We start from the raw sequence: 56,819 nt of genomic DNA on the forward strand, positions 1-56,819 counted from the left end.
GGCGCCGGGACCGCCGGCGGCGCGGGCGTCACGACCGGCGCGGGCGGAGCCGGCGGCGCGGCCGGCGGTACGCCAGTCGACGCGGAGCGCGGCTCGGTCCGACCGCGGGTCAGGATCCCCGTCGTCGCGAGGACGACGGCGATCACGGCGAGCAGTACGGCGATGACGGTGGTACGGCGCGCGGCGCGCCGTACGAGTGATGTGGACACCCCCAATGTCCCCACCTCCCATTCTCGGAGGCCCTCAGTCTTGTCCCCACCTTGGGTATGCGCAGGGGATTACGAAGAACTTCACCAAGGTTGGCTACGCGCCCGGCGGTCTCCGGCGGGGCGATGAGAGGATGCGCGGGTGGCCGAGCTGATCTTCCGTACCGGGACGATGGACACCGGGAAGTCGACCCTGGCCCTCCAGACCGACCACAACCACGCCGCCCGCGGGCGCGTCGGCCGGCTGTTCACCTCCCACGACCGGGCCGGCGTCGCCGTCGTCTCGTCGCGGCTCGGTCTGAGCGCCACCGCGCAGGAGGTCGACGACGCCTTCGACTTCTGGGCGTACACCGTCGGCGCGCTCACCCAGGGCGCGCGGATCGACTACCTGATCTGCGACGAGGCGCAGTTCTACACCGCCGAGCAGATCGACCAGCTCGCGAAGATCGTCGACGAGCTGCAGATCGACGTCTTCTGCTTCGGGATCCTCACCGACTTCAGGACCCGCCTCTTCCCCGGCTCCGCACGTCTCGTCGAGCTCGCCGACCGGACCGAGGTGCTGCAGGTCGAGGCGCTGTGCTGGTGCGGCAAGCGCGCCACCCACAACGCCCGCACCGAGAACGGCGTCATGGTCACCGAGGGCGAGGTGATCGTGGTCGGCGACGTCGACGACGAGATGCACGTCCCGCCGGTCGACGACGACGTCGACGTGGCCTACGAGGTCCTCTGCCGCCAGCACCACCGCCGCGGCATGACCGCCGCCCGCGCCCGCGCCGTCAGCCTCTCCCCCGAGCCGCTGCCGTTCTCCTGACGCCCGCACCGGCGCGACGGATCGCGCGGCCGGGGGTGCTCCCGTCTCACCCGGCAGATCTGCTCCGAAATCGTCGGTTCTACAGCAGTTCTGCCGGGTGGGACGAGGGACCCGGAACGTCGGGGACGGAGGTCAGCAGTGGCTGTAGGCCCGGACGACCTTGGCCTTGCCGCCGCCCTTGAGCCGGACGATCGCCTTGATCGACGTGGCCGACTTCGGGATGCCCTTGAGCTTGATCGTCTGGCCAGGGCGCAGGTGGCGTGCGGCGGCGACCTTCTTGCCGCCGGCCCGGAAGACGACCGACCGCACCTTGCGGGCCTTGCCGGTGGCCTTGACGACGGCCTTGTGGCTGCCGCAGGAGATCTGGTAGGGCAGCGTCACGTAGCGCTTGCCCTTGCCGACCGCGACCGCGTTGGCCGTGCCGGGCTGCTGTACGTCGAGGGTCCAGCTCGTGGCGCCGCCGAAGGCGATGATGCGGACCGCCACGTGGTCGCCCTTCGCGAGCACGACATTGCTCACGTCGACGAAGCCGGCCGCGACGTCCGCGGGCTCGTGCGGGCCGTAGTCGGCACGGATGCAGGTGCCGTTGCGGTAGATGTAGAAGGCGTAGTTCGACGCGGGCGCCGCAACCGGCCGCAGCACGAAGGTGCGCGGTCCGGAAGACTGGGAGACGTAGTCGACCTCGCTGTACGGCACCGTGGCGTTGCCGGTGGTGCCGCAGGTCTCGCCCGGACCGGGCTCGTGGAAGCTCCCGACCGGATCGGACGGGGAGATCGTGCCGGCGAAGTGCTCGTCGGCGTGGGCCGCGGGAACGGCCATGGCAAGAGGGGCGATGACGGCAGCGCCGAACGCTGCGATGAACCGAGAAGTGCGCATGCGGCCGACGCTAGGACCGGCATCTCAGGCCCCACGGCCATATGCCCAGACCTGTCCGCAGCCGACTAGACCACCCGGTGCGACGCGGCTCGGCCGCACCGGGCGTGGGCCGTCGGACGTCAGCAGTGGCTGTAGGGACGGACGACCGTGGCCTTGCCGCCGCCCTTGAGCCGGACGACGGCCTTGATCGAGGTCGCCGCCGCCGGGATGCCCTTCAACCTGATCTTCTGCCTCGGGCGCAGGCCGTGCGCGGCGCCGACCTTCGTGCCACCCGCCTTGAAGACGACCGACTTCACCGTCCGGGCGTTCTTGGTGGCCTTCGCGACGGCCCGGTGCGTGCCGCACGACACCTGGTAGGGCAACGTCACGTAGCGCTTCGCCTTGCCGGAGGCGGCGGCGTCGGCCGTGCCCGGCTGCAGGACGTCGACGCGCCACGACGCCCAGGAGCTCTGCGCGCCGACCTTGACGGTCACCCGGTCGCCGACCGCGAACACCACGTTGTCGACGTCGACGATGCCGGCCGCGTTCTCACTCGCGTTGTCGGGGAGGAAGTCGGCGGCGACACACGTCCCGTTGCGGTAGACCCAGATCGTGACCAGGTCATGGCCGCCGCCGATGTCGCGGGTCACGAACCGGCGCGGTCCGTTGGACTGGGACACGAAGGAGACCGTGTCGTGGAGGTTCCGGAGACCCGAGCCGCTCGGCGGGAGACAGCGATCACCGGCGCCGTCGATCTCGGGAAGAGCACTGGCGGTGTCCGACGCGGACGAGGCGCCGGTGAAGTGCTGGTCGGCGTGGGCCGCCGGAACGGCCAGGGCGAGGGGGGTGAGGGCGGCAGCGCCGGCCACCGCGAGAGTCCGAGAACGCATGCCGCGACGCTACACGCCGCGCCCGCGGCGTCGGCTCACGCCGCCGGGATCCCGTTCGCCACTGGGCGGACCTTCTCTAGTCGACCAGGACCGGGATCAGCATCTCGTCGGGCGTGAGCGAGCCGTGCATGCCGATCAGCCGCGACTCATACGGGAAGCCGTCGGTCGAGAGCACCGCGAACTCGCCGCGGCAGGCCACCACGACGTCGCCGATCCGCGGCAGCACCGACGGGTCGACCGGGCCGAACCAGCCGCGGGCGATCGCGTCGGCCCGGGTCAGGACGTCGGCGCGCTCGCCGAGCGTCTCGGTCCAGGTCGCGACCACGTCGGGCACGGCGCCGCCGGCGCAGTAGAGGTGGCGGAAGCGGGCCTCGCCGCCGACCAAGGCCACCCCCGAGCGCAGCTCGTCGTGGGCGGAGACGTCGATCCGGCTCTCGGCGGAGACGTCGACCATGCCGTGGTCGGCGATGATGACCAGCCGCCGGTCGGCGGGCAGCGCCTCACGCAGCTGCTCGGCCTCGTGGTCGATCATCGCGAGCTGCTGCAGCCACTGGCTGGAGGCGACGCCCCAGCGGTGGCCCGTCCAGTCGAGGTCGCCGTCGTAGACGTAGGTGAGCGCCGGCTGGCGCGGGGCGGGCGTCGAGGCGGCGATGACGGCGGCGATCCGCTCGCCCACCCGGTCGACGCCGACGTAGTCGGCGCCGCGGTGGGCGGCGACGGTCAGCCCGCTGCCGTTGAACTCCCGCTTGTTGACCACGCTCACCCGCACCCCGGCGGCCTGCAGCGACGCGAACGCCGTCTGGTGCGGCTGCCACTGGGTCGGCTCGACGTCGTGGTCCCACACCAGCGCGTTGAGCAGGTCGCTGGTGCCGGGGATGCGAGTGGTGAAGCCGACCAGCCCGTGCGCGCCCGGGGTGAGCCCGGTGCCGAGCGAGGTCAGGGACGTCGACGTCGTCGACGGCACCCCGGCCGTGGCCGGCTCGGAGGCGACCAGCAGCGAGGAGAGGTACGGCGCCGCGTGGGCGTAGCGCTCCAGCAGCCGGGCGCCGAGCCCGTCGATCAGGAACACGACGTACGACGACGCGTCGGGCAGCACCAGCCCGGTCGGCGCCGGGCCGAGCGGGCTGCCGAGCGCGTGCGCGGCGGCGGGCACGATGTCGCCGAGCGAGCGGACGCCATAGGCCGGCTCGCAGAATGCAGCGACCTCCACCCGGGTCATCCTCGGGTGAGCGCCGACAGCGACGCGGCGAAGGAGAGGAGGCCACCGACCGCGTCGGTGCCGTCGGCGGCAGCGGAGACGCGCAGCGAGAAGTCGTCGGACGACATGGTGCCGGTGTAGCCGTGGTCGGCCTCGCACTGCGGGTCGTTGCAGCCCGCGGGCTCGAGGTCGAGGCGGTTGACCGCGCCCCAGCCGATGGTCAGCACGGCCTCGGCGGGCGGGCGCGGGCCGGCGGTCGGGTTGGTCGTCATCCGGGTCACCACGACGGAGGCGACCGAGCGCAGGCTGACCGCCTCGGTGGACGTCGACGTGTAGGGCTCGGGGAGCAGGTCGTCGCCCGCGTGCTCGTCGGTGTGCGCCAGGATCAGCCGGCTCGGCGTCAGCACGATCACCGTCTGGTGGCGGCGTACCTCGTCGCGCTCGAAGGTCGGCTCGTGGTGCACGTAGTAGGACACCACCTCCTCGCCGCCGAGCGCGTCGGTCACCGCGTCGGCGACGACCTCGGGGTAGTAGCCGGTGCGGTTGATCGCGGCCTGGAGCTCGGCGAGCCGGTCCCCTTCGTGAGAGCGGGCGCGTGTGGGCATGCGCGAATCCTCCCACGCCCGTCCGACGGATCAGTCAGGGATGGTGGTGATCAGGTCCGGCATCCGGCGCACCAGGGAGTCGGGGCGCGGGTCCTTCACCGCCGCGACCCGCCCCGAGGCGGTCAGCACGGTCGCGGCGTCGACGCCGGCCATGACCAGCGACAGCTCGAGCGAGCTGACCTGCGGGAGGTCGTTCTGGAGCTCCGCGACCCGGGCGATCAGGTCCTCGACGGCCGCCACGTCGACCGGGTCGGCGCCGCGGTAGCCGAACAGCAGCGGCGAGCTGCGCACCTCGCGCACCATCGCCGACACCTCGTGCTTGCCGAGCGGCGGGATCCGGTAGGCGAGGTCGCCGAGCAGGTCGATGATCGGCCCGGACACGCCGAAGGAGACGACCGGCCCGAAGAGCGGGTCCTCGAACGAGCGGACGGCGATCGGGACGCCGGGAGGCGCATTGCGCTGGACGACGAACTGCCCGACCGCGGGGTCGATCAGCCCGCTGACCGTGCTCCACGCCTCGCGCATGTCGTCGGCGTCCTTGATGTGACGCCACACGTGTGCCTGGCCGGGCCGCTCGCGCACCGACGCCAGCGTCGACTTGAGCACGACCTCCCAGCCGAGCTGGTCGCCGGCCGCGATCGCGGTGTCGATGTCGGCGACCGGCAGCGACGGCCACAGCTCGATGCCGTAGGCCCGCAGCAGGGTGGCCAGCTGGGCCTGGTCGAGCTCGACCTCGCGGTCGGCGGCGGCGACCTCGGGGTCGGCGAGGATCCGCTGCACCAGCCGGGTCGCGGCGCGGCCGTCGACCTCGCCCGGGTCGGCGGACGGGCCGTCGGGGGTGCGCAGCCACACGGCGTACTCGACGACGCGGGCGAGCGCGCGCACCGCCGCCTCCACCGCCGGGTACGACGGCACCGAGCCGCGACCCGCCGAGGAGCCGGCGACGTCGGGCACGCGCAGCAGCTCGGGGATGCCCTCCGCACCGAGGAAGGACGACACCAGCGGCTTGTCGGACTGCTCCCCCACGGCCGCCAGCACGTTGGCGACCTCCTCGCCGGAGATGTCGAGCGGCGGGATGTAGACGGCGATCACGGAGTCGACGTCGGGATCGTCGATGGCATCGTCCAGGGCGTCCTCGAAGTCCTCGGCGGTGGCGTCGGCGCCGAGGGCGACGGACCGGTTGACGACCAGCCCGACCGCGGACGCCGCGTCGGCGGCGAGCAGGCCGAGCGCGTCGGAGTTGCCGACGATGGCGACCCGGCGACCGCGCGGCAGTGGCTGGTGCGCGAGCAGCTGGGCGACGTCGAACATGTCGTCGAGGGTGTCGACCTGGATCACGCCGGCCTGGCGGAACATCGCGTCGACGGCGGCCTGGGGCGCGCCGATGCGCCGTACGGTGTGGCCCATCGGGACACCCTGCGTGGTGCGGCCCGACCGGACCGCCACGATCGGCTTGCGGTGGGAGACCCGGCGCGCGATGCGGGAGAACTTGCGCGGGTTACCGATCGACTCGAGGTACATCATGACGACCTCGGTCGAGTCGTCCTCCTCCCAGTACTGGAGGAGGTCGTTGCCGGAGACGTCGGCACGGTTGCCCGCACTGACGAAGGTCGAGATGCCGAGACCCCGGTTCTTGACCTTCTCGAGGATCGCCGAGCCGAGCGCGCCGGACTGGCAGAAGAAGCCGGCACGGCCGCGGGCCGGCATGACCGACGACAGCGACGCGTTGACCTGCACCCGCGGATCGGTGTTGATCGCGCCGAGGCAGTTGGGGCCGATCAGGCGCAGGCCGTAGGACCGGCACAGCCCGGCCAGGTGGCGCTGCCGCTTGCGGCCCTCCTCGCCGGTCTCGGCGAAGCCGGAGGAGATGACGATGAGGCCGTGGACGCCCTTGTTGGCGCAGTCGAGGACGACGTCGGTCACCGCGTCGGCCGGGACGGCGACGATCGCGACGTCGACGTCATCGGGGATCTCGTTGACGTTCTTGTAGGCCGGCATGCCCGAGACCGCCGGGGCGCTCGGGTTGACGACGTAGACCCGCCCGGTGAAGTCGGCCGTCACCAGGTTGCGCACCAGCACCTGGCCGATCGTGTCCTGGCGGCGGCTGGCGCCGATGATGGCGACCGAGCGCGGGTGGAAGAAGCGGTGGATCGACGCGGCCTCGGCGGCGTGCTCGCGGTCGCGCATCACGCCGATCGCGGTGTCGGTCGGGTCGATCGAGAACTCCAGCGTGATCACGCCGTCGTGGTAGCCGCTGGCGACCCGGTAGCCCGCGTCGCGGAAGGTCTGGATCATCCGGCTGTTGTCGGGCAGCACCTCGGCGGTGAACCGCTCGACGCCGCGCTCGCGGCCGGCCTGGGCGAGGTGCTCGAGCAGCAGCTGCGCGATGCCGCGGCCCTGGTGCTCGTCCTCGACGAGGAAGGCGACCTCGGCCTCGTTGTCGGCGACCACGTCGTAGCGGCCGACGGCGATCATCCGCTCCTGCAGGATGAGCACCAGCGCCACCCGGTCGCGGTGGTCGACGTGGGTGAAGCGCCGGACGTCGCGGTCGGAGAGCACCGGCATCGGCGAGAAGAAGCGGTAGTACTTCGACTCGTCGGAGACGCGTGCGTAGAACTCGACCATGAGGTCGGCGTCCTCCGGCCGGATCGGCCGGATGTGCGCCGTACGACCGTCGCGGAGCAGGACGTCGCCCTCCCAGTGCGCAGGCGGCGCCTCGATCTCGTCCGTGGGGGTCGGGTCGCCGGGGCTCACGGGGAGAAATCTATCCGGCGGGGCCAGGCGCGTCAGCGCCGCACGCGGTACTTGAGGTGCAGGACCCGGTCCCCCTCGATCACGACCTCAGGGTCCTCGAGCAGGTGCTGCCCGTCGACCGACCCGAAGTAGCGCCGCCCGGAGCCGAAGACCACCGGGACGACGTCGATCGCCACCACGTCGACCAGCCCGGCCTCGAGCGCGCTCCCGCCCATCTCGCCGGCGCAGATCGCGACCACGCCGTCGCCCGCCAGGCGCTTGGCCTCGGCGACCGCGACGGTCACGTCGTCGAAGAAGGGGACGTCGGCCTCCGGGTGCCAGCCCTCCGGCTTGGGCCGGTGCGAGACCACGAAGAGGTGCTCCCCCGCGGGCGGGCTCGCCTCCCAGCCGTTGGTCTGGTCGAAGAGCCGGCGCCCCTGGATGATCACCCGGATGCTCTCCCACATCGGCCGCACGTAGTCGTGGGAGGCCTTCGACACGCCGAAGGGGCCGTGGTCGGAGAGCGGCAGGTCGCCGTTGAAGTACCAGTCGAAGAGAGGCCCCACCTCGTCGTTCTCGTCGGCGATGAACCCGTCGAGGGAGGCCACTGCGTGCATCATCACTGTCGCCATGGCAGGTCTGACCCGACCACCTCCACGGATTCATCGGACCCACCGGGAAGAATGCCCCCCATGGCACGGCGTACGAAGCAGGAACCCCTCCCCGAGGACTTCGAGGAGCACATCCTCGACACCGACATCCGCGACGAGATGCAGTCGTCGTTCCTGGAGTACGCCTACTCCGTCATCTACTCCCGGGCGCTGCCCGACGCGCGCGACGGGCTCAAGCCGGTGCAGCGCCGCATCCTCTACACGATGAACGACATGGGCCTGCGCCCCGACCGCGGTCACTCCAAGTGCGCGCGCATCGTCGGTGAGGTCATGGGTCGGCTGCACCCCCACGGCGACGGCGCGATCTACGACGCCCTGGTGCGCACCGCCCAGCCCTGGGCGCTGCGGCTGCCGATGGTCGACGGCCACGGCAACTTCGGCTCCCCCGGCGGCGAGGACCCGCCGGCCGCCATGCGTTACACCGAGGCCCGGATGGCGCCCCCGGCCGTGGCGATGACCGAGTCGATCAACGAGGACACTGTCGACTTCAAGCCCAACTACGACTCGCGCGAGTACGAGCCCACCGTGCTCCCCTCCGCGATCCCCAACCTGGTCGTCAACGGCACCACCGGCATCGCGGTCGGCATGGCGACCAATATGGCGCCGCACAACCTGGTCGAGGTGGTCCAGGCGCTGCGCCACCTGATCGTGCACCCCCACACCGACGTCGAGGGGCTGATGCGGTTCATCCCCGGCCCCGACCTGCCGACCGGCGGCAAGATCGTCGGCCTCGACGGCATCCGCGACGCCTACGAGACCGGCCGCGGCATCTTCAAGATGCGCGCCACCGCCCGCATCGAGAACGTCGGCCGCCGCAAGGGCATCGTCGTCACCGAGCTGCCCTACAACATCGGCACCGAGAAGATCGTCGAGCGGATCAAGGTCCTGGTCCAGTCGAAGAAGCTGCAGGGCATCTCCGACATCAAGGACCTCACCGACCGCGAGAACGGCCTGCGCCTGGTCATCGAGGTCAAGAACGGCTTCGTCCCCGAGGCGCTGCTCGAGCAGCTCTACAAGCTCACCCCGCTCGAGGACTCCTTCGGCATCAACAACGTCGCGCTCGTCGACGGCCAGCCGCGCACGCTCGGCCTCAAGCAGCTGCTCGAGGTCTTCCTCCAGCACCGCTACGACGTCGTCCGCCGCCGCTCGCAGTTCCGCCGCAACAAGGCGGCCGACCGGCTCCACCTGGTCGACGGACTGCTCCTCGCGCTGCTCGACATCGACGAGGTCATCCAGGTCATCCGCACCAGCGACAACGCCGCCGCCGCCAAGGAGCGGCTGATGAGCGTCTTCGAGCTGTCCGAGGTCCAGGCCGAGTACATCCTCGAGATGCAGCTGCGCCGGCTCACCCGCTTCTCCCGTCTCGAGCTGGAGAAGGAGCAGGACGAGCTGCGCAAGACCATCGAGGAGCTCGACGCCATCCTCGCCGACGAGGGCCTGCTCAAGAAGGTCGTCTCCAACGAGCTCGGCGAGATCGCCAAGACGTTCGGCACGCCGCGCCGCACGGTCCTGCTCGAGTCGGCCGGCTCGACCGCCGTCGCCGCCGCGGCCGCGCCGCTCGAGGTCGCCGACGACCCGTGCTTCGCGCTGCTGTCCGCGACCGGCCTGCTGGCCCGCACCACCAACGCCGACGAGATCGGCACGGGCGGCGGGCGCGCCAACCACGACGTCGTCCTCTCGGCGGTGCGCACGACGGCCCGCTCCGACGTCGGCGTGGTGACCTCGGCCGGGCGGCTGCTCCGGCTCGCGGTCCTCGACCTGCCCGCCATCCCGCCGTCCGCCAACGAGCCCAACCTGCAGGGCGGCCTGCCGCTCAGCGAGGTCCTCGAGCTGGCCACCGGCGAGCGGGCGCTCGCGCTCACCACGCTCACCACCGAGGGCCCCGGCCTCGCGCTCGGCACCCGCCAGGGCGTCGTCAAGCGGGTCAACCCCGAGGTGCTCAGCAAGGACGAGTGGGAGGTCATCTCGCTCAAGGACGGCGACGAGCTCGTCGGCGCGGTCCAGTTGACCACCGGCGCCGAGGAGCTCTGCTTCGTCACCTCCGACGCCCAGCTGCTCCACTACGGCGCCGACGGCGTCCGTCCGCAGGGTCGCTCGGGCGGCGGCATGGCCGGCGTCCGGGTCGCCGACGGCGAGCGGGTCGTCTGGTTCGGCGTCCTCGACCTCAACGCGGCGGGCGGCGTCGTCCTGGTGACGGCGTCCGGCTCGAGCACCGCCCTGCCCGGCACCGAGCCCGGCTCGGTCAAGGTGACCGACTTCTGGGAATACCCCGCCAAGGGCCGCGCCACCGGCGGCGTCCGCTGCCACCGCTTCCTCAAGGGCGAGGACACCCTGGTCTTCGCCTGGGCCGGCCCGGCGCCCGCCCGGGCCTGCGCCGCGAGCGGCGCCCCGGTCGACCTGCCCGAGGCCAACGGACGCCGCGACGGCTCGGGCGTCCCGGCCAGCCAGCCGATCGCCGCGGCAGCCGGTCCGCTCGCCACGCTCCTGACCGGGGATGCTCCCTCGGAGCCTCCCGCCGATATGCCAGGGTGAGCGCATGACGACCTCGACCCGTGTGGCCGCCGGCATCCTGACCGCCCTCGTCGCCGTCGGCGGCCTGTCCGCCTGCTCCGGCGACAAGGGCGGCAGCGAGACGCCGTCGTGGTCCACCGCGGGCGCGAAGGCCAAGGACCTGCTCGACTCGACCTCGGGCGTCGAGGTCTCGCTGTCGACCGCCGACGACCCGGGCGTCGACTACCTCTCGGCGGCGAGCGGCACGATCATCGCCGATCCGCCGGCCTTCGAGGGCAAGGTCAACGGCAAGGTCGCCGGCTTCTCGGTGTCCGACGTCCCGGTGATCTCGGTCGGCGGCACGCTGTGGATCAACCATGTCGCGCTCGGCGGCTGGAGCGACCGCTTCCAGCCCGACCAGCTCTGCGCGCCCGACCCGGCCAAGCTGCTCGACCCGTCGACCGGCGTCTCCTCGGTGCTCACCAGCAGCACCGGCGTCAAGGCCGGCTCGTCCGAGCGCGGCGGCAAGGACAACAAGGAGATCTTCCACACCTACTCCGGCACCGCCACCGGCGACGCCATCCGGAAGATCCTGCCGTGTGCCGAGGGCGACGCCTTCAAGGCGACCTACCGCATCGACGACAAGGGCTACCTGCGCACCGCGCGGCTCAGCGGCACCTTCTTCCCCGACTCCGACCCGGTGACCTACACGATCGACCTCACCCAGTACGACGTCACGAAGACCATCACCGCACCCCGATGAGCCGCGCGCGATGAGCACGGCCCAACGCCTGCTGCTGACCCTGTGCTCGGTGGCCGTCGCCTTCGCGGCGGTCGACACCTATGTCGTCGTCCTGGCGCTGCCGGACATGATGGCCGGCGCCGGGATCCCGGTCGAGGAGCTGCAGCGCGCGGCTCCGATCGTCTCGGGCTTCCTGCTCGGCTATGTCGCGATGCTGCCGCTGATCGGACGGATCGCCGACCTGCGCGGACAGGTGCCCGTGCTCACCATGTCGCTGGTGGTGTTCGCCGTCGGCTCGCTGGTCACCGCGCTGTCGTACGACCTGCCGAGCATGGTCGCCGGCCGGTTCCTGCAGGGCGTCGGCGGCGGCGGGCTGGTGCCCGCCACCATGTCCCTCGTCGCCGCCCTCTACCCGGTCGAGCGGCGCGGGCTGCCGCTCGGACTGGTCTCCGCCGTCCAGGAGTTCGGCAGCGTGCTCGGGCCGCTGTTCGGCGCGGCGGTGCTCTCGTTCACCAGCTGGCGCGGGATCTTCGCGATCAACCTGGCCGGTGGCGCGCTCCTCGCCGTCGCGGTCGTCGCGACCACCCGTGGCGCCTCGTCGACGCCGGACGTCCCGCGCCGCCGCGTGCCCGACCTGGTCGGCCTGGTGCTGCTCGCGGTGACCCTGGCCGCCGGCTTCGTCACCTTCGTCCAGCCCGGCAGCCTGCAGCGCGACCTCACCTGGGGCCAGCTCTTCATCCCGTACGTCGACGGCGGCAGCCGGTGGTTCACCCCCGTCGGCCTGGCCGCGATCGCCGCCTTCGCGATCTTGGTGCTGTGGTGCTGGTTCGGCCGCTGGCTCGGCGGTCCGCCGCTGGTCGACCTGCGCGGCTGGCTCGGCCACCTGCTCGCCGCCGACCTGCTCGGCGCGGGCCTGCTCGCGGTGGCGCTGGGCGGGATCGTGCTCGCGTTCGCGACGGCCGACCCGGCGGTGGCGGTGTTCTCGCCGCAGGGGCCGTGGTTCCTGCTCGGCTCGGCGCTCGCCGTCGTCCTGCTGGTCCTGCACCTGCGTCGCGCCGACGCCCCGATCGTCCCGCGCGGCGCGCTGCGGCCGACGCCGGCCTGGGGCGCGCTGGTGGTCAGCTTCCTGGTCGGCTGGGCGCTGATCGCGGCGCTCGTCGACATCCCGCTCTTCGCCCGGACGACGACCCAGCGCGAGTCGCAGCTCGGCGCCGCCCTGATCCTGCTCCGCTTCCTGGCCGCCCTGCCGATCGGTGCCGTCGTCGGCGGCTGGCTGCTGCGCCGGGTCAACGCCGGCGTCCTCACCGCTGCCGGGATGGCCGCCGCGGGCGCCGGCTTCCTCGCGATGAGCAACTGGGGCGCCCACAGCCTCGACGGCTTCGCCTCCACCATCCCGCTGGTCGTCGGCGGCCTCGGCTTCGGCCTGGCCCTCGCCCCGGTCAACGCCGCGATCCTCGCCACCACCGACGACGACGCCCACGGCCTGGCCAGCGCGCTGGTCGTCGTGGCGCGGATGGTCGGCATGCTGGTCGGCATCTCCGCGCTGACCACGATCGGCCTCCGCCACCTCTACGACGCCCAGGCCGCCGACCCCTCGCTCAGCATCACCGAGCTCGGCATCGTCCAGGAGCAGTCGGTCTTCCAGGGCGCGGCCGTCGCCGCCTTCGCGGCCGCCGTCCTCGCTGTGATCGTGCTCTCGCGGGCGCGTACTCGCGACGTGGACACCTCCGAGGCCCTGCGCGCCGGCGGCTAATGTTGGCCACTATGGGCGACTTCGATGACCTGCTGAAGGCCAACCGCGACTACGCGGAGACGTTCGACCAGGGTGGCTTCGACGGCAAGGCCCATGCGGGCGTCGCCATCGTCACCTGCATGGACTCCCGCATCGACCCGCTGCGCATGCTCGGCCTCGACTACGGCGACGCCAAGATCTTCCGCAACCCGGGCGGCCGGGTGACCGAGGCCGCGCTCGAGGCGCTGGTCCTGGGCACGCACCTGCTCAACGTCGACCGGATCCTGGTCATCCCGCACACCCGCTGCGCGATGGCGTCGAACACCGAGGCCGAGATCCACGACAAGATCGGCGCCGCCGTCGGCCACGACGTGACCTGGCACCCCTTCCACGTGATCACCGACCAGAAGCGCTCACTCGCCGACGACGTCCGCAAGGTCCGCTCGCACCCGCTCATCCCCGAGTCGGTGAAGATCGGCGGGTTCATCTACGACGTCGACTCCGGGCTGCTCACCCAGGAGGTCTGAGCAGCTCCCGGAGCGAGTGGTCCACCAGCGCTCCGGGCAGCTCACCGAGCCGGGCGCCGAGCGTCCCGAGGTCGCCGATCGAGGTGATCTGGGCGACGACGGCGCCCGTCGTCGTCATCGGGTCGGATCCGAGCGGCACGTCCATCAGCAGCGGGCAGTCGACGGCGCCGCCGTCCGGCTCGGGCGGCAGCGCGGGGAGCCAGCAGCCGACCTCGAGGCGCAGCGACGCGCTCCGGCCGACGCCGTCGACCATCGGGTCGACGTACCAGAACAGGTCGCCGACGGCGATCCGCAGGTGGCCGCGACGTGCCTTGGCGCCGTGAGACTTGAGCGCTTTGACGACGGCGGCGCGATCGGCGCTCGTCTCCACTCTCAACGTATAGCGGCGATGGGGGCTTGCCGCAAGGCCCCCGTCCACGGGGAGAATCACCCGCCGTGACGCCTCGGACGCCCTCTGCCCCCACCTCCGCCTTCGCTCTCCCCACCCGCCTCGCCGCCAAGTCCGACCCCACCCTGATCGCCCGCGACGAGGCGCACTTCGCCGCCGTCGCGGCGAGCATCGAGCACTCCGTCGCCGACCTCACCGACCGTCTCGACGAGGCCCGCCGCGCCCCCGGCGGCAGCGGCACCGAGGCCCTCGAGCGCGACCAGGAGGTGCACCGGCTCAGCGCCCGGCTGCGGACCCTGCGCCGCTACGGCTGGGATCTCTGCCTAGGCCGGATGGTCACCGACGCCGACGAGCCCGTGTACGTCGGCCGCCTCGGCCTCACCGACCCCGACGGCCGCCGGCTGCTCGTCGACTGGCGCTCCCCCGCCGCCGAGCCCTTCTTCGCCGCGACCCTCGCCCACCCGCTGGGCCTGGTCAGCCGCCGCCGCTACCGCTGGACCAACGGGCGGATCACCGACTACTGGGACGAGGCGTTCACGACCGAGGGCCTCGAGGGCCTCGAGGGCAATGCCGCGCTCGACGACGACTCCGCCTTCATCGCCAGCCTCGGCACCAGCCGCTCGCCGCGGATGCGCGACGTCCTCGGCACCATCCAGTCCGACCAGGACGCCATCATCCGCGCCGGCTCGCGCGGCACCCTCGTCGTCGACGGCGGCCCTGGAACCGGCAAGACGGTCGTGGCGCTGCACCGCTCGGCGTACCTGCTGTACGCCGACCCGCGCCTGGGCCGCACCGGTCACCGCCGCGGCGGCGTCCTCTTCGTCGGCCCGCACCGCCCCTACCTCGCCTATGTGTCCGACGTGCTGCCGAGCCTGGGTGAGGACGGCGTCCAGACCTGCACGCTCGCCGACCTGGTGCCCGAGGGTGGGACCGCCGTGCCCGAGGAGCCGGCGGTCGCGGCGCTGAAGTCGTCCGCAGCACTGGTGGGCGCGATCGAGCAGGCGGTCGCCTTCTACGAGGAGCCGCCGGCCTCAGGGCTGTCCGTCGAGACGCCGTGGGCCGACGTCCGGGTGAGCACCGCCGACTGGGCCGAGGCGTTCGGCGCCCCCGAGCCCGGCACGCCCCACAACGAGGCGCGCGACCAGGTGTGGGACGCCTTGCTCGACATCCTGGTCGACAAGCTCGCCGGGTCGGACGCCGAGGACGCGCCCGAGGCACAGGTCCGGGCGGCGCTGCGCCGCGCACCGGCGCTGGTCGACGCGCTCGGGGGCGCCTGGCCGCTGCTGGAGCACACCGACGTGGTCGCGGACCTGTGGGCGGTACCGGCGTACCTGCGGATGTGCGCGCCGTGGCTGACCGACGCCGAGCGGGCCGCCCTGCGGCGCCCGGAGGGCTCGCCCTGGACGACCGCCGACCTGCCGCTCCTCGACGCCGCCCGCCAGCGGCTCGGCGACCCGGACGCCGCCCGGCGCCGGCGGCGCCAGGAGGCGCAGCGGGTGGCCGACCGCGAGGAGATGGACGCCGTCGTCGACCACCTGATCGCGAGCGACGACTCCGACCTGATGATCATGTCGATGCTGCGCGGCGAGGACCTCCGCGGCGCGCTGGACGACCCGTCCGCCGTACCGGAGGCGGACCCGGACCTGCTCGCCGGCCCGTTCGCCCACGTCGTCGTCGACGAGGCACAGGAGCTGACTGACGCGGAGTGGCAGATGCTCCTCGCCCGCTGCCCGTCCCGCTCGTTCACCGTCGTCGGCGACCGCGCGCAGGCCCGCCACGGGTTCACCGAGTCGTGGACCGAGCGGCTCGCCCGCGCCGGCCTCGACCGCGTCACCCTCGCGTCGCTGACCGTGAACTACCGCACCCCCGAGGAGGTCATGCTCAAGGCCGAGCCCGTCATCCGCGCCGCCCTCCCCGACGCCAACGTCCCCACCTCGATCCGCCGCTCCGGCATCCCCGTGCACCACGGCTCGGTCGGCGACCTCGACGCGATCGTCGACGCGTGGCTCGCCGAGCACCCCGACGGCGAGGGGGTGGCGTGCGTCATCGGCGCGCCGTCGTACGTCCCTGCGTCGGCGCGGGTGCGCTCGCTGTCGCCGGAGCTGGTGAAGGGGCTGGAGTTCGACCTCGTCGTGCTGGTGGAGCCCGACGCGTTCGGCGAGGGGATCACCGGCGCGGTCGACCGGTACGTCGCGATGACGCGCGCCACCGGACGTCTGGTGATCCTCGTCTGACCCCGAGGTACGACGTCCGCTGCGGGCGGGGTCCTACGCTCGTGCTCGTGATGCGGGTGCTGCTGGTCGAGGACGACGAGGCGATCCGCCGCGGGCTCGCCCGCGGCCTGACCGAGCAGGGGGCGTCCGTGACGGCGGTCGGGACCGCGGTCGAGGCGATGAAGGCGATGGCCGCCGAGCGCCCCGACGCCGTCATGCTCGACCTCGGGCTGCCCGACCTCGACGGCGCCGACGTGCTCGCGCTGATCCGGGCCCAGGGCGACCTGCCCGTCGTGGTGGCGACGGCGCGCGACGACGACCGCGAGATCGTCCGCCTCCTCAACGCCGGCGCCGACGACTACCTCGTCAAGCCCTTCTCCGCCGCGCAGGCGATGGCGCGGATCCGCGCCGTGCTGCGACGGACCGCGCCCAGCGCCCCGGAGAGCCAGCAGGTGGTCGTCGGCGACCTGGTCATCGATCCGGTCGCCCGAACCGCCGAGCTCGAGCAACGCCCCCTGGACCTCAACCGCAAGGAGTTCGACCTGCTGCTGGCCCTGGCCGCCCGGGCGGGCGAGGTGGTGTCCAAGCGGCAGCTGCTGGCCGAGGTTTGGCAGCAGCCGTGGGGCGGCGCGGACCGGACCGTGGACGTCCACCTGTCGTGGCTGCGCCGCAAGCTCGGCGAGACGGCCGCCGCGCCGCGCTATCTCCACAGCGTGCGCGGGGTCGGCGTCAAGCTCGTGGCTCCGGAGCCGTCGTGAGCCTGCGCCTGCGGATCGTCTCGCTGACCCTCGCCGCGGCGCTCGCCGTACCGCTGCTCTTCGCGGTGCCGCTCACGCTCCTGGTCGAGCGCTCGGCCGCCCAGGATCTCGAGCAGTCGGCCATCGCGGCGGCCCGCGGCGTCGCCGACTACGTCTCGGCGTCCGGGGCCGACGGCAGCGAGGTCAAGGCGTACGTCGCCCGCATCAACGACCGCAAGGACGAGACGCCGGTCGCGGTCATCGCCCCGGACGGCACCCGGTACGGCGCCGACCTCCCCGGCGCCGAGGCGAGTTCCCCGACGGGCCCGCCCTCCGACCCCGACGCCGACGGCGACCGCGACGGCCCCTTTCTCCGCCAGTCCCCCGTCGACGTCCTCGACGTCGCGGGTGGGCGGCTGATCCGCCTCCAGGTGCGGACCGCGGGCGGTCCGACGACGGTCCTCGCCTACGCGAGCGACGCCGACGTGCGCTCGACGACCGCGGGCCGGCTGTGGCCGCTCGCCGTCGCGGCCCTGGCGCTCGTCGTCCTGGTCGGCGCCGCGGCCGAGCTGGTGTCGCGGCGTCTGGTCCGCGATCTCGACCGCACGGCCGACCTCGCCGACACGATTGCGGCGGGCGACTCCGTCACCCGCGTCCCGGAGACGGGGCCGCCCGAGGTACGACGGGTCGCCCACGCCCTGAACGGGCTGGCGGGGCGGATCGACGAGCTGCTGGCGGCCGAGCGCGAGACGGTCGCGGACCTGTCGCACCGGCTGCGGACCCCACTGACGGCCCTCCGCCTCGACGTCGACTCGCTCCCGCCCGGGGACCGTCGCGCCGAGCTCGAGGCGCACGTCGACAACCTCGAGCGGACGCTGACCGCGGTGATCCACCTCGCGCGCCGGGTCGGGCGCGAAGGCCCCCGGGCCGGCTGCTGGCCGGCGCCCGTGGTCACGGCGTCGGCGGAGTACTGGCAGCCGCTCATCGAGGACCAGGGCCGGCCCGTCGAGGTGACCATCGACCCCGGCCTGCCCGAGGTGCACTGCTCGGCCGAGGACCTGCGCGCCGCGATCGACGCGCTCATCGAGAACGCCATCGCCCACACGCCGGACTGCACGGCGGTCGCGATCCGCGCCCACCTCGCGGCCGGCGACCGGCCCATGGTCCTCATCGATGTCTGCGATCACGGCCTCGGCTTCCACGAGGACGCGGTCCACCGCGGGCGCAGCGACCGCGGGTCGACCGGCCTCGGCCTCGACATCGCCCGGCGCTGTGCCCGCGCCTCCGGGGGCGAGCTGACCGTGCTGCGCGAGCCGCTCGACCCGGTGTCGGCGCCGGACGATCCGGCGTGGACGATCGTGCGACTGCGGCTCGGGCTCGCGAGCGCGCGACCGGCACAGAGGACCCACAGCCGGATTTGATCTGGATTTGAGTCTGCGTTGGGGGCTGCCTGACACGCACCGAGCGACGCTCGGGACATGTCCGATCACCGCATCCGCCCCACCTCCGGCGCCCACCACCCCGTGCAGCGGCGGCAGAACCTGCTCACCCGCGCCCGGATGGCGACCGCCGGTGTCGTGATCGCGGCCGCGTCGGCGACGGGCTTCCTGACCGTCGCCGCCGCCCACGCGACGGCCGGCGGGCACGCCACGACCACCACGACGGGCACGCAGGGCTCCTCGGGCACGTCGTCCCGCGGCTCCGGCTCGGCCGGGACCGGGACGCCACCGCGCTCCCGCGGGCACGCCACCGGATCCGGCGCCGCCGGCGCCGCCGGCTCGTCCGGCTCGGGGAGCAGCGACCACCAGAGCAGTCCGGCGGCCGGGAGCCACGCGTCATGAGCGCGCTGCAGTGGCGGGACTGGTCGTGCACGGTGCGCGTCGTCCTCGGCGACGGCCGACCCGGAACGGCAGGCACGGCCGAGCACCTGGTGCGCAGCCTGATGGACGACGTCGCCCGGTCGGTCGACCGGTTCACGTCCACCAGCGACGTCTCCCGCGTCAACGCGGCCGCGGGGCGGCTGATCCCGGTCCGCCCGTTGACGCTCGACCTGGTCGAGCTGGCCCTGCGCGCGGCGCGGGACACCGACGGCGCCTGCGATCCGACCGTCGGGCGGCACGTCGAGGCGGCCGGCTACGACGTCGACATCGCCGCACTGCGGACGGACATCCGCGCGGTCCCCCTCGCTCGTGAGCGCCCCCGGTCCGCGGACTGGCGCGCGGTGCGGATCGACCAGCGCCTCGGCCTGGTGGGGGTGCCCGCCGGTCTCGGCCTCGACCTGGGCGCGACCGCGAAGGCATGGACGGCCGACGAGGCCGCCGCCCGGCTCGAGCGCGAGCTGGGGGTTCCGGCCCTCGTCGGCCTGGGCGGCGACGTCGCGGTCGCCGGCGACGCGGAGTGGCCGGTGCTGGTCAGTGAGCGGGAGGGCGGCCCCGGCGAGGTCGTCACCCTGCACCGCGGCGGGCTGGCGACGTCCTCGACCCTGGTGCGTCGGTGGCGCACCGTCGAGGGCGAGCGACACCACGTCATCGACCCGCGGACCGGCCGGCCGAGCGCCGGGGCCGTCCGGACGGCGTCCGTGCTCGCCGAGAGCTGCCTGGCGGCGAACGTCCTCAGCACCGCCGCCCTGGTGTGGGGATCCGACGCCCGCGAGCGGCTGCGGACCCAGGCCGCGCGCCTCGTCGACGCCGACGGCCGGGTCGTCCGGACCGGCGCCTGGCCGTCGGCACGTCCCGAGGGCGGTGCGGTCGCATGACGCTCTGGTTCCTGGCCCGGTCCGCGGGCTTCGTCGCGCTCCTGGCCGCCTCCGTGACCGTCGCCCTCGGCGCGCTCGGCTCGTCCAGCCGGGGCGAGCGGCGGATCGTGGCGCATCTCGTCCACCGGTCGGCCGCCGTCCTCACCCTGGCGATGCTCGGCCTGCACGCGGTGCTGCTGGTGACCGATCACTTCATCGACCTGTCCGTCGCCGGCGTCCTGGTCCCCTTCACGGCCGGCTACCGCGGCCTGGCGCTCGGGTGGGGCACGCTGGCGGTGTACGGCTTCGTGGTCGTCGCGCTCACCGGCGCCCTGCGCGGACGGACGGCGGCGAGCGCGGTCGCGGTGCGCGCGTGGCGCGGCGTGCACCTCACGGCGTACGCCGCCTGGGTGCTCGCGATGGGGCACGGCCTCCTGGCCGGCACCGACACCGGCACCCGGTGGGGACTGGCCACCTACGTCGGCTGCGGGGCGCTCGTCGCCGGCGCGATCGCCGTACGCCTGCGGGCCGTCGACCGCGAGCGGCTCCAGCCGCTCACGCGTGCCCGCGCGGCCATTCCCGCGCGCACCCGAGGAGCACTGCGATGACGACCACGCCCACGGCGTCCCCGGCCTCCGCGCCCCCGGCGCTCGCCTGGGGCTCCGCCCGCCTGCTGGCCGGCACCAGCGAGGGCCGCGCCGACCTGGCCGCCCACCGCGCGGCGCACGGCCCCACGCACCCCTACGACGTCCACCGGCTGACGATGGCGCTCGAGGCGGTGCGCCTGCTCGGGCACGGCGGCGCCGCCTTCCCCGTCGCGGCGAAGCTCCGGGCGACGCCCGCCGGACGCCGTACCCAGGTGGTGGTCAACGGCTCGGAGGGCGAGCCCGCCAGCCACAAGGACCGCACCCTGATGCGGTCGGCTCCGCACCTGATCCTCGACGGCGCGATCGCCGTGGCCCGGGCCGTCGACACCCGCCACGTGAGCGTCGTCGTCGCCGACCCGGCGGCCCACGCCTCGCTGACCGCGGCCGTGCGCGAGCGGGACGACGCCCGGACGGTCCGGATCGTGCGGCACGCGCACGGCTATGTCGGCGGCGAGATCCGCGCCGTGACGCGCGCCCTGTCCGGCGAGCCCGCCGTGCCGCCCGGACGGCGAGTGCTCCCGACCGTCCACGGCGTGGGCGGCCACCCCACCTTCGCCTCCAATGTCGAGACGTTCGCCCAGATCGGGCTCCTGCTCAGCCTCGGGGTCGACCAGTTCGCGTCGGTCGGGGCCGCCGACGAGCCGGGGACGACGCTGCTCACCGTCCTCGGCGACCTCCCCCACCCGGCGCTCGCGGCCGGCGCCGTCCTGGAGATCCCCACCGGACTCCCGCTGGCCCTGCTCGTGGGCTCCGCGCCGGGCCCGGTGCTGATCGGCGGCTACCACGGCACCTGGCTCGACGGGCCGGGCTCCCTCGTGCTGTCTCGCCCGTCGCTCCGGGCCGCGGGCGCGCCGCTCAACGCCGCGGTCGTCGCCCGGCTGCCGGAGACCACCTGCCCACTGGGCGAGGTCACGGCCGTCGCCGGCTGGCTCGCGGAGCAGAGCACCGGCCAGTGCGGGCCGTGCTACTTCGGACTGCCCGCCGTGGCGCGCACGCTGCACCAGCTGCTGCGCGGTGCCGCCGTCGAGGACCAGGCACTCGCCCGCGCCGGACTGCTGCGGGGCCGCGGCGCCTGCGCCCATCCCGACGGCGCGTCCACCTTCGTCGGGTCGGCGCTCGCCGTCCTCGACGAGGAGATCCGCGTGCACCGCACCCACGGACACTGCGGGCGCCCGTGGCAGGGCGTCCTGCCGACCGACCAGGAGGGTGGCGCGCGATGAGCGGAGCGATCGAGATCGACTGGACCCGCTGCGACGGCCACGGCCTGTGCGCCCAGCTCCTCCCGGAGCGGATCACCCTCGACGAGCACGGCTTCCCCGTCGTCCACGACCGCACCGTCGGCGACGCGCTCGTCCCGCACGCGCGGCGGGCGGTCGCGGTCTGCCCGCGACTCGCCCTGCGCCTGGAGTAGCCGCCGACGCGACGCCCGCTCAGGCGTCGATGGTCTCCATGTCGACCTCGTACGCCCCCTGCACCAGGAACTCCTTGCGCGGCGCCACGTCACTGCCCATCAGCAGCTCGAACACCTCGGCGGCCACCTCGAGCTCGTCGACCGTCAGCCGCCGCAGGGTACGGCGCCGCGGGTCCATGGTCGTCTCGGCCAGCTGGTCGGCGTCCATCTCGCCGAGTCCCTTGTAGCGCTGGACCGGCTCCTTCCACTTCACGTTCTTCTTCTTCAGCTCGGCGAGCTTGCGCTGGAGCTCGTCGTCGGAATAGGTGTAGACGTATTTGTCCTGGCCCTTCTTGGGCGCCGAGATCTCGATCCGGTGCAGCGGCGGCACGGCGGAGTAGACGCGGCCGGCCTTGACCAGGTCGGGCATGTACTTGAAGAAGAGCGTGGCGAGCAGGGTGCGGATGTGGGCGCCGTCGGAGTCGGCGTCGGCCATGAAGATGATCCGGCCGTAGCGGCGGGCGTCGAGGTCGAAGGTGCGGCCCGAGCCGGCGCCGACGACCTGGATGATCGAGGCGCACTCGGCGTTCTTGAGCATGTCGCCCACCGACGCCTTCTGCACGTTCAGGATCTTGCCGCGGATCGGCAGCAGCGCCTGGAACTCGGCGTTGCGCGCGAGCTTCGCCGTACCGAGCGCGGAGTCACCCTCGACGATGAACAGCTCGGTGCGCTCGTTGTCGCCGGAGCGGCAGTCGGCGAGCTTGGCCGGGAGGGACGACGACTCGAGCGCGTTCTTCCGGCGCTGGGTCTCCTTGTGCTGACGCGCCGCGATCCGGGTCTTGGACGCCGCGACGACCTTCTCCATGACCAGCTTGGCCTGGGCCTTCTCGGCCCGCTTCGTCGAGGTGAGGAACTCCTTGAGCTCCTTCGCCACGACCTTGCGGACGACGGTGCGCGCGGCGGGCGTGCCGAGGATCTCCTTGGTCTGGCCCTCGAACTGGGGCTCGGCCAGCCGGACCGTCACCACGGCGGTCATCCCCTCGAGGATGTCCTCCTTGATCACGTCGGCGTCGTTGACCTTGAGCGCCTTCGCGCCGCGCATCGCGTCGTTGAAGGTCTTGGTGAGGGCAGTCTCGAAGCCGGAGACGTGGGTGCCGCCCTTGGGGGTGGCGATGACGTTGACGAAGGAGCGCAGCTCACTGTCGTAGCCGGTGCCCCAGCGCACCGCGACGTCGACGGTCAGCTCACGCTCGACGTCCTGCGGGGTCATGTGCCCCTTGTCGTCGAGCAGCGGGACGGTCTCGGTGAAGACGTCGCTGCCCTGCAGCCGCAGCACCTCGGTGACCGGCTCGTCGTGGGCGAGGAAGTCGCAGAACTCGGCGATGCCGCCGTCGTGGCGGAAGCTCTCCTCGGTCCACTCGGCCTTGTCGGCGGCGCGCTGGTCGCGGATCACCAGCTCGAGACCGGGCACGATGAAGGATGTCTGCCGGGCCCGGCCGATGAGGCCGTCGAGGACGAAGTCGGCGTCCTTGGTGAAGATCTGGCGGTCGGGCCAGAACCGGATCCGGGTGCCGGACTTGCCCTTCGCGACCCGCCCGCCCTTGCGGGTCAGGCCGGACTGCGGGGTGAAGCCGGCGCTCGGGCCCTCGCCGTCGAAGACGCCGGGGACGCCGCGGCGGAAGCTCAGGCCCTGGGTGGCCGGCGAGCGGTCGACGTCGATGTCCATCCGGCTCGACAGCGCGTTGACGACCGACAGGCCGACGCCGTGCAGACCACCGGTGGCGACGTACGAGCCGCCGCCGAACTTGCCGCCCGCGTGCAGCTTGGTGGCGACCACCTCGACGCCGGGGAGCCCGGTCTTGGGCTCCTTGTCGGTCGGGATGCCGCGGCCGTCGTCGTGGACCTCGACCGAGTCGTCGGCGTGCAGGATCACCTCGACCCGGCGGGCGAAGCCGCCGAGGGCCTCGTCGACGCCGTTGTCGATGATCTCCCAGAGGCAGTGCATGAGCCCCCGGGTGTCGGTGGAGCCGATGTACATCCCGGGACGCTTCCGCACGGCTTCGAGGCCCTCGAGGACCAGCAGGTGGGCTGCGTTGTAGGTGTTGTCGGCGATGACCGGCTCCTTCTTCGATGAAACGGGTGCCCTTGAGGGGATGAATCTACCGGCGACACGCCGAAGACCGTTGCAGGCACACGGTTCGGGGGCGGAGGACGATGCTCGGACCACGGTCGGGTACTGCACAGATACCGGTCGAGTCAGCCCACGCTGATCGATCGGATGATCACAGGCTGGTTTCAGGCAGTGGAAAATCGAACAAGGGTCGTCCTGCGGATGCTTGGATGGACGGGTAGCGAAGTGGAATGGAACACACCCAGCCGGGAATCTTTGATCTAGTCGCTACGTTGGTCCGGACAGCATCCGATGAGGATGTTGATCGCTAGAAAGTGAGGCCGAGATGACGACTGCCATTGCTCCGAGTGCTCCGCTGACCGCGGAGGATCGCTGCGACCGTTGTGGTGCCCAGGCCTACCTCCGCGTAGAGCTCGCCACGGGTGGCGAGCTCCTCTTCTGCGCACACCACGCTCGCGAGCACGGTGACGCACTCAAGGAGATCGCCGTGGGCTTCCACGACGAGACCCACAAGCTCACCGACAAGCCGGCGCCGATCGCCGACTGATCTTCGGTCTCGTCCGGGGCCTCGAGCCGTTGCTCGGGGCCCCGACGCTTTTTCGGGGTCGGTCTCTCCGTCTCACCCGGCAAATCGGTCGTGGATCGCGCCGATTCGGGACAGGAATGCCGCGTGAGACGCACCCCACGCGCGAGCGTCAGCCCAGCGGGGTCACCGTGAGCGTGCCGCCGCCCGGGACGACGGCCGCGGTGAGCAGGCCCGTGGCCGGGTCCCAGCTCCAGTCGCTCGCGCCGGCGACCGCGATGCCCTCGGGGTAGACGCCCGCGGGCACCTGCAGCGACGCGGTGCCGGCCGGCGCGTCGACCCAGCTCACGGTCAGCCGGCGCGTGGCCGGGGCGTAGTCGATGGTGCGGAGGGTGCCGGGGACGGCCTGCGGGTACGGACGCCGTACGGCATCACGGATGGGGGTCGGGCCGCCGTCGGCGCGGAACGGACCGTAGCCCGGGTCGGTGTACTCCCACAGCGCGGCGCCGGCCAGGGCGTCGTCCGCCATCGCGTAGACGTGGGTCACGAAGTCGGACGCGCCGCCCGCGCCGGAGAACACGCCCCACTCCCCGATCCACAGCGGGACCTTGGCCAGCCCGGCCGCGAGCCGGGAGGACGCGACGGCGGCATCGGCGAGGATCCGGGTCTTCTCCAGCAGCGGGATGTCGGACGTGAGGTCCCACGGGCCGTAGAGGTGCGGCGCGTAGACCGAGTTCGGCGGCATCAGCCCGACCGGCGGCACCTCGACCACCGTCTCGGACTTGATCACGTTCGGCTCGATGAAGCCGACGGCGTCCGGGTCGACGGTGCGGATCGCGGCGAGCCAGCGCGCCTGGCTCGGGAACAGGTAGGTCGTCTCGAAGACGACCGGCGGGAGCAGGCCAGGAAACGGCTCGTTGAAGAGGTCGTAGCCGATCACGTTCGGCGCGTCGCCGACGGCGCGGGCCACCGCGACCCAGGCGTCGGCGAAGCGGGCCTGGAGGTCCTTCGACGTCCAGAAGCTCGTGAACGCGCAGTCGACCGCCGGGGAGAAGTAGTCGGCTCCCCACGCGCCGGTGAGCTGCGCGAGCGGCAGCTGCGGGCACAGCCCGGGCTGATAGGCCCACAGCGGCGCGCCGTTGCCGGCCGGCTTGCCGTAGAGGTCCTGGTGCATGTCGACGGTGACCAGCAGCCCGGCGGCGCCGGCCCGGTCGATGAGGCTGCGGAAGCGGGCGAGATAGGCGGTGTCGACCTGCCCACGGCTCGGCATGACCGCCTGCCAGGAGGTGTAGAGGCGCAGCTGGTTGAGGCCGAGGCTGCGGATCCGGGCCAGGTCGGCGTCGCTCACGTCGGGCAGGTACGGCGCGCTCTTGTGGCCCAGGTTGATGCCGCGCAGGATCACGTCGCGCCCGGTCGCGTCGCGCAGCCGCTTGCCGTCGGTGTGCAGCGGGGTGGCGATGGCGGCGCCCGCCGGGGCAGTGTCCGACGCCGGCGTGGTGGTCGGCGACGGCGTCGGCGTCGGCTCGGCGGCCGCCACGGACATCGTCGGCGCGACCAGCAGGGGGACGGCGGCGACCAGCGTGGCCAGGCGAGAAAACATGAACACTCCTCAGGTTTGAGGGCACAGCCTGGCCGACCGCGCGGAGTCTTGTCCAGAGATCCGGGCAAACGGCTCCGGCGACTCGTCCGCGGGTCGCCTGTCCGGGTGCGCCGCCGTCGAGTGACGGGTGATCGCCGGAGGCCGGCGCGAGGAGGGCACCGATGGGCCGGGAACCGCATGCTTCGGGCCGGTTTTCGTGCGGTTCATGCCCCATCGAAACCCGTTCCACCCGACCACGCCGCGCGGAGCATCAGGCCTCGGAGCGGCCGCGTAGCGGCGGCGCGGACGAAGTCCGTGCCGACAACCGCGCCGTCCACGAAAGCAGCACGGCCCCACCGGAGTCCGGTGGGACCGTGCTGTGGAGCTGTCAGGCGAGCTGTCAGGCGAGCTGTCAGTCGAGCTGTCAGTCGAGCTGTCAGTCGAGGTAGTCGCGCAGCACCTGCGAGCGCGACGGGTGACGCAGCTTCGACATCGTCTTCGACTCGATCTGGCGGATCCGCTCGCGCGTGACGCCGTAGACCTTGCCGATCTCGTCGAGCGTCTTGGGCTGACCGTCGGTCAGGCCGAAGCGCATCGACACCACGCCCGCCTCGCGCTCGGAGAGCGTGTCGAGGACGGCGTGCAACTGCTCCTGCAGGAGGGTGAAGCTGACCGCATCGGCCGGAACGATCGCCTCGGAGTCCTCGATCAGGTCGCCGAACTCGGAGTCGCCGTCCTCACCCAGCGGGGTGTGGAGGGAGATCGGCTCGCGACCGTACTTCTGGACCTCGACGACCTTCTCCGGGGTCATGTCGAGCTCCTTGGCGAGCTCCTCCGGCGTGGGCTCGCGGCCCAGGTCCTGCAGCATCTGGCGCTGGACGCGGGCGAGCTTGTTGATGACCTCGACCATGTGCACCGGGATGCGGATGGTGCGGGCCTGGTCGGCCATCGCGCGGGTGATCGCCTGCCGAATCCACCAGGTGGCGTAGGTCGAGAACTTGTAGCCCTTGGTGTAGTCGAACTTCTCGACCGCGCGGATCAGACCGAGGTTGCCCTCCTGGATCAGGTCCAGGAAGAGCATGCCGCGGCCGGTGTAGCGCTTGGCGAGCGAGACGACGAGACGCAGGTTGGCCTCGAGCAGGTGGTTCTTGGCGCGGCGGCCGTCCTCGGCGATCCACTCGAGCTCCTCGAGGAGCTTCGGGGAGATCTTGCCGCCCTTGCCGAGCTTCTCCTCCGAGAACAGGCCGGCCTCGATCCGCTTGGCGAGCTCGACCTCCATCTCGGCGTTGAGCAGCGGGACCTTGCCGATCTGCTTGAGGTAGTCCTTGACCGGGTCGGCGGTCGCGCCGGCCACCATGACCTGCTGGGCCGGCTCGTCGGTCTCGTCGGCCGAGGAGACGATGAACGACGCGTTCTTCTCGTCCTCCTTGATGGAGGGGTCGGCCGCGACGTCCTTCTCGAACTGCTCGTCGGAGATGTCGGGCAGGATCTTCTTGCCGTCGGGACCGACCGCGGGCTGCCCGGTCTCGGTCTCCTCGACCTCGAGGTCGGCGAGGTCGACGGCCTCCATGTCGTCGGCGTCCGGCTCGTCGCCCGGGGCGGCGGCCTTCTCCGGCGCGGCCTTCTTGGCCGCCGGAGCGGCGGGCGCGGGGGCGGCCGGCTTGGCCGGCGCGGCCTTCTTCGCCGCCGGAGCGGCCGGGGCCGCCTTCTTCGCCGTGGTCGCCGTGGTCGACCCGGTCTTGCGCGCGGCCGCCGCGACGGCGCGCTGCTCGACCGGCGAGCCGAGCTCGACGGAGATGGCGAGGCCCGCGAGATGGGCCATCAGCCCCTTGAGCTGGGCGGGGGCGACCTCAGCCGCCGCGAAGGCCTGACGGACGTCCTCGGCCGTGACGCTTCCCGCCGAGGTGCCGCGCTGGATCAGAGCGGCGATGGAGGGGTGGCTGAGCAGGGCGGGCGGGACCGAACGATGGTTCGAGGACACGAACACCTCTCGATGCTGACGGTTCTAGGGCGCGGCAAAGACCGGAGGCGTCAAGACCGCAAGATCATTCTGCCACGGCTCCCCCAGCCTCCCCGTCATCGGGGCGCACCTGGTACGTCGAAGCGTCCCGCCCGCGCGCCCCGTCTGACCGGATGTCGGGCCGATGTCGGGCCGATGTCGGGCCGGTGGCCGGCCGGTGGCGGGCTGGTGGCGGGCTGGTGGCGGGCCCGTGGCAGGCAGGTGTCGGGGCGGTGGCGGTCGGCCTACGAGTCGAACCCCAGCCCGCAGCGGTCCAGCGTGCGCAGCCACAGGTTGCGCTCCCCCTGCCGCCGGTCCGCCCGCACGAGCGACCACCGGGTGAGGTCGATGCCGGCCCGCGCGAGCGGGTCGGGCGGGAAGGGCAGCGGCGCGCGGCGGACCATCTCGAGCGAGGTGCGCTCGGTCTGCGCGCCGTCGAGCAGGTCGAGCATCACGTCGGCGGCGAACCGGCTGGCGCCGACGCCGAGCCCGGTGAACCCGGCGGCGTGCGCCACCCGCCCGCGGTGGGCGGTGCCGTAGAACGCGCAGAACCGGGTGCAGGTGTCGATCGCGCCCGCCCACTGGTGGGTGACGCGCACGCCCGCCAGCTGCGGGAAGGTGGTCAGCAGGTGCTCGCCGAGCCTCCGGAAGGTCTCGGGGCGCCGCTCGTACTCCGGGCGCACCCGCCGGCCGGGGTGGTAGATCGCGTCGTACCCGCCGAAGAGCAGCCGGTCGTCGGCACTCAGCCGGTAGTAGTGGAACTGGTTGGCGAGGTCGTCGACGCCCTGTCGCCGGCGCCAGCCGATGTCGGCCAGGACGTCGGCCGGCAGCGGCTCGGTCATCAGCACGTAGTCGTAGACCGGCACCGTGTGCAGCCGGTAGCGGCGCACCAGCGACGGGAAGACGTTGGTGGCCAGGGCGACCCGGTCGGCGACGACTCGGCCGCGGTCGAGCTCGACGCGCACCGGACCGCGCCGTCCGTCGGCGTCGACCCGCGTGACGCGCGCGTGCTCGAAGATCTCGACGCCGAGCGAGCGCGCCAGACCGGCCAGCGCCCGCACCAGCTTGGCCGGATGCACCAGTGCGGTGTCGTGGCTCTCGATCCCGGCGAGATAGACGTGGCCGTTGACCTCGGCACGCACGGCCGCCTCGTCGAGGAAGCGCCCGTGCCCGGCCGCCGCAGCCTCCTGCAGCCACGCGACCTGGTGCGGCTCGACCGCCACGGCCAGGTTGCCGGTCCGCTCGAAGTCGGCGTCGAGGCCGTGCTCGCGCACCGTGCACTCGATCCCGTCGAGGTTCTCCCGGCCCATCCGCTCGAGCGTGTCGATCTCGTCGGGCCAGCGGCTGCGGCCGTTCTCGTAGCCGTGGGTGAGCGACGCCGAGCAGAAGCCGCCGTTGCGCCCCGACGCCGCCCAGCCGAGCCGCTCCCCCTCGAGCAGGACGACGTGCCGGCCGGGGTCGCGCTCCTTGGCCCGCACGGCCGTCCACAGGCCCGCGAAGCCGCCGCCGACCACGACCAGGTCGCCCCGGTGATCGCCGCGCAGCAGCTCGGGCGGGCCGGGGTCGCCGACGTCCTCGATCCAGAAGCAGGCCTGCCGGGCCTCGCCGAGCAGGTGGTCGACGAGTGCCGCGGCCGGGCGCCGGCGCTCGTAGACGGTCGGTGCAGCAGCCATGAGGGACTCCTCAGTCCTCGAGGGTGGTCGACGTGGGGGCAGGAGAGGGAGGGACGACGGCGACGCGGCGGTCGAGCGACGGCACCATCGCGACCCGGCCGAGCAGGCCGACGGCGCCGACCGCGGCGCAGCCGAGCCAGAGGCCGGTCGGTCCGGCGGCCTCGAGCGTGACGCCGCCGAGCGTGGGGCCGACCAGGGTGGCGAGCGGCCACACCGCGCTCGACACCGCGAGGTAGCGCCCGCGCAGCGCGGGCGGCGCCATCAGGGTCGCGACGCCGGCGACGGTCGGCATGGTGAGCAGCTCGCCGAGGGTCCACAGGCAGACGCAGACGGCGTACGCCGTGAGCGTGCCGGCGCCGACCTGACCCAGGTAGCCCAGCGCGAGCAGCCCCGCGCCGACGGCGAGCAGCACGCTCTGCCGCCACGCCCGCAGCACCCGCTCGAGGGGCATCTGCAGCACCATGAGCAGCACGCCGTTGAGCACGAGCAGCAGCGCGTAGTCGGTGGTCGCGAAGCCCGCGTGGGACAGCACGACCGGCAGCGTCACCTGGGCCTGCAGGTAGACGGCGATGAAGAGCAGGTGCAGCGCCACGAAGAGCATGAAGACCCGGTCGCGCAGCACCACGCGCACCGACGTCCCGGCTCCGGCGGGCTCCGGTCGGCGTACGGCGTCGACGCCGGGCGGCACCAGCACCGCGCACGCCAACGCGGCGACCAGCATCGACGCGGCCTCGACCCAGAACACGAGCGCGAAGGACCGGGCAGCCAGGTAGCCGCCGACGGCCGGGCCGATCGCGAAGCCGGCGTTGACGCCCACGTAGTAGAGGGCGTAGCCGCGGCGCAGGTCCGGCGGCTCCAGGACGTCGGCGATGAGGGCGTAGCCGGCGGGCCCCACGGCCTGGGCGGCGTACCCGAGCAGCAAGGTCATCGCCGCGACGACCGCCGGCACCGGCGCCGTCGCCATGACCGTGCACACCACGGCGTTGGCGAGCAGGCCGGCCAGGACGACGCGGCGCGGCCCGATCCGGTCGATGAGGCCGCCGATCGTGGCGGCAGCCAGCAGCCCGCCCGCGCCGACGAGCGAGACGACGAGGCCGGCGACGGTCGGCGAGTAGCCGGCCTCATGGGTGAAGAAGAGCGTGAGGAAGGGGACCACGACCCGTCCCGCCCAGACGACGAAGATCGCGATCCACATGCCCCAGTAGGCGCGTGGCATCCGGTCAGCCGCGATGCGTGCTCGCGCGCCGGTGCAGCGTGCTGGGCACGATCACCGGGTCCGGCCGCGCGGCGTCGTGCGCCAGGCGGTCGAGCAGCAGCCGGACGGCGGCCTCGCCCTGCTGGTGGGGATGCAGGTCGATGGCGGTCAGCGGCGGATCGTTCTGCAGCGCCGAGCGGCTGTCGACGCCGACCGCGACCATCACGTCGTCCGGGATCCGGCGCCCGAGCTTGCGACAGGCGTTGACGACACCCGCGGTGTACTGCTCGGCCGAGGCGATGACGGCGTCCGGCGGGGCGGCGCGCTGCAGCAGCTCGACCGTCGCCTCGAGCGCGTCGTTGTCGCCCTTGCCCAGCGGCACCGGGACGCGCAGCGGCTCGTGGCCGTGCTCGGCGCACCACTCGGCGTACGCGCGGTCGCCGTCCTGGGTCCACGCCCAGCTCGAGTCGGCGGAGAGCAGCGCGATCCGCCGGGCCCCCTCGTCGTCGAGGTGGTCGAGCAGCAGCCGCATGTTGGCGTAGTTGTCGCCGGCCGCGTACGGCGGCATCGGCTCGCGGGTCGGGTCGCGGTCGATCGTCACGACCGGGACGCCGATCTCGTCGAGCACGGTCAGCCGCTCGTCGTCGGCGACCGGGTCGCAGAGCACGACCCCGTCGGCGCGGACCATCCGCCACTGCTCGCGGCTCGACAGCGGCGGCGTCAGCGTCAGCGAGTAGCCGGCGGCGAAGGCGGCCGAGGCGGATCCGGCGGCGATCGCCATGTAGTAGTCGAGGCCGATCAGCCGTTGCTGCTCGTCGACGCTGTCCATCAGCGGCAGCACGAGCGCGATCGCGCCGATCCGTCCCTCGCGGAACGCCTGGGCCACCCGGCTCGGCCGGTAGCCCAGGCGCTCGGCCTCGCGCTGGATCCGCTCGCGGGTCTCGGCCTTGAGCGAGCCCTTGCCGTTGAGCGCGGCGGAGACGGCGGCGACGGAGACCTCGGCGGCAGCGGCGACGTCGCGGATGGTCGCCTTCGCACCCCGCTTCGTCGTCACGGCGCCGAGCCTACTCACCGCTCCGCCCAGGACAGGGACGCGCGATGCTCGCCGACGACGCGTCCCCGTCGTACCGTCCAGCGTGGTCCGGGCTCGTTGCGCAGGGCGTCGGCCGGGCTCGTCGCCGCCAGGACGACGAAGTCGGCCGGCCCGCCTCGGACCACCTCCGGCGCGGGAATCCCCGCCGCCGCGGCGGCATGGGCGCCGACGAGCGCGAGCGCGGTGTCGATGCCCTCGCCCGCCAGCCCCGCCAGCCCCGCCAGCGGTACGGCGTGCCAGGCGAGGCGCGCCATGTCCATCGGGTCGAGGTTGCCGAAGGGCTCCCAGTTGTCCTGCAGGTTGCCGGTGCCGACGGCCACCGGAACGCCGGCGGCGAGCAGCTCGACCGCACGCGAGACACCGCGGTAGGGCTGGGATCCGCCGAGGTTGGTCGGGCAGACGGTGACGGCGATGCCGGCCTCGGCGACCGCCTCGATGGCGCGGGCGGCGTCGTCGTCGGAGTAGGTCTCGAGCGCTCCGACGTGGTTGGCGTTGACCATGCCCTGCATGCCGTGCGCGACGGTCCGCTCGGCGAGCGGCACGAGCATCCGCTCGGTCGGGTCGGTGAAGTAGTCGACGTTGACGTCGATGCCGACGCCGAAGCGTTCGGCGAGCGCGAAGACCGTGTCGAGGTGGGTGAGCTGGTCGTCGTACGTGCGCTCGTTGTTGGGCCAGCCGCCGACCCGGTCGGCGCCGGCCTCCAGGGCGGCCGCCACCAGGTCCGCGGCGCCGGGGTCCTGGACGATCCCCTCCTGCGGGAAGGCGGTGACCCGGACGTCGAGCAGCCCGGCGCAGCGCTCCTTGGCGTCCATCAGGCCCTGGAAGGAGGTGAGCCCGGTGACCGTGTCGACGTCGGCCTGACCGGCGACGACGCCGATGCCGTTGCCGACGGCGAGCTCGAAGAACCGGGTCGCCCGCTCCGCGACGTTGGCGCGGGTGAACGCCGCCTTGAGGTCGCGTTGCCGCTGCATCTTCTCCGGCCGCGTGTGCAGCACGGAGGGCAGTCCGAGCTCGGGGATCATCGAGCGGCTCATCGCCTTGTCGGGGTGGCTGTGCGCCTCGACGAAGGGCGGGAGCAGCAGGCCGCCGGCGGCCTCGATCCGCCGCCGGGCCGGCACTCCCTCCGCGGCGCGGGGCGCCAGCGCGGCGATCACGCCGTCGCGGACGACGACGTCGACCCGCTCGTCGCCGACTCGGGCGTCGACGACCACCAGGTCCGCGGTCGGCTCAGAAACCGTCACGGTTCACGTCCTTGTAGAGCAGGTACGACGCGCGCTCGGCGCCGGTGGAGTAGAAGTACTGCGGGCAGTAGGGCGCCATGTAGACGAAGTCGTCGGCCTGCACCTCGACGTGGTCGTCGCCCAGGTAGTAGACGCCCGCGCCGGACAGCATGTAGAGCCCGTGCTCCTGGTGGTGCACCTCGACCATCGAGAAGCGCGCGCCCACGTCGAAGCGGAGCACGTTCATCGCCATGTCGAAGGACTCGTCGTCGGGCAGCAGCTGCGCATAGGTCCCGCCGATCGTCTCGTCGGGGATGTGCTCGGCGTCCTCGACGTGGCTGACGACCCGGTGCGGCCGGGCCACGCCGTCGACGGCGTCGTACCTCTTCTTCACCCAGAGCAGCCGGCTGGCGTCCGGGGTCGTCAGGTGGAAGGTCTCCCCCGGGGGCAGGTAGCAGTAGCCCCCGGCCGCGAGGCCGAACCGGTCCTGGCCGACGACCAGGTCGGCGCCGCCGTCGAGCACGTAGAGGAAGCTCTGGAAGCCGACGCCGAGCGGCTGCACGCTGTGCGCGCCGGGCTCGGTCTCGAGCAGGTACTCGCCGAACTCCGCCTGCTGCAGTCGCGGCGTCGCGAGCGGGCAGGCGTTGACGCCGCGCAGGTGCGGCAGCGCGTTCTCGACGAGGTTGTCGGGGCACATCAGCACGTACGACGGCCGCACCCGGCCGCGGTTGCCGCTGACGACGTCAGCGCGGGACCGGACGAGGGACGTGGTGGTCATCGGATCCTCCAGGGTCAGGGGGTGAGGGCGAGGTCGGTGTAGTCCCCCGCGACGAGGAGCGCGGCGCCGTCCACGACGACGTCGGGGCGCTCGACGACGAGGTCGACGTGCACCGGCGACTCCCAGTCGGCGCCGGTGAGCTCGGGGAAGGGGTGGCCGAGCGCGACGTGCACGCCCGGGACGTTCTCGTCGAAGAGCAGGTTGCCGGTGATGCCGGGCAGCTCGCGGCTGGTGCCGAGCGCGAGCTCGCCGACCCGCAGCCCGCCGGGCGCGTCGGACAGCCAGCGCCACACCCGGTCGGCGAGGTCGCGGTCGGGATGGCTGATCGCGACGGCGCTCCCGTCGCTCACCTCGATGCGGAGCGGCTCGGTGAGCAGGCCGGTGGCGGCGTTGAACGGGTAGCCCACGACCGAGGCGGCGAGGACGCCGCCGGCGGTGGCCGGCGTCGCGAACACCTCGCCCTGCGGGAGGCGGCCGCCCTGGCCGGCGCAGCCGTAGAGGCCGTCGAACGCCGTCCACGACCGCTCCGGGTGGGTGACGAGCCGCAGGTCGGTGCCGCGCTCGTTGCGGACGTGCAGCTCACGAGCGGTCGTCAGGCGGTCGCGCAACAGCCCGCTGAACCGGGCGACCTCGCGGTAGTCGACCGTCATCCCGACCGCGAGGCACGCCTCGTCGAGCGCCGGCAGGTGGGCGTGCCGGGCGCCGAGGGCATCGAGCTCGGGATAGAACGTGGGATCCCACGCGAGCCGGTCGAGCTCGTCCGCCGCGGCGAACACCGTCACCGTGGGCCGCCAGCGCCGCAGTGCCGCGGAGATCATGGCCCGCGCGTCGTCGTACCGCTCGTCGAGGGAGGGGACGACGACCAGCTCGGTCGGCGCCAGGCGCTCGGCCCGCGACTCCACGATCCGCGCCAGGCGCTCGGTCGCCCGGTCGGTGATGATCAGCACCCGGTCGCCGTGGCCCACCGCGAGGCAGGTGCAAAGGAGGGTGTCGGCGCCCTGCTGCAGCGCCGGATCGACGGGGCCGCTCATCCGCGCGCGACCTCCTGCCGCGACAGCGGCACGAAGGACCCGGTGCCCGGCGCGGCGACGAGCGCCCCGTCGACGGCGACGGTGCGGCCGCGGACGACGGTCCGCTCGACCCGGACGGTCGGCCGGAAGCCGTCGTACGGCGACCAGCGCAGCTCGCCGTACTGCTGCGCGGCGGCGTCGACGGTCCAGGGCCGGTCGAGCCGCAGCACGACCAGGTCGGCGTCGAGGCCCGGCCGCAGCGCGCCCTTGCGGTCGGCGACCCCGCACAGCGCGGCGGGCCGCGCGGTGAGCCGGTCGAGGAGGAGGTCGAGCGCGACCCCGCGGCGCAGGCCCTCGGAGAGGACGAGGGCGACGTACTCCTGCACGCCCTGGATGCCGTAGGGGCCGGCGAGGGCATCGTCGCCCGCCGCCTGCTTGACGCCGGGCTCGCACGGACAGTGGTCGGAGACGATCGCGTCGATCCGGCCGTCGGCGACGCGCTCCCACATCGCGTCGACCTCGGCGGTCGAGCGCAGCGGCGGCGCACAGAGCGCGATCCCGCCCTGCGCGCGCAGGTCCTCGTCGGTGAGCAGCAGATGGTGCGCAGCGACCTCGCAGGTCGCGGCAACGCCGTCGGTGACCGCCGCGGCGACCAGGTCGACGGAGGCGGGCGTCGACAGGTGCACCAGGTGGACGGCGGCGCCGGTCGCCCGCGCCACGTCGAGGACGTGCGCGACCGCACGGACCTCGGTCTCCGGCGGGCGGACGTCGAGGAAGGCGCCGACGTCGCTGCGCCCGGCCTCCCGCATCCGCGAGGCGCCGTCGGCCAGCGCGGCCCGGTCCTCGGCATGGACGAGCACCCGCGCGCCGAGGGCGGCGGCCGTCGTCATGCCGGCCCGCAGGTCCTCCGGCGTGGCCGGCGGGAAGCCCATGTCGTTGTCGGGGAGGAACGCCTTGAAGCCGGATGCGCCGAGCTCCCACTGGCCGCGCATGTGGTCGAGCGAGGGCGCGGTGAGCGCGCCCCAGAGGCCGAAGTCGACGTGCGCGCGCTCGGCCGCCGTGCGCGCCTTCGCGGCGTAGCGGTCGGTCGTGGTGGTCGGCGGGTCGGAGAAGGGGTGCTCGACGACGAAGGTCACGCCGCCGATCGCCGCCGACGCGGTGCCGACCCGGAAGTCGTCGGCGAGGTCGATGCCGGGAACGTCGAAGTGGACGTGCAGGTCGACGACACCCGCGGACACGACCGCGCCGTCGGCGTCGAGCACCTCGCGCGTCTCCGGTACGGCGACGCCGTCCGGCAGCACCGCGGCGATCCGGCCGCCGTCGACGACCAGCGTGCCGGGGACGATCCCGTCCGGCAGCGCCAGCAGGCCGCCGCGGACGACGAGGTCGGGCGTCGTCATGCGGCGTCCTCGGGCGTCTCGCCGACCACGACCTGGAGGTCGCGGCGCGCGACGACCTGACCACCGCGGACCGTCGTGAGGGTCCCGGGCAGGCGGGCCAGCGCGTGCGCGCGGTCCGGCGCGGAGAGGACGACGAGGTCGGCCGCGGCGCCCGCGGCGATCTCGCCCGGCTCGCGACCGATGGCGACCGCGGCCGAGGTCGTGATCATCTCCCAGACGGTGTCGACGTCGGCGTCCTCGTGGAAGCCGATGCCGAGGTAGCCGAGCTGACCGCGGTCGAGCGGGTCGAGGGTGCCGAGGGGGTACCAGCCGTCGCTCATGTTGTCGCTGCCCAGCGCGACGGTCACGCCCGCGGCGAGCAGCTCGACCGGCCGGGACAGGCCGCGCGGTCCGCCGTCGACGAGGTTGAGCGGGATCGCGACGACACGCAGGTCGGCCTCGGCGACGAGCTCGACGACCCGCTTGGCGCGGACGTCGTCGTAGACCTCGAGGCCGCAGCAGTGACTGACCAGGACCTGGCCCTGCAGTCCACGGGCGATCGTCTCGGCGGCGACCACCTCGAGCATCACCTCGTCGGGGCTGATCCAGCAGTCGACGTGCAGGTCGACGCCCACGCCCTGGCGCTCGGCGAGGTCGAAGACCCGCCGGACGTGCTCACGCTGGGCGTCGAGTCCGTCCTCGACATTGGGCCAGCCGCCGACGTACCGAGCGCCCAGGCCGACGGCCTGCGCGAGCAGAGCCTCGGCGCCGGGATCGCGGAGCAGCCCCTCCTGCGGGAACGCGACGACGTCGGTGTCGACGAGATGGTCGACGCGGCGGCACGCCTCGAGCAGGCCCTCGACAGCGCGCAGCCCGACGACCGAGTCGACGTCGGCGGTCACCCGCATCGCGGTCACCCCGTTGAGGACGGCGAGCCGCAGCGCGCGCTCGGCGCGGTCGGCGACGTCGTCGGCGGTGAAGCCGGCCTTGATCGCGGTCGACCGGGCGAACGGGTCCGCGTCCGGATCTGGCGCGAGCGCGCGGCTGTAGGCCTTGTCGGGGTGGTAGTGCGGCTCGACGAAGGAGCGCGAGACCAGTCCTCCGGCCGCGTCGAGCACCGGCACACCGGGCCGGCCGAGGGCAGTCACGCCGGGGGCGATCGTCGCGATCCGCCCGTCGCGAACGACGAGGTCGACCAGGTCGTCGCGGCCGTGCAGGCGGGCGTTGCGGATGTCGAGGTCGGCGCTCATCGGCGGCTCACCACTCCCACTCGTTGACGGGGTCGACGATGTCGACGGGATGGGCGAGCGTCGCCTCGATCCCCGCGCGCACGGCGCGGACCTGGAGGTCGAGGCTCATGCTCGGGCCGTTGCTGCGCATCTGGGCGACGTGCTCGGGCGGGTCGGGCAGGTGGACGAAGCCGCAGCGGGAGGGCAGCCCCTTCTCGTCGGCGATCCGCAGCGCGGCGTACATGACGGCGTTGCAGCCGTGCGTCGACGCGCTGTTGGAGATCAGCGCCGGGACGCCGGCGGCGCGCATCGCCTGCGCCATCGCCTTGATCGGCAGCGTCGCGAGGTAGGCCGGCGCGCCTCCCGGCACGATCGGCTCACCCGCCGGCCGGCGGCCGCCGTCGGCGAACTGGAAGTCCTGCACGTTGATGGCCACCCGCTCGACGGTGACGGTGGTCCGGCCCGAGAAGACGCCGCAGCCGATCACCGCGACCGGCGGCTCGCCGTCGAGCATCAGCGGCGCGAGCGCCTCGGCCGGGTCGAGGTCCCAGTCGATGCTCCGGCCGACGACCCGGTGCCCCGCGAGGACCTCGCCGTCGAGGGCGCGGGCGACCGCGGAGCTGGGGTTCTCGTCGTAGCGCAGATCGGTGCGGACGGCGGTGTCGCCATAGGCGCCGTTGCCGGTCACCAGGACCCAGGGGGTGGGGGTCACGGGCTGTCCTCCTCATCAGCGCGGACACCTGCAGACGGGTCGACGCGCGGAGACCATCATGCACGCAGATCGACAGAAATGAAACGTTTCATTTCCAAAATGAAACGTTTCACGAATCTATTGACCCGGGACCGGAAGGCGTTGTTGACTGCGAGTCGCGAACCCCACTTTTGTGCCCTGGGTCACACCAGCGGTCAGCGGTCCAGGAGGCCCTCGATGCGCATCCCGACGTCTCGGATCCACCAGCTCGCCGTGGGCGCCACGGCCGGCACCGTGCTGCTCGCGGCGTGCGGCCAGTCCCCCGACGCGAAGCCCGCCACGCCCGAGCTGAAGGTCACCACGGTGACCCCCAAGGCGGCCGGCGACCTCGACTCCGCCACCTGGGCGGTCGCCTCGGAGCCGTCGTCGATGGACTGGATCTACAACGCCAGCTTCGACACCGGCCAGATCATGGCCAACGTCTGCGAGGGGCTGCTGCGCCTCGACCCCGACCTCCACGTCGAGCCGGCGCTCGCGGAGTCCTACGTGAACCCGACGCCGACCACGTGGGTCTACACGCTCAAGCCGGGCGTGACCTTCCACGACGGCACCACGTTGACCGCCGAGGACGTCGCGTTCAGCCTCAACCGCAACCTCGACAAGGCCGCCGGCTCGTTCTGGTCGGGTGCCTACGTCAACGTCAAGAGCATCACCGCGACCGGACCGCTCGAGGTCACGGTCGAGCTCACCAAGCCCGACGCGCTGTGGAACTCCTACCTGAGCAGCCCGGCCGGCATCGTCGACTCCAAGAAGACGGTCGAGGCGAAGGGCAAGGCCTACGGCACGCCCGACGGCGGCGTGAACTGCGTCGGCCCCTACGCGCTCACGAAGTGGGACAAGGGCCAGTCGATCACCGTCACCCGCGACGACCACTACTTCGACCCCGCCCACCGGGCCAAGATCGCGAAGCTCACCTTCACCTTCGTCCGCGACCCCGCCGCCGAGGTCAACGGCCTGCTGTCCGGCACCATCGACGGCGCCTGGTTCCTGCCTCCGTCCTCGCTGGCGAAGCTGAGCAAGAGCGGCGTCGGCACGGTCTACTACGGCAAGAGCACCCAGGGCTTCAACGCCATCGTGATGGACATGTCCGGCCCGTTGAAGGACGTCCGGATCCGCCAGGCCCTCTCGATGGCGATCGACCGCAACGGCATCATCCGCGCCGTCGCCGGCGGAGCCGCCCAGCCGCAGAAGGCGCCCGCCGTCCCGGGCTCGTGGGGCTATGCCGAGCCGACCTTCCAGTCCGCGTGGGACGGGCTCGCCGTCACCGAGCGGAACCTGGACGCCGCCCGCAAGCTGGTCAAGGAGGCCGGCGCACCCGACCGGCCGATCGTGATCGCCACGACCAACGGCGAGGCCGAGGTGCCCGTCATCGGCGCCGAGATCCAGTCGGCCGCCAAGCAGATCGGCCTCGACGTCGAGATCAAGACCTTCCCGGCCGACGCCTACAACGGCGTCTACACCGACGCGAAGGCCCGCAAGGGCATCGACCTCTACCTCACCGGCTGGGGCACCGACTTCGCCGACCCGGTGCAGATGTACCAGTACTTCCAGACCGGCAACTTCTACAACTTCACCGGCTTCTCCGACCCGAAGTACGACGCGCTCGTCGACGAGGCCGCGCAGACGATGGACGGGGCCAAGCGTGCCGAGCTGATCACCCAGGCGCAGCAGATCGTCGTCGACCAGCTGCTGTGGATCCCGCTCTACGCGCCGTACAACACGCTCTTCCTCAACAAGCGGGTCACCGGCTCGCCGGCGTCGTACGTCCAGCTGCACTACCCGTGGGCCGCCGATCTGGGGGCCGCGCGATGAGAACGACCCGGATGCTCTCGCTCCGCGCGGGGCAGCTGGTCGTCGTCCTGTTCGCCGCGTCGGTGCTGGTGTTCTCGGCGATGTACCTCGCCCCGGGCTCGCCCGAGTCGTTCCTCGTGCACGGCAACTCCGTCACGCCCGCGACCCTGCAAGCGATCCGCGACCAGTACCACCTCGACGACCCGTTCTGGCAGCAGTACCTGGCCTGGGTGGGCGGGCTCCTGCGCGGCGACTTCGGGCAGTCCATCCAGTTCCGGCAGCCGGTGACCGCGCTGATCGGCTCCCGGCTGCCCACGACGCTGCTGCTCATCGCCTACGCGAGCGTGCTGATCGTGGTCGGCGGCGTGCTGACCGGCGTGCTCGCCGCGGTCCGCAAGGGCCGCACCGACACCTCGGTCGTCGTCGCCAGCACCGTGGCGATGTCGACCCCGAGCTTCGTGGTCGCGATCGTGATGACCTCACTGTTCTCGGTGTCGCTGCACTGGTTCCCGGCGTTCGGCGACGGCAGCGGACTGCTCGACCGCCTCTGGCACCTGACGATGCCGGCGATCGCCCTGGCGTTCTCGTCGGGCGCGCTGGTCACCCGGACCACGCGGTCGGCGATGCTCGTCGAGCTCGCCAACGAGTACGTCGAGACCGCCCGGATGCGCGGCCTGCCCGAGCGCCGGATCATCTGGCGCCAGGCCTTCCGCAACGCGCTCGGCCCGGTGGTGACCCTCGCCGGACTCGTCGTGTCGGGCCTGCTCGTCACGACCACGATCGTCGAGACCGCGTTCGGGCTCAACGGCGTCGGCTCCCTGCTCGTCCAGGCCGTCAACGTGAAGGACTTCCCCGTGGTGCAGGCGATCGTGCTGGTGATCGTGGCGGTCTTCGCCCTCGTCAACCTCGCCGTCGACGCGGTCCGCCCGCTCATCGACCCGCGCGCCCGGAGCGTGGAGGCGGCCCGATGAACACCACGACCTCCGCCCCCGCGGTCCACTTCCGCTTCCGGATCCGCCGCCGTCGTACGTCGGGCGCGATCGCGGTGCCGCTCGCCGTCCTCGGCGGGCTGGTGCTCGTCGCCGTCCTCGGCACCTGGATCACGCCGCACGACCCCAATGCCGTGTCGCTGTCGGACTACCTGGGCCCGCCGTCGTCGGCGCACTGGCTCGGCACCGACCAGGCCGGGCGCGACGTGCTGTCCCGGCTGATCTCCGGCGCCCGGATCTCGCTGCTGGGCCCGCTCGGCGTCGTCGTCGGCTCCACCGTGCTCGGCGTCGCGGTCGGCGTGCTCGCCGCATGGCGGGGCGGGTGGGTCGACGCCGTCCTGTCGCGCATCGTCGAGCTGGTCTTCGCCTTCCCGGGGGTGCTGCTCGCGATCCTCGTCGTGGCGGTCATCGGCCCCGGCCTGATCGCGTCGGTCGTCGCGCTCGCGGTGGCCTACACGCCGTACATGGCCCGGCTGACGCGGTCGTTCGCGCTGACCGAGCGGGAACGCCCCTACATCCGGGCCCTCGAGATGCAGGGCATCTCCAGCCTGAAGGTGATCCTGCGCCACCTGGTGCCGAACATCGCCCCGCTCGTCCTCGCCCAGTCGTCGCTCTGCTTCGGCTACGCGATGATCGACCTGGCCGGCCTCTCCTTCCTCGGCTTCGGCGTCCAGGCGCCGCAGGCCGACTGGGGCTCGATGATCTCGGAGGGCCAGAGCGCCCTGATCCAGGGCTACCCGATCTCCGCCGTCGCCCCTGGCGTCTGCATCGTCATCGCCGTCGTCTGCTTCAGCCTGCTGGGCGAGGGCATCGCCGACCGGGTCCGGAGGGCCGAGCAGTGACCGATCCCCTCCTGACGATCGAGGACCTGTCGGTCCGGCTGCGCACCGACGTCGAGAGCCGGCCGATCCTCGACGGTGTCTCGCTCACCTGCGGCAGCGGCGAGATCGTCGGCCTGGTCGGCGAGTCGGGCTCCGGGAAGTCGGTGACGCTACGTGCCACCCTCGGCCTGCTCCCCGGATCGGCCGCCGCCGAGGGCAGCATCCGCGTCGACGGGACCGAGGTGCTCGGCGCCCGAGCCGCCGACATCCACCGGGTCCGCGCGCACACGGCGTCCATGGTCTTCCAGGACCCGCGGGCGCACACCAACCCGATCCAGCGGATCGGCGACTTCCTGACCGACGGCCTGCGCGTCGTCCGCGGGATGTCGCGGCGCGCGGCGAACGACGTCGCCCTCGGCCTGCTCCAGGAGGTCGGGCTGCCCGACCCCGAGCGTCACCTGCGCCAGTACCCGCATGAGCTGTCGGGCGGGATGCTGCAGCGGGTCATGATCGCGACCGCCCTGGCGGGTGAGCCGCGGCTGCTGCTTGCCGACGAGCCGACGACCGCGCTCGACGTCACGACGCAGGCCGAGATCGTCGCCCTGCTCTCGCGGCTGCGCCGCGACCGCGGCCTGTCGATCGTCTTCGTCACGCACGACCTCGACCTCGCCGTCGCGCTGTGCGACCGCATCCTGGTGATGTACGCCGGCCGCGTGGTCGAGTCGGCCCCGTCGAGCCAGCTGTCGCTCACGCCGCGCCATCCCTACACGGCCGCGCTGTTCGCGTCGCGCCCGACGGCCGACCGCGCCGAGCTGGTCGCCATCCCCGGCCGGCCGCTCAGCCTGTACGACGTCCCGACCGGCTGCGCCTTCGCCGAGCGCTGTGCCCTGGCCGACGAGCGGTGCCGGACCGAGCGGCCCGAGGAGGCCGGCGCCGCCGGCAACACCGTGGCCTGCCACCACGCACCGGCCCTGACCCCCGGAGGTGCCCGATGACGGTTCCGCTGATCGAGGCCACCGGGCTGCGGAAGAGCTATGTCCGCGGCCAGGTGGTCGCCGTCGACGACGTCGGCTTCGTCGTCCCGGAGGGCGGTGCCCTGGGGATCGTCGGCGAGTCCGGCTCGGGCAAGACGACGACCGCGCGGATGCTGGTCGGCCTCGAGCGACCCGATGCCGGCGAGATCCGCTTCGCCGGTTCGCCCCTGCCCGGCGGCCGCTCCCGACGCGACCGGTCGGCGCGGGCCCGCCTGGTCCAGCTGGTGTTCCAGGACCCGTACCAGAGCCTCGACCCGCGCCAGACGGTCGCCGAGGCGCTCGACGAGGTGCTGCGCGTGCACGGCGTCACCGGGGCGGCCGTGGCCGCGACCCGCCGCGAGCTGTGCCAGCAGGTCGGCCTCGGCGAGCGCGAGATGACCGCGCTCCCCCGGCGGCTCTCGGGCGGCCAGCGGCAGCGGGTCGCCATCGCCCGTGCGCTCGCGGCGAAGCCGAAGGTGATCGTGCTCGACGAGGCGACCGCCGCCCTCGACGTGTCGATCCAGGCCCAGATCCTCAACCTGCTCGCCCGGATCCGCCGCGAGACGGGCGTGGCGCTCGTGTTCGTCAGCCACGACCTCGACGTCGTCCGCTGGGTGACGGACGACGTCCTCGTCATGCACCGCGGCCGGGTCGTCGAGCGCGGCATCACCGCCGACGTCCTCCGCGACCCGCAGCACCCCTACACCCGGCTCCTCCTCTCCAGCGTCCCCAGCCCGGGCTGGGACCCCGAGGCGGTCGCGACCCAGCGACGCGCCCTCGCCGCGCAGCTGTCCCTCTCGTCCTGACCCTGTTCCGCGACCACCGGAAGGCCATCCATGCAACTGCACCGCCCCCAGAGGACCGGACTCGTCGGCCTGGCCCTCGCCGGCGTCCTGCTCACCGCGGCGTGCTCGGGCGCCGACGGCAAGCCCGGCAGCCCCGCTGCCGCCGGCATCAAGGTGACCGAGTCGCTGCCCGCCGCGACGAAGTCGATCGACACCCTGCACTGGGCGCTCTACGCCGAGCCGTCGTCCCTCGACCCGATCCGGTCGAACGACTTCCCGCCGATGGAGGTGCTCGCGAACCTCTGCGAGAGCCTGGGCCGGATCAACCCCGACTTCACCATCTCCCCCGCCCTCGCGACGTCGTGGACCAACCCGGACCCGACCACCTGGGTCTACGAGATCCGCGCCGGCGTGACGTTCCACAGCGGCGCCCCGCTGACCGCCGACGACGTCGCCTACAGCCTCAACCGCAACCTCGACCAGAAGCTCGGGTCGAACTTCGGCGGCGTCTACGAGAACGTCAAGGACATCCGCGCGACCGGCCCGCTCGAGGTCACCGTGCGGCTCAAGGAGCCCGACGCGCTGTTCAACCAGTCGATGGCGACGCCGGCCGGCCGGGTGCTCGACAAGGCCTCGACCGAGAAGGCAGGTGAGGCCGTCGGCACGCCGACCGGCGGCATCGACTGCACCGGGCCCTACAAGCTCGACGAGTGGAAGACCGGTACGTCGATCACGCTGACCCGCAACGACGCCTACTGGGACGACAGCCTGAAGCCGCACGCGGCGAAGGTCGACTTCGAGTTCATCCGCGACCCGGCCGCCCGCATCAACGCGCTGCTGTCAGGCCAGGTCGACGGCTCCTGGCTGATCCCGGCGTCCGGGTACGGCCGTCTGCTCAGCTCGTCGGCCGGCACGCTGTCGTTCGGCCGCACGTCCGGCAGCTATGTCGGGATGGTGACGAACCTGAAGGGCGGGCTGGCCGACGTACGGATCCGCAGGGCGCTGTCGATGGTGATCAACCGCCCCGGCCTGATCAAGGCCGCCGTCGCGTCGGCCGCCGAGCCGCTCAAGGCGCCCGCCTCGCCCGGCACCTGGGGCTATGCGCAGGACACGCTGAAGGCCGGGTACGACGCACTGCCCGACCCCGGCGGCTCCCTGAAGGAGGCCAAGGCACTCGTCGACGAGGCCGGCCTGCCGAAGGAGCCGATCACCGTCGCGGTGACCTCGTCGCAGTCCGAGATGCCGATCATCGGCGCCGAGGTCGCCCGCGCCGGCAAGGCCCTCGGCATCGACGTGCGGATCAAGACCCTGTCGGCCGACGGCTACAACGCGCTCTACAGCGACGCCGGCGCGCGCAAGGGCATCGACATGATCTTCTCGCTGTGGCAGACCGACTTCCCGGACCCGACCGAGATCTACCAGTACCTGCAGACCACGAACTACTTCAACTACGCGCAGTGGTCGGACCCGACGTACGACAAGCTCGTCTCCGACGCCTCTCACACCACCGACGAGGCGAAGCGCGCGGAACTGATCGTGCAGGCGCAGAAGATCGCCGCCGACGCGATGATCTGGGTGCCCCTCTATGCGCCCTTCAACTCGGTCTTCCTGTCGAAGGGGCTGACCGGCGCGCCGACCGCCGCCGTCCAGCTGAACTACCCGTGGGCGGCGACGATCGGCGGGAAGTAGGTCGCGCGGCGGGCGACTACGCCGTGGCGGTCTTGGCCTTGGCCGCAGCCTTCATCGACTTCTTGTGGTCGCGCACCTTCTGCAGCGACACGGGATCGACGACGTCGGCCACTGACCGAAAGCCCTCCAGCGCGTAGTCGCCCGCCGCCTTCTCCCAGCCCTCCGGCCGGACGTCGAGCTGCTTGGCCACCAGTGCCACGAAGATCTTCGCCTTCTGCGCGCCGAAGCCGGGCAGGGCCTGGAGGCGCTTCATCAGGTCCTTGCCGTCGACCGCCTGGGTCCAGATCCGCTCGGCGCGGCCGTCGTACTGCTCGACGACGATGCGCGCCAGCTCCTGCAGCCGCGCGGACATCGCCCCCGGGAAGCGGTGGATGGCCGGCGTCGTCGCGCAGAGCGCCGCGAACTCCTCCGGGTCGGCCGCCGCGATCGCCGCGGGGTCGAAGCTGCCGAACCGGGAGACGACCTTCTGCGGGCCCATGAACGCGTGCTCCATCGGGTACTGCTGGTCCAGCATCATGCCCACGAGCAGCGCGAAGGGGTTGGTCGTCAGGAGCTCGTCGGCTGCGGCGTCGTCGGTGATGTGGATGGCCATGGGGACATCCTGCCCCACGCCGCGGCGACCCCTGCAGCGCCGGCCGAGAGGGCGGCGGCGAGCGCGAACGGCAGTGCCGCTCCCCCGCCGGCGGCCAGGCCCGCGACGGCCGTGCCGAGGGCGCTGCCGCCGTTGACGCCGACGTTGACCCACGTCGACATCTCGGTACGGCGGGCGGGAGCGACCCGCTCGTCGACCGCGGCGTAGGCGACGACGAAGACCGGCGAGGTGGTGAGCCCACCGAGGCCGAGGACGACGGCCGCGGCGAGCGGTCCGGCGACGAGGGCGACCAGTGCCTGCGCCAGCGCGAGGACGACGAGCAGCAGCGCGAGGACCCGGCCGGCCGGGTGGCTCCGCCCGTGGCGCGCCCAGACCAGTCCGCCGGCGACGGCGCCGATCGCGACGGCTGCCTCGATCAGTCCGGCCAAGCCGGGGCGGCCGGCACGGTCGGCGAGGGCGGCGATGCCGACGAAGGCGGCGGCGCTGCCCGCGCCGAAGAGCGCGAGGGAGGCGACCAGGCCGCCGATCGCGGCGGCGCCCGACGGCGCACGGGCGCCGGGCGATCCGGAGGGGGCGGACGGGGCGCCGACCACCCCCACGGGCGGCCGGTACGGCGACAGCGCCAGGCCGAGCACGCCGCACCACACGAGAGCGGCCGCGACGAGCAGCCCGACCCATGCCGGCCCCAGCGCGAGGACGGCGCCTGCCACGATCGGGCCGACCAGGTAGAGCGACTCCTCGCCGACCGAGTCGAGCGCGTACGCCCGCCGCCGCTGCGGCCCCTCGGGCGCGATCTCGCGCCACTGGGCGCGCATCGACGGCCCGAGCACCGGGCTGCTCAGCCCGATCAGCGGCGCGAGGACGAGCCAGGTCGCGGGCGGGTGGTCGCCCCGGGCGAGGACGGCGCCCGTGACAAGCAGCGCCGACCAGCAGCCGGCGACGACGGGCAGCACCCGTCGCTGGCCGAGCCGGTCGAGCAGTCGGGCATGGACCGGCATCGCGAGCGTGGCGATGCCGAGCAGGGCGGACGCGGTGGCCGCGAGGGCCAGGGAGCCGGCCGCGTCGCGGACGGTGAACAGGAAGCAGAGCGGGAGCACGCCGTAGGCGAGCCGGCCGAGCAGCGCGCACGCGAAGGTGCGCGCGACCGCGGGGCCGGCGAGAAGCAGGCCAGTGCTCCCGGCGTCGGTGACGCCGGACATGAGGATCCTCCGGAACGGGAGACGAACAGGGACGCGGGAGCTGCTGCGTCCTAGTGCTGCCGGAGGGTCATGCGGGAGAGCCTAGTCCCTCCGAGCCGTCCGCGTCGGTCGCGACGGCACGGAGACCGACCCACAGCGCGTCCATCATCCGCTCGACCATCACCTCGACCGGGACGTCGGGGTGGCGCCGCCACCACTTCGCGATCTGCTCGGCGGCGCCCGAGATCGCGTGCGCGTACGCCGACGCCGCCTCCGCGTCGACCTGCGGCGCGGCCCCGTGCACGAGGCCGCCGATGACCTCGGCCGTCTGGTAGCGGTGCTCGGCCGCGGCCTCCGCGACGCGCCCCGCGACCGCCGCGCCGCCCCCGAAGAGGACGTCCCAGGTGGAGCCGCGGTCGCGGACGAAGTCGAAGTAGGCGCGCAGGCCCGCCCGCAGCTGCGCCTCCGGCCCCTCCGCTCCCCCGGCCGCCGCGACGACGGCCTGGTCGAGCTCGTCGCGGGCCGCGCGCAGGCACTCGAGGTAGATCTCGTCCTTGTCGGCGAAGTACTTGTAGATGAGGGTCCGCGTCACCCCCGCCGCGGCGGCGATGTCCTCGACCGCGGCGCCCTGGTATCCCCGCCGGACGAAGACGTCCTCGGCGGCGGCGATGAGCTGGGCACGACGTACCTCGGGGGCGAGGCGGCGTCGGGTCGCGGTCACGCCGTCCAGTCCAGCAGGACGCCGCCGGCCGTGATCGCGGCGAACCACCACACGAACGACAGCACACCGAGGACGACGGTGCGGCGCGGGTGGGAGGTCCACCAGACGAAGCACAGGACGAACATCGCGAGCCACGTCAGCAGCAGGACGGCGACCGCCCACAGCGGCGCGAGCAGGCCCGACGCGGCGTACAGGAAGAAGGACGAGACGAGCAGGACCAGGCCGACGAACGGCCACGGCGAGATCCGGCGGCCGGTGGCAGGGTCGACCGCGACCGCACGGACCCGGCGGCGACGGGTGAGGGCCACGCGCCTACTTGTCCTCGGCCTCGTCGTCGTTCCAGGCCGGGTCGTGGTCCCACGCCTCGGTGCGCTCGGCGGCGTGCTCGAGCGCGCGGGCCGCCTCGGCCTCGGTCGGGTAGGGGCCGAGGCGATCCTTGTTGGGGCAGCCCTCGACACCCTCGACGGTGTGGTGCTTGAGGCAGAACCAGTACTCGTTGTCGGAGGCCATGGTCCGAACCTACTCCGTCGAGGGCGCCGCGGGCGCGGGTCAGGCGTCGATCCGGCCCGCGAGCCGCTCGACGCGCAGGACGTCGTACTCGTGCTCGGGGTCGCCGGTCATCGCCGCGGCCAGCCGCAGGTGCGGCAGCGCCTCGTCGTACTTGGCCTGGCGCTCGAGCGCCCGGCCGAGCGCGTGCCGGCTCCACGAGTCGGCGGGGTCGTCGGCGACCAGCCCGGCGAGCTCGTCGGCCGCCTTCTGCAACTGCGCGCGCATCAGGTAGGCCCACGCCCGCAGCGACCGCAGGCCGCGGTTGTCGGGCTCCTCCGCGAGCGCCGGCTCGAGGATCTCGAGCGCCTCGCGCGGGGCCCGGCGGGCCAGGAAGTCGTGGGCGGTCCGGTAGGCCGCCTCGTGCCGCTCCGTCGCACCGGGAAACACGATCGGGGCGATCGGCGGAAGGATCCGGATGTCGGGAGTCTCGGTCATACGGCCCTCAACTGTCGCGGCCGCGCCGTTGTTCCCTAGAGTGTGCCGCGGACGGGCTGGCCGGGCGACCGCGTGACCCCCGCCGCGAGGCGACGGGTCCCGAGGAAAGTCCGGGCTCCACAGAGCAGGGTGGTGGGTAACACCCACCCGGGGTGACCCGCGGGACAGTGCCACAGAGAACAGACCGCCGTGCCTTCGGGCGCGGTAAGGGTGAAACGGTGGGGCAAGAGCCCACCAGTGCGCCGGGTGACCGGCGCAGCTCGGCAAACCCCACCCGGAGCAAGACCAGACAGCACACGTTCGAGGGCGGCTCGCCCGAGTGTGCGGGTAGGTCGCTCGAGGCTGTCGGCAACGGCAGCCCTAGATGGATGGTCGCCCCCTCGGCAACGAGGGACAGAACCCGGCTTACAGGCCAGCCCGTCCCCATCCCCCGGCCGGCGACCTCCGGGTCAGCCGTACGCCGTACCCATCCCCGGGCGCTCGGCGGCCACCGGCGCCAGCCGCTCGGCGGGCACCCAGTCGGTCATGATCATGTCGGGCCCGGACGCCGCCCACGTCACCAGCGCCTCCCAGCCGTCGGGGGTCTGCCGCCAGGCGAGCAGGAAGCCGGGCAGCATGCGGGGCCCGAACTTCTCCTTGACCCAGACGTGACGGTGCCCCACCCCCCAAGAATAGAACATATGTTCGAACAACGGGCATGGGGCACCCTCGCAACCGCGGGTGCCGCAACCGCTTGCGCGGCACCTCGTTCTGCGCGTCAATGGGAGGACGAATTTCACGCGGGCGCGTGGGACCGGGGCGCTCGGGATCAGGAGGAATCCCATGAGAACACCCCGCCTTGCCGCATTCTTCGCCCTGCCTCTCGCGATGCTGGGCCTCGCCGCACCGGCCTCCGCCGCGCCACCGTCCAATGACGGGTACGGCGGGCGGGTCACGGTCGGCGCGCTTCCGTTCTCGGTCACGCAGGACACGACCGAGGCAACCACCGACGCCGACGACGCCGAGCTGAACGCCACGTGCGGCGCGCCGGCCACCGACGCGAGCGTCTGGTACGAGGTGACCGCCACGACCGACGGCGCGCTCGTCGCCGACGTGAGCGGGTCTGGCTACAGCGCCGGCGTCCTGGTCGGCACCGGCGGTCCCGGCTCCTTCGAGACCGTGTCGTGCGGGCCCGGCGCGACGGCGTGGGACGCCACCGCCGGGACGACGTACGCGATCCTGGTCATCGACGACCAGCAGGACGGCGGCGGCAACGGCGGCACGCTGGCGCTCACCGTCGACAACGTCCCGCCGCCCCCGACGATCAGCGTCACCGTCAACCACAACGCGCGGTTCACCAAGGCCGGCGACGTGATCGTCAGCGGCACCGTCACCTGCACCGGCCAGGTCGACTTCGCCTTCCTCGACGCGACCGTGACCCAGCGCGTGGGTCGGCTCAAGATCACCGGATCCGGCGAGACCGACGTCCTGTGCGACGGCTCGGTGCAGCCGTGGTCGATGACGATCACCGCCGACAACGGCCTCTTCCGCGGCGGCAAGGCGGCCAGCATCACCTTCGCCACGGCCTGCGGCGTCTTCACCTGCGGCGACGGCTTCGACCAGAGCACGATCAAGCTGTCCGGCGGGAAGTGATCCCGAGCGGCGCCGATGAGTGACCCGCGCCCGCACCGGGCGCGGGTCACGACAAGGAACCCATGAATTGGCGATGGCACGCCGCCACCCGCGGGACCACGCTGGACCGGAACCAGCGTCCCTGCGGAGGAGTCCGTCATGCGCCTGCTCAGACTCGCCATCGCCCTGCCGACCGCCCTCCTGCTCGCCGCACCGGCGTCGGCGGCGCGGGCGCCGTCGACGGTCCCACTGCCGGTCGACTTCCAGCCGGAGGGGATCGCGATCGGCACCGGCAGCACGTTCTACGTCGGGTCGCTGCGCAGCGGTGACATCTACCGCGGCGACCTCCGCACCGGCGAGGGCCGGGTGATCGCGCACAATCCCGACCGGGCGGCGGTCGGGATGCGGGTCGACGAGGCCCGCAAGCTGCTGTTCGTCGCGGGCGGCCTGGGCGGACACGTCTACGTCTACGACAGCCGGACCGGCGCCGACGTCGCCGACATCACCGTCGGGTCGCCGTCGACGTTCACCAACGACGTGGCGCTGACGAAGGACGCGGCCTACTTCACCGACACCTTCGCGCCCTACGTCTACAAGGTCCCGTACGGCGACCACGGCTTCGGCACCCCGGTCGCGATCCACCTCACCGGCCCGGCGGGGACGTCCATCCCCGGCACCTTCGGGCTCAACGGCATCGACGCGACGCCCGACGGCTCGATGCTGATCGTCAACCACACGCAGCTCGGCATCGTCGCGCTGGTCGACCCCAAGACCGGCGTCAGCACCGAGATCCCGGTCGCGGGCGGCGGCCTGATCGCCGGCACGCCGGACGGGCTCCAGCTCGAGGGGCACCGGCTGTACGTCGTCCAGAACTTCGCCAGCTCGATCGCCGTCGTCGACCTCTCCGGCGACTACTCGCACGGCGTCCTGGTCGACACCATCCACTCCGACCTGCTGCACGTCCCGTCGACCGCCGCCGTCAAGGGCGACACCATCGCGGCCGTCAACGCGCGCTTCGACCTCGGCCTGCCGCCGCCGTTCAGCCCAGGGGCGCCTCCCGGGACGACGTTCGACGTGGTGCTGCTGAGCAAGTAGCTCACGCGCCCGCCGGCCATTGCTCGCAGGTACGGCCGTACGGCCGGCTCGGGAAGTACCGCTTCCACTCCGCCCGCGTCAGGTTCCGCCCGGCGATCACGCACGCCCGCTCGGGCCAGCCGGCGGTGCCGGTGTCGGCGGTCCAGGTGCGGCCGTCGCGCGCGGCGACGAGCAGGCCGGAGCCGTCGGGCAGGTAGCGGATCGAGCCGCCGGTGGCGAGCTCGGGCAGCGGCAGGCTGCCGAGGTAGGCGCCGGTGTGGCCGTCCCAGAGGCCGACCCGGTTGCTCTGCAGGGCCGCGAACTGGTTGCCGTCGGGAGCGAAGGCGACCCAACCGCCGGCGTCGGCGAGGGTGTCGGCGCGCGCATCGGTGCCGATCCATGCGTTCCGTTGCAGGTCGAGCAGGCGCATCCGGCCCTCCCGGTCGGCGGTGGCCAGCAGCCGGCCGTCGGGCGACGCGTCGTTCGGGGCGTTGTCGGGATCGCTGAGCGTGCGGGCCGGCACCGCGTCGACGATCTCACCGGTCTCGGGCCGGACGCGGGTCGCCGAGCCGTCCAGGTGCAGCACGATCACCAGGTCGCCGCGCGCACCCAGCGTGGTCACCACGCCCACCGGTACGGCGTCCGCGACGTCGTCCAGCGTGGCGCGGTCGAGCGTCTGCAGCAGGCCGGTTCGGTCGACCACGTAGACCCGCTCCCCGTCGCCGCTGAACGTCGCGACCAGCTGCTCCCCGCGCGGGAACTGACGGAAGGCGACCTGGCGCCCGGTCGCCGTGTCCCAGATCCGCAGTCGCTCGTCGCCCCCGACGGTGAGCAGCCAGCGCGCGTCCGGCGACCAACGCGGGTTCCAGACGTCCTGCACCGGCGCCGACCGCGGGGTCTGCCGGCCGGTGCGCAGGTCGACGAACCACAGCCGCCCGGCCCGGGTGCGCAGCACGGTGTGGCCGTCCGGCGCCGCGACCGACAGGTCGTACGCCTCCCCGGTCGATGCCGGGGTGCTCTCGCCGAGCGTCAGCACCTGCGAGGCGTCCGGGAGGCGCCACCTCATCACGCCCACCTCGGCGGCCGTGGCGTAGACGGCACGGCCGTCCGGCGCCCACGACATCGACGACGGCCAGACGCCGCCCGGCGCCGCGAAGCGGTGCGCGAGCACGCCGGTGCCGGCGTCCCAGACGTTGACGCTCTCGTCGGCCGATGCGGTGAGCAGGAAGCGGCCGTCGGGCGAGTAGACGGCGCCCTCGGCCAGGTCGGCGCCGCGGAGCGCCGGGCCGCGCCGGCGCAGGGTCCGGGCGTCGTACTGGAGCACGCGGGCGCCCGTGCCGACCGCGATCGTGGCGCCGTCCGGGCTGATGTCGATCCCGGTCGCGTCCTGCTTCGCGGGCAGCGGGACGGCGGCCACCGCGACGAGGCGGCCCGAGTCGACGTCGTAGGTCCGCAGGGGGCGCCGTCCGGCGCTCACCACGACGAGACGGCTGCCGTCGGCGTCGAGGTCGAGCAGGGCGTACTCGGGCACGTCGACGCCGAAGATCGGCTCCGCGGGATGTCGCAGGTCCCAGACGGTGGCGGTGCCGCGTCCGGTGAAGTGCTTCTCGTCGACGTCCCAGTGCTGCACCACGGCGGCGATCCGGCGGCCGTCGGCGCTGTAGGCGAGGGCGTACTCGATGCTGTCCCCCGGTCGCCAGCCACCGAGCTGCCGGTCGGACAGCGCGCCGCCCGGCAGGTCGAGCAGCTGGATCGGCAGCTCGTCGAGCCGCGGCGGTCCGGACGGAACCCACTGGTTGACCGCCATCGCGAGCTGGTGGCCGTCGGGCGAGAACCGGATGATGCTCGACGGCTGCGTCGCCGGGAGGTCGAGCGGCGCGAGGGTCGCGGCGTCGTACAGGTGGACGCCGGGCCGGACGGCGTCCGGCGCGAGGCTGGCGGCGAACGTCCGCCCGTCCGGGCTGAGCGCGGACGACACCGCGAGCTCCCCGCCGAGACTGCTCACCCGCTCCAGTGCGCCCGCCCGGGTCAGCACCGCGCCGAGGTTGTCACGTGCCTGGGCCGAGCCGTCGATCCGGCCGGCCTCCACCGACAGCAGCAGGGCGGTGGCCGTGTCCTTCGCGACGAGCGCCTGGTCGCCGGCCCGCCGCGCCTCGGCCAGGGCAGCCGCCGCCTCGCCGGCGCGACGACTCCGGTCGGCCCGGTGCGCCGCTCGGACGGCGAGCGCGCCCGCCACCAGCGCGAGCACCAGGAGGACGCCGAGCCCGGCCAGGGCCCCGCTCAGCCGGCGCCGGGAGCGGCGCTCGCGGGCGGCCCGCGTCTCCGCCTCCCGCCGCTCGGCCCGTTCCAGCGCGGCGGAGGCGTCCAGGAAGGCGGCCTCGGTGTCGGTGAGGTCCGGCGTCTCGCGCTCGCGCCACTCCTGGGTGCGGGCGAGCCGGGGCCCGCGGTACAGCTCGCTTGCAGGCCGCCCCATCGCGTCCCAGGCGTCGGCGGCACCGGCGACGTGCCGCAGCAGCCGCTGGCCGTCGAGGTCGTCGTCGAGCCAGCCGCGCAGCCGCGGCCAGACCCGCACCAGCGCCTCGTGGGCGATCTGCACGGTCTCGTCGTCGATGCTGACCAGGCGGGCCTCGACCAGCCGCTCGACGAGCAGCGCGTGCTCGGTGTCCACGGCGAACCTGGCCCGCGGCACCCGGGCGCGCACCGGGTCGCCGTCCGCGCTCGGCAGCACCAGCCGCAACAGCAGGGTGCGCAGCTGGGCACGCTGCGGGGCGTCCATGGCGTCGTACAGGGCCTCGGCGGTCTGCGACACGGCCTGCCGGATGCCGCCGGTGGCGCGGTAGCCCACGACGGTGAGGGTCGGTCCCTCGCGGCGGTCCCAGGTCTCGCGGAGCACATGTGAGAGCAGCGGCAGCGCGGCCGGCTCGCCCTCCACCTCACGGATCAGCAGGTCGACGAGTCCCGCCTCCAGCCGCAACCCCGCCCGGTGCGCCGGCCCCTCGATCGCGCTGCGCAGTCCGGACTCGCTCATCGGGCCGAGCAGGTAGAGGCCGTCCTCGAGGACCCGCGCGATCTCCGGGTACGGCGCCAGGTCGCCGAGATGGTCGGCCCGCAGCGCCAGGACCAGCCGGCCGCCGGAGCCCACGTGCAGGGCGAGCGCCGCGAAGTACGCCGACCGCTCCGCCGGGTCTGCGCAGAGCGTCACCGCCTCCTCGGCCTGGTCGACGACGAGCACCTGGCGGCCGCGGGGCTTCAGCCCGCCCAGCGAGTCCAGCGGGTGCGCGCCGGGCAAGGTGACGAGCACCGGCGGCCCGTTCCGCACCAGCGACGCGACCACGCCGGCGCGGACCAGCGACGACTTGCCCACCCCGGAGGGGCCGACGACCGCCAGCACGCCGGTGTCGCGTAGGCGGCGAAGGCAGGCGGCGACGTCGTCCTCGCGACCGAAGAAGGAGTCGGCGTCCGCGGCGTCGTAGGGCAGCAGGCCGCGATAGGGACAGCCGACCCGCACCCGGGTCGGCGGCGCGGGCGCGAGGGACGGGTCCTGCCGCAGCAGCAGCGCCTCGAGCTCGACCAGCTCGCGTCCGGGGTCGAGCCCGAACTCGTCGACCAGCATCGCCCGGGCCCGCCTGATCGCGCCGAGCGCCTCCGGCTGCCGGCCCGACGCGTGCAGGGCGCGGGCGAGCAGCGCCCACCGCGGCTCGCGGAAGGGCGCCTGGGTGACCAGCGCCCGAGCCCGCTCCAGGACCTCGCGGGCCCGGCCGGCGGCGACCTCCGCCTCGACCAGCAGCTCCTCGGCGTCGCGGCGCAGCTCGTCGAGGCGGACCGTCTCCACGCGGCCCGGCTCCCACTCCGTCAGGTCCGGCAGCGCCGGCCCGCGCCAGAGGTCCAGCGCCTCCTGGGCCAGGTACGACGCCCGCGCCGGGTCGCCGCCCGCCAACGCCTCGCGGGCCCGCTCGAGCAGCCGCTCGAACCGCCGGTGGTCGAGCTCCTCGTCGGTGAGCGCGAGGCGGTAGCCGTTGGCCGTCGACTGGATCGCGCCGCTGCCGAGCTGCTTGCGCAGCCGGACCACGCAGCCCTGCAGCACCTTGGCCCAGGACGCCGGGAGCGCCTCGCCCCACAGCGCGTCGCCCAGCGCGTGCGTGGTGACCGGCTCGCCCGCGCGCACGACGAGCGCCGAGAGCACGACCCGGTCCCGAGGGCTCAGGCCGTCGACCTGCCCGTCGACCTGCAACGGGCCGAGCACGGCGACACCCATGGTCCGACTGTCCGCCCGCCCCGACCGGCCGTCAACGGGGCCGTTACCGGGCCGATACCGCTCCGGAGGCACGCCGGAACCGCCCGGTCGCACAACGGGAGCGTCCGCTCTTCCCGACGCCCCCAAGGAGCCCGTCATGAACCCCCGAACCACCGCACCGACGGCGCTCGCCGCGCTCGCCCTCCTCGTCGCGGCCTGCAGCGCCACCCCCGCTCCCGAGCCGATCTCGGCGCCGCCGGGCTCGGCCTCGCCCCGCGCCCCGAGCACCGGCGGCGGCCCGGTCGACCTCCGGCCGATCACGGCAGGCACGGCGCTGGCGCCCGCGACGTACGCCGTCCCACTGATGGGCGACGAGGGCCCGGCGCGGGCGCTCGTCGACGTCCCCGCCGGCTACTACTCGGCCGGCGGCTGGGTCATCGACGCCGGTCACGGCACGGAGGCCCCGGACGAGTTCGGGGACCTGATGTTCCTCACCGGCGACCTGGGCGGCGTCGAGACCCAGCCGTGCCGGCACGGCGGCGTGGTCCCCGTCGGTCCCCGCGTCGGCGACCTCGCACGGGCGCTGGTCGCCGCCGAGGGGCCGTCGACCCGCCCCCACGCCGTCACCGTCGGCGGCTACCCGGGCCTCGCCCTGACCATCACCGCACCGGCCGACATCGCGGCCTGCGGCGATCTCTACCGGCTGTTCCAGGGCCCCGGCGGCAACTGGTACGGCGCCGACCTGGCCCGCACCCGCGTCCACCTCTGGATCCTCGACGTCGACGGCCGGCGGGTCGTGGCCGGCGTACGCGTCATCCCCGGCCACACCAGCCACCCTGCCGAGCTGGTGCGGATGGCCGCGACCGCGCGCTTCGTCCCCGACCTGACGGCCGACCGGACCGGGCAGCTGCTCGGCGAGACTCCCCCGGACGCTCCCCTGCCCGCCGGCTCCTACGCGCTCGACGCATGGGGATCGGCCGCCAAGCTGGCGCTGATGCGCGCGCCGGCCGGCTTCGGCCGCTACCAGGACTGGACGCTCGTCGCCGGCGACGAGACCGACCGGGACGGGCGGTTCCGCGGCGTCGGCTACCTGCGGCCGACCGAGGTGTTCGGCGACCCCTGCGGCACCCCGCGGCACCGCAAGTCCGCCACGCTGCACGACCCCGGCCCCACGGTCGCCGACCTCGCCGCGGCCCTCACCCGGCAGC

At 73.3% G+C, this 56,819-nt stretch carries 51 protein-coding genes and 1 other RNA gene (1 of these 52 running past the window's edge); 24 read left to right on the forward strand and 28 right to left on the reverse strand.

The window, feature by feature from the left end; all coding sequences use genetic code 11:
- Window positions 1-209, reverse strand: a 209-nt coding sequence (locus tag AB4880_RS05615) for a hypothetical protein (protein WP_437440492.1), incomplete at its 3' end; no start/stop codon positions are given.
- 139 nt (window positions 210-348) lie between these two features.
- On the opposite strand from AB4880_RS05615, the gene AB4880_RS05620 reads away from it, so the two are divergent.
- Entirely contained in the window at window positions 349-1,017 is a 669-nt protein-coding gene (locus AB4880_RS05620) for a thymidine kinase (protein WP_367918228.1), read from the forward strand.
- Between the two features lie 132 nt (window positions 1,018-1,149).
- On the opposite strand, the gene AB4880_RS05625 is transcribed toward AB4880_RS05620, so the two are convergent.
- The 6 genes from AB4880_RS05625 to AB4880_RS05650 all read right to left on the reverse strand — a co-directional run bounded on the left by AB4880_RS05625 (window position 1,150) and on the right by AB4880_RS05650 (window position 7,930).
- Entirely contained in the window at window positions 1,150-1,893 is a 744-nt protein-coding gene (locus AB4880_RS05625) for a hypothetical protein (protein WP_367918229.1), read from the reverse strand.
- Window positions 1,894-2,012: 119 nt separating this feature from the next.
- Window positions 2,013-2,762 carry a hypothetical protein gene (locus AB4880_RS05630; RefSeq protein ID WP_367918230.1) on the reverse strand — a complete coding sequence of 250 codons (750 nt, stop codon included), beginning with the start codon at window positions 2,760-2,762 and terminating at the stop codon, window positions 2,013-2,015.
- Between the two features lie 76 nt (window positions 2,763-2,838).
- A complete protein-coding gene (locus tag AB4880_RS05635; protein ID WP_367918231.1) occupies window positions 2,839-3,972 on the reverse strand; it encodes an alkaline phosphatase family protein in 1,134 nt (377 codons plus the stop codon).
- A gap of 5 nt (window positions 3,973-3,977) precedes the next feature.
- The gene (locus AB4880_RS05640; protein WP_367918232.1) at window positions 3,978-4,565 is read right to left on the reverse strand and encodes a DUF5998 family protein; all 588 of its coding nucleotides are present in this window, start codon (window positions 4,563-4,565) and stop codon (window positions 3,978-3,980) included.
- Between the two features lie 30 nt (window positions 4,566-4,595).
- Window positions 4,596-7,319: a bifunctional acetate--CoA ligase family protein/GNAT family N-acetyltransferase gene (locus AB4880_RS05645; RefSeq protein ID WP_367918233.1), complete on the reverse strand. Its 2,724-nt coding sequence runs from the start codon at window positions 7,317-7,319 to the stop codon at window positions 4,596-4,598.
- A gap of 32 nt (window positions 7,320-7,351) precedes the next feature.
- Window positions 7,352-7,930 carry a dihydrofolate reductase family protein gene (locus AB4880_RS05650; protein WP_367918234.1) on the reverse strand — a complete coding sequence of 193 codons (579 nt, stop codon included), beginning with the start codon at window positions 7,928-7,930 and terminating at the stop codon, window positions 7,352-7,354.
- Between the two features lie 60 nt (window positions 7,931-7,990).
- On the opposite strand from AB4880_RS05650, the gene AB4880_RS05655 reads away from it, so the two are divergent.
- Genes AB4880_RS05655 through AB4880_RS05670 form a run of 4 tightly spaced genes read left to right on the forward strand, consistent with a single transcriptional unit; the run spans window position 7,991 to window position 13,460 of the window.
- Window positions 7,991-10,501: a DNA gyrase/topoisomerase IV subunit A gene (locus AB4880_RS05655; protein WP_367918235.1), complete on the forward strand. Its 2,511-nt coding sequence runs from the start codon at window positions 7,991-7,993 to the stop codon at window positions 10,499-10,501.
- A gap of 4 nt (window positions 10,502-10,505) precedes the next feature.
- Window positions 10,506-11,222 carry an LppX_LprAFG lipoprotein gene (locus AB4880_RS05660; RefSeq protein WP_367918236.1) on the forward strand — a complete coding sequence of 239 codons (717 nt, stop codon included), beginning with the start codon at window positions 10,506-10,508 and terminating at the stop codon, window positions 11,220-11,222.
- Window positions 11,223-11,232: 10 nt separating this feature from the next.
- Window positions 11,233-12,954, forward strand: a complete 1,722-nt coding sequence (locus tag AB4880_RS05665; RefSeq protein WP_367918237.1) for an MFS transporter — start codon at window positions 11,233-11,235, stop codon at window positions 12,952-12,954.
- Window positions 12,955-12,965: 11 nt separating this feature from the next.
- Window positions 12,966-13,460 carry a beta-class carbonic anhydrase gene (locus AB4880_RS05670; protein WP_367918238.1) on the forward strand — a complete coding sequence of 165 codons (495 nt, stop codon included), beginning with the start codon at window positions 12,966-12,968 and terminating at the stop codon, window positions 13,458-13,460.
- Here AB4880_RS05670 and AB4880_RS05675 read toward each other — a convergent pair.
- Window positions 13,444-13,830: a hypothetical protein gene (locus tag AB4880_RS05675; protein WP_367918239.1), complete on the reverse strand. Its 387-nt coding sequence runs from the start codon at window positions 13,828-13,830 to the stop codon at window positions 13,444-13,446. The genes AB4880_RS05670 and AB4880_RS05675 overlap by 17 nt on opposite strands.
- A gap of 65 nt (window positions 13,831-13,895) precedes the next feature.
- Between AB4880_RS05675 and helR the strand changes: the two genes are divergently transcribed.
- Genes helR through AB4880_RS05715 form a run of 8 tightly spaced genes read left to right on the forward strand, consistent with a single transcriptional unit; the run spans window position 13,896 to window position 21,590 of the window.
- Window positions 13,896-16,082 (forward strand): RNA polymerase recycling motor ATPase HelR, encoded by a 2,187-nt coding sequence (gene helR / locus AB4880_RS05680; protein WP_367918240.1) that lies wholly within the window; start codon window positions 13,896-13,898, stop codon window positions 16,080-16,082.
- 50 nt (window positions 16,083-16,132) lie between these two features.
- Window positions 16,133-16,819, forward strand: coding sequence for a response regulator transcription factor (locus AB4880_RS05685; protein ID WP_367918355.1), 687 nt, complete (start codon window positions 16,133-16,135; stop codon window positions 16,817-16,819).
- Window positions 16,816-18,219 (forward strand): HAMP domain-containing sensor histidine kinase, encoded by a 1,404-nt coding sequence (locus AB4880_RS05690; protein ID WP_367918241.1) that lies wholly within the window; start codon window positions 16,816-16,818, stop codon window positions 18,217-18,219. The genes AB4880_RS05685 and AB4880_RS05690 overlap by 4 nt, the downstream gene beginning before the upstream one ends.
- A 57-nt stretch (window positions 18,220-18,276) precedes the next feature.
- Complete coding sequence (locus AB4880_RS05695; protein ID WP_367918242.1) at window positions 18,277-18,639, forward strand: hypothetical protein; 363 nt, start codon at window positions 18,277-18,279, stop codon at window positions 18,637-18,639.
- Complete coding sequence (locus AB4880_RS05700) at window positions 18,636-19,553, forward strand: FAD:protein FMN transferase (protein ID WP_367918243.1); 918 nt, start codon at window positions 18,636-18,638, stop codon at window positions 19,551-19,553. Before AB4880_RS05695 ends, AB4880_RS05700 begins: the two co-directional genes overlap by 4 nt.
- Window positions 19,550-20,140 (forward strand): hypothetical protein, encoded by a 591-nt coding sequence (locus AB4880_RS05705; RefSeq protein ID WP_367918244.1) that lies wholly within the window; start codon window positions 19,550-19,552, stop codon window positions 20,138-20,140. Before AB4880_RS05700 ends, AB4880_RS05705 begins: the two co-directional genes overlap by 4 nt.
- Complete coding sequence (locus tag AB4880_RS05710) at window positions 20,137-21,399, forward strand: NADH-ubiquinone oxidoreductase-F iron-sulfur binding region domain-containing protein (RefSeq protein ID WP_367918245.1); 1,263 nt, start codon at window positions 20,137-20,139, stop codon at window positions 21,397-21,399. Before AB4880_RS05705 ends, AB4880_RS05710 begins: the two co-directional genes overlap by 4 nt.
- A complete protein-coding gene (locus AB4880_RS05715; protein ID WP_367918246.1) occupies window positions 21,396-21,590 on the forward strand; it encodes a ferredoxin in 195 nt (64 codons plus the stop codon). The genes AB4880_RS05710 and AB4880_RS05715 overlap by 4 nt, the downstream gene beginning before the upstream one ends.
- 19 nt (window positions 21,591-21,609) lie before the next feature.
- Here the strand turns inward: AB4880_RS05715 and AB4880_RS05720 are convergent, their stop codons facing one another.
- Window positions 21,610-23,607, reverse strand: a complete 1,998-nt coding sequence (locus tag AB4880_RS05720; protein WP_367918247.1) for a DNA gyrase/topoisomerase IV subunit B — start codon at window positions 23,605-23,607, stop codon at window positions 21,610-21,612.
- A 418-nt stretch (window positions 23,608-24,025) separates the two neighbouring features.
- On the opposite strand from AB4880_RS05720, the gene AB4880_RS05725 reads away from it, so the two are divergent.
- Window positions 24,026-24,247, forward strand: coding sequence for a DUF7455 domain-containing protein (locus tag AB4880_RS05725; protein WP_367918248.1), 222 nt, complete (start codon window positions 24,026-24,028; stop codon window positions 24,245-24,247).
- Between the two features lie 148 nt (window positions 24,248-24,395).
- Here AB4880_RS05725 and AB4880_RS05730 read toward each other — a convergent pair whose 3' ends face one another.
- From AB4880_RS05730 to AB4880_RS05780, 11 genes are all read right to left on the reverse strand, one after another.
- Entirely contained in the window at window positions 24,396-25,823 is a 1,428-nt protein-coding gene (locus AB4880_RS05730; RefSeq protein ID WP_367918249.1) for a cellulase family glycosylhydrolase, read from the reverse strand.
- Between the two features lie 415 nt (window positions 25,824-26,238).
- Entirely contained in the window at window positions 26,239-27,789 is a 1,551-nt protein-coding gene (locus AB4880_RS05735) for an RNA polymerase sigma factor (protein WP_367918250.1), read from the reverse strand.
- Between the two features lie 257 nt (window positions 27,790-28,046).
- Window positions 28,047-29,474, reverse strand: a complete 1,428-nt coding sequence (locus AB4880_RS05740; protein WP_367918251.1) for an NAD(P)/FAD-dependent oxidoreductase — start codon at window positions 29,472-29,474, stop codon at window positions 28,047-28,049.
- Window positions 29,475-29,484: 10 nt separating this feature from the next.
- The gene (locus AB4880_RS05745) at window positions 29,485-30,690 is read right to left on the reverse strand and encodes an MDR family MFS transporter (protein ID WP_367918252.1); all 1,206 of its coding nucleotides are present in this window, start codon (window positions 30,688-30,690) and stop codon (window positions 29,485-29,487) included.
- Between the two features lie 4 nt (window positions 30,691-30,694).
- Window positions 30,695-31,723, reverse strand: a complete 1,029-nt coding sequence (locus AB4880_RS05750; protein ID WP_367918253.1) for a LacI family DNA-binding transcriptional regulator — start codon at window positions 31,721-31,723, stop codon at window positions 30,695-30,697.
- A gap of 14 nt (window positions 31,724-31,737) precedes the next feature.
- Complete coding sequence (locus AB4880_RS05755; protein ID WP_367918254.1) at window positions 31,738-33,003, reverse strand: amidohydrolase family protein; 1,266 nt, start codon at window positions 33,001-33,003, stop codon at window positions 31,738-31,740.
- A complete protein-coding gene (allE, locus tag AB4880_RS05760; protein ID WP_367918255.1) occupies window positions 32,990-33,760 on the reverse strand; it encodes a (S)-ureidoglycine aminohydrolase in 771 nt (256 codons plus the stop codon). Before allE ends, AB4880_RS05755 begins: the two co-directional genes overlap by 14 nt.
- Window positions 33,761-33,774: 14 nt before the next feature.
- Window positions 33,775-34,791, reverse strand: coding sequence for an aminopeptidase (locus tag AB4880_RS05765; protein WP_367918256.1), 1,017 nt, complete (start codon window positions 34,789-34,791; stop codon window positions 33,775-33,777).
- Entirely contained in the window at window positions 34,788-36,170 is a 1,383-nt protein-coding gene (locus AB4880_RS05770; RefSeq protein WP_367918257.1) for a dihydroorotase, read from the reverse strand. Before AB4880_RS05770 ends, AB4880_RS05765 begins: the two co-directional genes overlap by 4 nt.
- Window positions 36,167-37,399, reverse strand: coding sequence for an amidohydrolase family protein (locus AB4880_RS05775; RefSeq protein ID WP_367918258.1), 1,233 nt, complete (start codon window positions 37,397-37,399; stop codon window positions 36,167-36,169). Before AB4880_RS05775 ends, AB4880_RS05770 begins: the two co-directional genes overlap by 4 nt.
- Window positions 37,400-37,406: 7 nt before the next feature.
- Entirely contained in the window at window positions 37,407-38,090 is a 684-nt protein-coding gene (locus AB4880_RS05780; protein WP_367918259.1) for a pyroglutamyl-peptidase I, read from the reverse strand.
- Between the two features lie 216 nt (window positions 38,091-38,306).
- Here AB4880_RS05780 and AB4880_RS05785 point away from each other — a divergent pair, with 216 nt between their 5' ends.
- Genes AB4880_RS05785 through AB4880_RS05810 form a run of 6 tightly spaced genes read left to right on the forward strand, consistent with a single transcriptional unit; the run spans window position 38,307 to window position 45,217 of the window.
- Window positions 38,307-39,941: an ABC transporter substrate-binding protein gene (locus AB4880_RS05785; RefSeq protein ID WP_367918260.1), complete on the forward strand. Its 1,635-nt coding sequence runs from the start codon at window positions 38,307-38,309 to the stop codon at window positions 39,939-39,941.
- Window positions 39,938-40,891, forward strand: coding sequence for an ABC transporter permease (locus AB4880_RS05790; protein ID WP_367918261.1), 954 nt, complete (start codon window positions 39,938-39,940; stop codon window positions 40,889-40,891). The genes AB4880_RS05785 and AB4880_RS05790 overlap by 4 nt, the downstream gene beginning before the upstream one ends.
- Window positions 40,888-41,751, forward strand: a complete 864-nt coding sequence (locus tag AB4880_RS05795) for an ABC transporter permease (RefSeq protein WP_367918262.1) — start codon at window positions 40,888-40,890, stop codon at window positions 41,749-41,751. Before AB4880_RS05790 ends, AB4880_RS05795 begins: the two co-directional genes overlap by 4 nt.
- Complete coding sequence (locus AB4880_RS05800; protein WP_367918263.1) at window positions 41,748-42,725, forward strand: ABC transporter ATP-binding protein; 978 nt, start codon at window positions 41,748-41,750, stop codon at window positions 42,723-42,725. The genes AB4880_RS05795 and AB4880_RS05800 overlap by 4 nt, the downstream gene beginning before the upstream one ends.
- Window positions 42,722-43,549 carry an ABC transporter ATP-binding protein gene (locus AB4880_RS05805; protein WP_367918264.1) on the forward strand — a complete coding sequence of 276 codons (828 nt, stop codon included), beginning with the start codon at window positions 42,722-42,724 and terminating at the stop codon, window positions 43,547-43,549. Before AB4880_RS05800 ends, AB4880_RS05805 begins: the two co-directional genes overlap by 4 nt.
- A 30-nt stretch (window positions 43,550-43,579) precedes the next feature.
- Complete coding sequence (locus AB4880_RS05810; RefSeq protein ID WP_367918265.1) at window positions 43,580-45,217, forward strand: ABC transporter substrate-binding protein; 1,638 nt, start codon at window positions 43,580-43,582, stop codon at window positions 45,215-45,217.
- A 16-nt stretch (window positions 45,218-45,233) separates the two neighbouring features.
- Here AB4880_RS05810 and AB4880_RS05815 read toward each other — a convergent pair whose 3' ends face one another.
- The 6 genes from AB4880_RS05815 to AB4880_RS05840 all read right to left on the reverse strand — a co-directional run bounded on the left by AB4880_RS05815 (window position 45,234) and on the right by AB4880_RS05840 (window position 48,692).
- Window positions 45,234-45,809 carry an HhH-GPD-type base excision DNA repair protein gene (locus AB4880_RS05815; RefSeq protein WP_367918266.1) on the reverse strand — a complete coding sequence of 192 codons (576 nt, stop codon included), beginning with the start codon at window positions 45,807-45,809 and terminating at the stop codon, window positions 45,234-45,236.
- Window positions 45,764-47,008, reverse strand: coding sequence for an MFS transporter (locus AB4880_RS05820; protein ID WP_367918267.1), 1,245 nt, complete (start codon window positions 47,006-47,008; stop codon window positions 45,764-45,766). The genes AB4880_RS05815 and AB4880_RS05820 overlap by 46 nt, the downstream gene beginning before the upstream one ends.
- A 67-nt stretch (window positions 47,009-47,075) precedes the next feature.
- The gene (locus AB4880_RS05825) at window positions 47,076-47,708 is read right to left on the reverse strand and encodes a TetR/AcrR family transcriptional regulator (RefSeq protein WP_367918268.1); all 633 of its coding nucleotides are present in this window, start codon (window positions 47,706-47,708) and stop codon (window positions 47,076-47,078) included.
- The gene (locus tag AB4880_RS05830) at window positions 47,705-48,016 is read right to left on the reverse strand and encodes a hypothetical protein (protein WP_367918269.1); all 312 of its coding nucleotides are present in this window, start codon (window positions 48,014-48,016) and stop codon (window positions 47,705-47,707) included. The genes AB4880_RS05825 and AB4880_RS05830 overlap by 4 nt, the downstream gene beginning before the upstream one ends.
- Before the next feature lie 4 nt (window positions 48,017-48,020).
- Complete coding sequence (locus AB4880_RS05835; RefSeq protein WP_367918270.1) at window positions 48,021-48,218, reverse strand: hypothetical protein; 198 nt, start codon at window positions 48,216-48,218, stop codon at window positions 48,021-48,023.
- 39 nt (window positions 48,219-48,257) lie between these two features.
- On the reverse strand, window positions 48,258-48,692 hold the full coding sequence (locus AB4880_RS05840; RefSeq protein ID WP_367918271.1) for a tetratricopeptide repeat protein: 435 nt from the start codon (window positions 48,690-48,692) through the stop codon (window positions 48,258-48,260).
- A gap of 52 nt (window positions 48,693-48,744) precedes the next feature.
- Here AB4880_RS05840 and rnpB point away from each other — a divergent pair.
- An RNA gene (rnpB, locus tag AB4880_RS05845) (RNase P RNA component class A) lies at window positions 48,745-49,116 on the forward strand.
- 25 nt (window positions 49,117-49,141) lie between these two features.
- On the opposite strand, the gene AB4880_RS05850 is transcribed toward rnpB, so the two are convergent.
- Window positions 49,142-49,354, reverse strand: a complete 213-nt coding sequence (locus AB4880_RS05850; RefSeq protein ID WP_367918272.1) for a hypothetical protein — start codon at window positions 49,352-49,354, stop codon at window positions 49,142-49,144.
- 160 nt (window positions 49,355-49,514) lie between these two features.
- Between AB4880_RS05850 and AB4880_RS05855 the strand changes: the two genes are divergently transcribed.
- Together AB4880_RS05855 and AB4880_RS05860 are read left to right on the forward strand one after the other, a co-directional pair.
- The gene (locus AB4880_RS05855; protein WP_367918273.1) at window positions 49,515-50,324 is read left to right on the forward strand and encodes a DUF6299 family protein; all 810 of its coding nucleotides are present in this window, start codon (window positions 49,515-49,517) and stop codon (window positions 50,322-50,324) included.
- A 138-nt stretch (window positions 50,325-50,462) separates the two neighbouring features.
- Complete coding sequence (locus AB4880_RS05860) at window positions 50,463-51,398, forward strand: SMP-30/gluconolactonase/LRE family protein (RefSeq protein WP_367918274.1); 936 nt, start codon at window positions 50,463-50,465, stop codon at window positions 51,396-51,398.
- A gap of 1 nt (window position 51,399) precedes the next feature.
- Here the strand turns inward: AB4880_RS05860 and AB4880_RS05865 are convergent, their stop codons facing one another.
- On the reverse strand, window positions 51,400-55,632 hold the full coding sequence (locus AB4880_RS05865; protein ID WP_367918275.1) for an nSTAND1 domain-containing NTPase: 4,233 nt from the start codon (window positions 55,630-55,632) through the stop codon (window positions 51,400-51,402).
- A 136-nt stretch (window positions 55,633-55,768) separates the two neighbouring features.
- Between AB4880_RS05865 and AB4880_RS05870 the strand changes: the two genes are divergently transcribed.
- Window positions 55,769-56,819: the start of a CapA family protein gene (locus AB4880_RS05870; protein WP_367918276.1), read on the forward strand. The gene runs 1,877 nt beyond the window's last position; only the first 1,051 of its 2,928 coding nucleotides appear in the window; it begins with the start codon at window positions 55,769-55,771; its stop codon lies off the right edge, out of view.

Source organism: Nocardioides ginsengisoli, assembly GCF_039537225.1.
Lineage (GTDB): Bacteria > Actinomycetota > Actinomycetes > Propionibacteriales > Nocardioidaceae > Nocardioides > Nocardioides ginsengisoli.

Bases quoted from the DNA above. Each gene is read 5' to 3' on its own strand.
- AB4880_RS05740 (WP_367918251.1), bottom strand. From the start codon at position 29,474: ATGGCTGCTGCACCGACCGTCTACGAGCGCCGGCGCCCGGCCGCGGCA.
- AB4880_RS05820 (WP_367918267.1), bottom strand. From the start codon at position 47,008: ATGTCCGGCGTCACCGACGCCGGGAGCACTGGCCTGCTTCTCGCCGGC.
- AB4880_RS05795 (WP_367918262.1), top strand. From the start codon at position 40,888: ATGAACACCACGACCTCCGCCCCCGCGGTCCACTTCCGCTTCCGGATC.
- AB4880_RS05695 (WP_367918242.1), top strand. From the start codon at position 18,277: ATGTCCGATCACCGCATCCGCCCCACCTCCGGCGCCCACCACCCCGTG.
- AB4880_RS05805 (WP_367918264.1), top strand. From the start codon at position 42,722: ATGACGGTTCCGCTGATCGAGGCCACCGGGCTGCGGAAGAGCTATGTC.
- AB4880_RS05865 (WP_367918275.1), bottom strand. From the start codon at position 55,632: ATGGGTGTCGCCGTGCTCGGCCCGTTGCAGGTCGACGGGCAGGTCGAC.
- AB4880_RS05720 (WP_367918247.1), bottom strand. From the start codon at position 23,607: ATGTACATCGGCTCCACCGACACCCGGGGGCTCATGCACTGCCTCTGG.
- AB4880_RS05670 (WP_367918238.1), top strand. From the start codon at position 12,966: ATGGGCGACTTCGATGACCTGCTGAAGGCCAACCGCGACTACGCGGAG.
- AB4880_RS05640 (WP_367918232.1), bottom strand. From the start codon at position 4,565: ATGCCCACACGCGCCCGCTCTCACGAAGGGGACCGGCTCGCCGAGCTC.
- AB4880_RS05630 (WP_367918230.1), bottom strand. From the start codon at position 2,762: ATGCGTTCTCGGACTCTCGCGGTGGCCGGCGCTGCCGCCCTCACCCCC.
- AB4880_RS05625 (WP_367918229.1), bottom strand. From the start codon at position 1,893: ATGCGCACTTCTCGGTTCATCGCAGCGTTCGGCGCTGCCGTCATCGCC.
- AB4880_RS05655 (WP_367918235.1), top strand. From the start codon at position 7,991: ATGGCACGGCGTACGAAGCAGGAACCCCTCCCCGAGGACTTCGAGGAG.
- AB4880_RS05665 (WP_367918237.1), top strand. From the start codon at position 11,233: ATGAGCACGGCCCAACGCCTGCTGCTGACCCTGTGCTCGGTGGCCGTC.
- AB4880_RS05775 (WP_367918258.1), bottom strand. From the start codon at position 37,399: ATGAGCGCCGACCTCGACATCCGCAACGCCCGCCTGCACGGCCGCGAC.
- AB4880_RS05725 (WP_367918248.1), top strand. From the start codon at position 24,026: ATGACGACTGCCATTGCTCCGAGTGCTCCGCTGACCGCGGAGGATCGC.
- AB4880_RS05785 (WP_367918260.1), top strand. From the start codon at position 38,307: ATGCGCATCCCGACGTCTCGGATCCACCAGCTCGCCGTGGGCGCCACG.
- AB4880_RS05840 (WP_367918271.1), bottom strand. From the start codon at position 48,692: ATGACCGAGACTCCCGACATCCGGATCCTTCCGCCGATCGCCCCGATC.
- AB4880_RS05650 (WP_367918234.1), bottom strand. From the start codon at position 7,930: ATGGCGACAGTGATGATGCACGCAGTGGCCTCCCTCGACGGGTTCATC.
- AB4880_RS05765 (WP_367918256.1), bottom strand. From the start codon at position 34,791: ATGAGCGGCCCCGTCGATCCGGCGCTGCAGCAGGGCGCCGACACCCTC.
- AB4880_RS05700 (WP_367918243.1), top strand. From the start codon at position 18,636: ATGAGCGCGCTGCAGTGGCGGGACTGGTCGTGCACGGTGCGCGTCGTC.
- AB4880_RS05770 (WP_367918257.1), bottom strand. From the start codon at position 36,170: ATGACGACGCCCGACCTCGTCGTCCGCGGCGGCCTGCTGGCGCTGCCG.
- AB4880_RS05815 (WP_367918266.1), bottom strand. From the start codon at position 45,809: ATGGCCATCCACATCACCGACGACGCCGCAGCCGACGAGCTCCTGACG.
- AB4880_RS05745 (WP_367918252.1), bottom strand. From the start codon at position 30,690: ATGCCACGCGCCTACTGGGGCATGTGGATCGCGATCTTCGTCGTCTGG.
- AB4880_RS05860 (WP_367918274.1), top strand. From the start codon at position 50,463: ATGCGCCTGCTCAGACTCGCCATCGCCCTGCCGACCGCCCTCCTGCTC.
- AB4880_RS05790 (WP_367918261.1), top strand. From the start codon at position 39,938: ATGAGAACGACCCGGATGCTCTCGCTCCGCGCGGGGCAGCTGGTCGTC.
- AB4880_RS05835 (WP_367918270.1), bottom strand. From the start codon at position 48,218: ATGGCCTCCGACAACGAGTACTGGTTCTGCCTCAAGCACCACACCGTC.
- AB4880_RS05855 (WP_367918273.1), top strand. From the start codon at position 49,515: ATGAGAACACCCCGCCTTGCCGCATTCTTCGCCCTGCCTCTCGCGATG.
- AB4880_RS05710 (WP_367918245.1), top strand. From the start codon at position 20,137: ATGACGACCACGCCCACGGCGTCCCCGGCCTCCGCGCCCCCGGCGCTC.
- AB4880_RS05715 (WP_367918246.1), top strand. From the start codon at position 21,396: ATGAGCGGAGCGATCGAGATCGACTGGACCCGCTGCGACGGCCACGGC.
- AB4880_RS05810 (WP_367918265.1), top strand. From the start codon at position 43,580: ATGCAACTGCACCGCCCCCAGAGGACCGGACTCGTCGGCCTGGCCCTC.
- allE (WP_367918255.1), bottom strand. From the start codon at position 33,760: ATGACCACCACGTCCCTCGTCCGGTCCCGCGCTGACGTCGTCAGCGGC.
- AB4880_RS05660 (WP_367918236.1), top strand. From the start codon at position 10,506: ATGACGACCTCGACCCGTGTGGCCGCCGGCATCCTGACCGCCCTCGTC.
- AB4880_RS05705 (WP_367918244.1), top strand. From the start codon at position 19,550: ATGACGCTCTGGTTCCTGGCCCGGTCCGCGGGCTTCGTCGCGCTCCTG.
- AB4880_RS05685 (WP_367918355.1), top strand. From the start codon at position 16,133: ATGCGGGTGCTGCTGGTCGAGGACGACGAGGCGATCCGCCGCGGGCTC.
- AB4880_RS05730 (WP_367918249.1), bottom strand. From the start codon at position 25,823: ATGTTTTCTCGCCTGGCCACGCTGGTCGCCGCCGTCCCCCTGCTGGTC.